At 63.9% G+C, this 57,671-nt stretch carries 48 protein-coding genes and 1 pseudogene (1 of these 49 running past the window's edge); 26 read left to right on the top strand and 23 right to left on the bottom strand.

Features of this window, described 5'->3' with window-relative positions:
* The 7 genes from NE850_RS30795 to NE850_RS30765 all read left to right on the top strand — a co-directional run.
* On the top strand, positions 1–342 hold the 3' end of the coding sequence (locus NE850_RS30795; RefSeq protein WP_007179604.1) for an asparaginase. 687 nt of this gene lie to the left of the window's left edge; the window shows 342 of its 1,029 coding nt (coding positions 688–1,029); its start codon lies beyond the left edge, outside the window; its stop codon occupies positions 340–342.
* A 145-nt stretch (positions 343–487) separates the two neighbouring features.
* A complete protein-coding gene (locus NE850_RS30790) occupies positions 488–1,189 on the top strand; it encodes a CoxG family protein (protein ID WP_007179603.1) in 702 nt (233 codons plus the stop codon).
* Positions 1,190–1,199: 10 nt separating this feature from the next.
* Entirely contained in the window at positions 1,200–2,105 is a 906-nt protein-coding gene (locus NE850_RS30785) for a xanthine dehydrogenase family protein subunit M (RefSeq protein ID WP_007179602.1), read from the top strand.
* Positions 2,089–2,676, top strand: a complete 588-nt coding sequence (locus NE850_RS30780) for a (2Fe-2S)-binding protein (protein WP_007179601.1) — start codon at positions 2,089–2,091, stop codon at positions 2,674–2,676. Before NE850_RS30785 ends, NE850_RS30780 begins: the two co-directional genes overlap by 17 nt.
* A complete protein-coding gene (locus tag NE850_RS30775; protein WP_007179600.1) occupies positions 2,663–5,065 on the top strand; it encodes a xanthine dehydrogenase family protein molybdopterin-binding subunit in 2,403 nt (800 codons plus the stop codon). The genes NE850_RS30780 and NE850_RS30775 overlap by 14 nt, the downstream gene beginning before the upstream one ends.
* 345 nt (positions 5,066–5,410) lie before the next feature.
* Positions 5,411–6,538, top strand: a complete 1,128-nt coding sequence (locus tag NE850_RS30770) for a porin (protein WP_007179598.1) — start codon at positions 5,411–5,413, stop codon at positions 6,536–6,538.
* 94 nt (positions 6,539–6,632) lie between these two features.
* A complete protein-coding gene (locus tag NE850_RS30765) occupies positions 6,633–7,973 on the top strand; it encodes an MFS transporter (RefSeq protein ID WP_035517744.1) in 1,341 nt (446 codons plus the stop codon).
* A 213-nt stretch (positions 7,974–8,186) separates the two neighbouring features.
* Here the strand turns inward: NE850_RS30765 and NE850_RS30760 are convergent, their stop codons facing one another.
* The gene (locus NE850_RS30760; protein WP_007179596.1) at positions 8,187–9,944 is read right to left on the bottom strand and encodes a methyl-accepting chemotaxis protein; all 1,758 of its coding nucleotides are present in this window, start codon (positions 9,942–9,944) and stop codon (positions 8,187–8,189) included.
* A 428-nt stretch (positions 9,945–10,372) separates the two neighbouring features.
* Between NE850_RS30760 and NE850_RS30755 the strand changes: the two genes are divergently transcribed.
* The 8 genes from NE850_RS30755 to NE850_RS30720 all read left to right on the top strand — a co-directional run bounded on the left by NE850_RS30755 (position 10,373) and on the right by NE850_RS30720 (position 17,687).
* Positions 10,373–10,945 (top strand): TetR/AcrR family transcriptional regulator, encoded by a 573-nt coding sequence (locus tag NE850_RS30755; protein ID WP_007179595.1) that lies wholly within the window; start codon positions 10,373–10,375, stop codon positions 10,943–10,945.
* 57 nt (positions 10,946–11,002) lie between these two features.
* Positions 11,003–11,878: an SDR family NAD(P)-dependent oxidoreductase gene (locus tag NE850_RS30750; protein WP_007179594.1), complete on the top strand. Its 876-nt coding sequence runs from the start codon at positions 11,003–11,005 to the stop codon at positions 11,876–11,878.
* A gap of 61 nt (positions 11,879–11,939) precedes the next feature.
* Positions 11,940–12,893, top strand: a complete 954-nt coding sequence (locus tag NE850_RS30745) for an SDR family oxidoreductase (protein WP_007179593.1) — start codon at positions 11,940–11,942, stop codon at positions 12,891–12,893.
* The gene (locus NE850_RS30740; protein WP_310699812.1) at positions 12,890–13,591 is read left to right on the top strand and encodes an NAD(P)H-binding protein; all 702 of its coding nucleotides are present in this window, start codon (positions 12,890–12,892) and stop codon (positions 13,589–13,591) included. Before NE850_RS30745 ends, NE850_RS30740 begins: the two co-directional genes overlap by 4 nt.
* 164 nt (positions 13,592–13,755) lie before the next feature.
* Entirely contained in the window at positions 13,756–15,279 is a 1,524-nt protein-coding gene (locus tag NE850_RS30735; RefSeq protein ID WP_007179591.1) for a sensor domain-containing diguanylate cyclase, read from the top strand.
* Between the two features lie 461 nt (positions 15,280–15,740).
* Positions 15,741–15,986, top strand: coding sequence for a hypothetical protein (locus NE850_RS30730; protein ID WP_035517741.1), 246 nt, complete (start codon positions 15,741–15,743; stop codon positions 15,984–15,986).
* Positions 15,983–16,171, top strand: coding sequence for a hypothetical protein (locus NE850_RS30725; protein WP_310699811.1), 189 nt, complete (start codon positions 15,983–15,985; stop codon positions 16,169–16,171). Before NE850_RS30730 ends, NE850_RS30725 begins: the two co-directional genes overlap by 4 nt.
* Before the next feature lie 208 nt (positions 16,172–16,379).
* Positions 16,380–17,687 carry a solute carrier family 23 protein gene (locus NE850_RS30720; protein ID WP_165187311.1) on the top strand — a complete coding sequence of 436 codons (1,308 nt, stop codon included), beginning with the start codon at positions 16,380–16,382 and terminating at the stop codon, positions 17,685–17,687.
* Positions 17,688–17,803: 116 nt separating this feature from the next.
* On the opposite strand, the gene NE850_RS30715 is transcribed toward NE850_RS30720, so the two are convergent.
* Positions 17,804–19,459 carry a Na+/H+ antiporter gene (locus NE850_RS30715; protein WP_165184301.1) on the bottom strand — a complete coding sequence of 552 codons (1,656 nt, stop codon included), beginning with the start codon at positions 19,457–19,459 and terminating at the stop codon, positions 17,804–17,806.
* A gap of 384 nt (positions 19,460–19,843) precedes the next feature.
* Between NE850_RS30715 and NE850_RS30710 the strand changes: the two genes are divergently transcribed.
* Entirely contained in the window at positions 19,844–21,121 is a 1,278-nt protein-coding gene (locus NE850_RS30710; protein WP_007179588.1) for an EAL domain-containing protein, read from the top strand.
* A 115-nt stretch (positions 21,122–21,236) separates the two neighbouring features.
* Complete coding sequence (locus NE850_RS30705) at positions 21,237–21,935, top strand: copper homeostasis protein CutC (RefSeq protein WP_165184303.1); 699 nt, start codon at positions 21,237–21,239, stop codon at positions 21,933–21,935.
* A gap of 127 nt (positions 21,936–22,062) precedes the next feature.
* Here the strand turns inward: NE850_RS30705 and NE850_RS30700 are convergent, their stop codons facing one another.
* The 9 genes from NE850_RS30700 to NE850_RS30660 all read right to left on the bottom strand — a co-directional run bounded on the left by NE850_RS30700 (position 22,063) and on the right by NE850_RS30660 (position 34,357).
* Positions 22,063–25,650, bottom strand: a complete 3,588-nt coding sequence (locus tag NE850_RS30700; protein ID WP_310699810.1) for an indolepyruvate ferredoxin oxidoreductase family protein — start codon at positions 25,648–25,650, stop codon at positions 22,063–22,065.
* Between the two features lie 232 nt (positions 25,651–25,882).
* A complete protein-coding gene (locus tag NE850_RS30695) occupies positions 25,883–26,854 on the bottom strand; it encodes an ion channel (protein WP_007179585.1) in 972 nt (323 codons plus the stop codon).
* 283 nt (positions 26,855–27,137) lie between these two features.
* Positions 27,138–27,383, bottom strand: a complete 246-nt coding sequence (locus tag NE850_RS30690; RefSeq protein WP_007179584.1) for a hypothetical protein — start codon at positions 27,381–27,383, stop codon at positions 27,138–27,140.
* 78 nt (positions 27,384–27,461) lie between these two features.
* On the bottom strand, positions 27,462–27,692 hold the full coding sequence (locus NE850_RS30685; RefSeq protein WP_007179583.1) for a hypothetical protein: 231 nt from the start codon (positions 27,690–27,692) through the stop codon (positions 27,462–27,464).
* 121 nt (positions 27,693–27,813) lie between these two features.
* Positions 27,814–28,731, bottom strand: coding sequence for a carbohydrate kinase (locus NE850_RS30680; RefSeq protein ID WP_007179582.1), 918 nt, complete (start codon positions 28,729–28,731; stop codon positions 27,814–27,816).
* Positions 28,728–30,011: an AGE family epimerase/isomerase gene (locus tag NE850_RS30675; protein WP_007179581.1), complete on the bottom strand. Its 1,284-nt coding sequence runs from the start codon at positions 30,009–30,011 to the stop codon at positions 28,728–28,730. The genes NE850_RS30680 and NE850_RS30675 overlap by 4 nt, the downstream gene beginning before the upstream one ends.
* On the bottom strand, positions 30,008–30,994 hold the full coding sequence (locus NE850_RS30670; protein ID WP_007179580.1) for a LacI family DNA-binding transcriptional regulator: 987 nt from the start codon (positions 30,992–30,994) through the stop codon (positions 30,008–30,010). The genes NE850_RS30675 and NE850_RS30670 overlap by 4 nt, the downstream gene beginning before the upstream one ends.
* Before the next feature lie 196 nt (positions 30,995–31,190).
* Positions 31,191–33,041, bottom strand: a complete 1,851-nt coding sequence (locus tag NE850_RS30665; RefSeq protein ID WP_007179578.1) for a phosphodiesterase — start codon at positions 33,039–33,041, stop codon at positions 31,191–31,193.
* A 287-nt stretch (positions 33,042–33,328) separates the two neighbouring features.
* Positions 33,329–34,357: a bile acid:sodium symporter family protein gene (locus NE850_RS30660; RefSeq protein ID WP_007179577.1), complete on the bottom strand. Its 1,029-nt coding sequence runs from the start codon at positions 34,355–34,357 to the stop codon at positions 33,329–33,331.
* Positions 34,358–34,923: 566 nt separating this feature from the next.
* Between NE850_RS30660 and NE850_RS30655 the strand changes: the two genes are divergently transcribed.
* The 4 genes from NE850_RS30655 to NE850_RS30640 all read left to right on the top strand — a co-directional run bounded on the left by NE850_RS30655 (position 34,924) and on the right by NE850_RS30640 (position 41,987).
* Positions 34,924–35,466, top strand: a complete 543-nt coding sequence (locus NE850_RS30655; RefSeq protein WP_035517738.1) for a hypothetical protein — start codon at positions 34,924–34,926, stop codon at positions 35,464–35,466.
* A gap of 504 nt (positions 35,467–35,970) precedes the next feature.
* Complete coding sequence (locus tag NE850_RS30650; protein WP_007179575.1) at positions 35,971–37,056, top strand: porin; 1,086 nt, start codon at positions 35,971–35,973, stop codon at positions 37,054–37,056.
* Positions 37,057–37,262: 206 nt separating this feature from the next.
* Entirely contained in the window at positions 37,263–38,201 is a 939-nt protein-coding gene (locus NE850_RS30645; protein WP_007179574.1) for a LysR family transcriptional regulator, read from the top strand.
* Between the two features lie 81 nt (positions 38,202–38,282).
* Positions 38,283–41,987, top strand: coding sequence for a methylmalonyl-CoA mutase family protein (locus tag NE850_RS30640; RefSeq protein WP_310699808.1), 3,705 nt, complete (start codon positions 38,283–38,285; stop codon positions 41,985–41,987).
* Positions 41,988–42,150: 163 nt separating this feature from the next.
* Here NE850_RS30640 and NE850_RS30635 read toward each other — a convergent pair whose 3' ends face one another.
* Positions 42,151–43,110: a nitronate monooxygenase family protein gene (locus tag NE850_RS30635; protein WP_007179572.1), complete on the bottom strand. Its 960-nt coding sequence runs from the start codon at positions 43,108–43,110 to the stop codon at positions 42,151–42,153.
* Between the two features lie 281 nt (positions 43,111–43,391).
* Between NE850_RS30635 and NE850_RS30630 the strand changes: the two genes are divergently transcribed.
* A complete protein-coding gene (locus NE850_RS30630; RefSeq protein ID WP_007179571.1) occupies positions 43,392–44,282 on the top strand; it encodes an alpha/beta fold hydrolase in 891 nt (296 codons plus the stop codon).
* Positions 44,283–44,330: 48 nt separating this feature from the next.
* Here the strand turns inward: NE850_RS30630 and NE850_RS30625 are convergent, their stop codons facing one another.
* Positions 44,331–44,801: an Lrp/AsnC family transcriptional regulator gene (locus NE850_RS30625; protein ID WP_007179570.1), complete on the bottom strand. Its 471-nt coding sequence runs from the start codon at positions 44,799–44,801 to the stop codon at positions 44,331–44,333.
* 114 nt (positions 44,802–44,915) lie between these two features.
* On the opposite strand from NE850_RS30625, the gene NE850_RS30620 reads away from it, so the two are divergent.
* The gene (locus tag NE850_RS30620) at positions 44,916–45,815 is read left to right on the top strand and encodes a DMT family transporter (RefSeq protein ID WP_007179569.1); all 900 of its coding nucleotides are present in this window, start codon (positions 44,916–44,918) and stop codon (positions 45,813–45,815) included.
* 324 nt (positions 45,816–46,139) lie between these two features.
* On the opposite strand, the gene NE850_RS30615 is transcribed toward NE850_RS30620, so the two are convergent.
* The 6 genes from NE850_RS30615 to NE850_RS30590 all read right to left on the bottom strand — a co-directional run bounded on the left by NE850_RS30615 (position 46,140) and on the right by NE850_RS30590 (position 50,287).
* Positions 46,140–47,060 (bottom strand): MBL fold metallo-hydrolase, encoded by a 921-nt coding sequence (locus NE850_RS30615; protein ID WP_007179568.1) that lies wholly within the window; start codon positions 47,058–47,060, stop codon positions 46,140–46,142.
* A complete protein-coding gene (locus NE850_RS30610) occupies positions 47,057–47,536 on the bottom strand; it encodes a MaoC family dehydratase (RefSeq protein ID WP_007179567.1) in 480 nt (159 codons plus the stop codon). The genes NE850_RS30615 and NE850_RS30610 overlap by 4 nt, the downstream gene beginning before the upstream one ends.
* Positions 47,533–47,772: a DUF1289 domain-containing protein gene (locus tag NE850_RS30605; RefSeq protein WP_007179566.1), complete on the bottom strand. Its 240-nt coding sequence runs from the start codon at positions 47,770–47,772 to the stop codon at positions 47,533–47,535. Before NE850_RS30605 ends, NE850_RS30610 begins: the two co-directional genes overlap by 4 nt.
* Positions 47,773–47,776: 4 nt before the next feature.
* Positions 47,777–48,298 carry a YbaK/EbsC family protein gene (locus NE850_RS30600; RefSeq protein WP_007179565.1) on the bottom strand — a complete coding sequence of 174 codons (522 nt, stop codon included), beginning with the start codon at positions 48,296–48,298 and terminating at the stop codon, positions 47,777–47,779.
* A 54-nt stretch (positions 48,299–48,352) separates the two neighbouring features.
* A complete protein-coding gene (locus tag NE850_RS30595; RefSeq protein WP_007179564.1) occupies positions 48,353–49,279 on the bottom strand; it encodes a hydroxymethylglutaryl-CoA lyase in 927 nt (308 codons plus the stop codon).
* Positions 49,280–49,345: 66 nt separating this feature from the next.
* Entirely contained in the window at positions 49,346–50,287 is a 942-nt protein-coding gene (locus NE850_RS30590) for a glyoxylate/hydroxypyruvate reductase A (RefSeq protein ID WP_310699807.1), read from the bottom strand.
* 399 nt (positions 50,288–50,686) lie between these two features.
* Between NE850_RS30590 and NE850_RS30585 the strand changes: the two genes are divergently transcribed.
* Positions 50,687–51,289: an alpha/beta hydrolase gene (locus tag NE850_RS30585; protein ID WP_165184313.1), complete on the top strand. Its 603-nt coding sequence runs from the start codon at positions 50,687–50,689 to the stop codon at positions 51,287–51,289.
* Between the two features lie 133 nt (positions 51,290–51,422).
* Positions 51,423–52,448 (top strand): sulfate ABC transporter substrate-binding protein, encoded by a 1,026-nt coding sequence (locus NE850_RS30580; protein WP_165184315.1) that lies wholly within the window; start codon positions 51,423–51,425, stop codon positions 52,446–52,448.
* An 89-nt stretch (positions 52,449–52,537) separates the two neighbouring features.
* Here NE850_RS30580 and bioB read toward each other — a convergent pair whose 3' ends face one another.
* The 4 genes from bioB to bioA are packed head-to-tail and all read right to left on the bottom strand — an operon-like array spanning position 52,538 to position 56,931.
* On the bottom strand, positions 52,538–53,617 hold the full coding sequence (gene bioB, locus NE850_RS30575) for a biotin synthase BioB (protein ID WP_007179559.1): 1,080 nt from the start codon (positions 53,615–53,617) through the stop codon (positions 52,538–52,540).
* Positions 53,618–53,651: 34 nt separating this feature from the next.
* On the bottom strand, positions 53,652–54,389 hold the full coding sequence (bioD, locus tag NE850_RS30570; RefSeq protein ID WP_007179558.1) for a dethiobiotin synthase: 738 nt from the start codon (positions 54,387–54,389) through the stop codon (positions 53,652–53,654).
* Positions 54,386–55,570, bottom strand: a complete 1,185-nt coding sequence (gene bioF / locus NE850_RS30565) for an 8-amino-7-oxononanoate synthase (protein WP_007179557.1) — start codon at positions 55,568–55,570, stop codon at positions 54,386–54,388. Before bioF ends, bioD begins: the two co-directional genes overlap by 4 nt.
* Positions 55,570–56,931 (bottom strand): adenosylmethionine--8-amino-7-oxononanoate transaminase, encoded by a 1,362-nt coding sequence (bioA, locus tag NE850_RS30560; RefSeq protein ID WP_310699806.1) that lies wholly within the window; start codon positions 56,929–56,931, stop codon positions 55,570–55,572. The genes bioF and bioA overlap by 1 nt, the downstream gene beginning before the upstream one ends.
* A gap of 562 nt (positions 56,932–57,493) precedes the next feature.
* Here bioA and NE850_RS30555 point away from each other — a divergent pair.
* Positions 57,494–57,671: pseudogene (locus tag NE850_RS30555) on the top strand (IS256 family transposase); the annotation flags it as partial.

Here is a 57,671-nt window from a genome sequence, read left to right as displayed (position 1 = left end):
CCGCGCGTCGACATCGCAATGTCGTATGCGGGCGCGGACGGTGCGGCGATCGACGCTTTCGTGGCAGCGGGCGCACGCGCGATCGTCAGTGCGGGCTTGCCGCCGGGACGCCCCGCCGAGCAGGAGGCGCACGCGCTGCAACGGGCGCGGGAAGCGGGCGTCCTGATCGTCCAGTCGACGCGCGCGCTGCGCGGCATGGTGCCGGAGCAGGCCTTTCTGCAGCGCGATGGCTTTCTGGCGGGCAGTGATCTGACGCCGCTGAAGCTGCGTATCCTGCTAATGGCCGCGCTGACGCAGACCGCCGACGCGCGCGAACTGCAAAGCATCGTATTCGCGCATTGATACGCCGATGCCGGTTCGATGCACGGCAGATGAAGCGTTTTTTGGCCGGCGAAAATCACGATCGGCAGGAACACACCACCATGCGGGCGCGGCGCGCGCCGTGAGCCGCACAGCAGCAGGCCCGGAAACGGCGCAGGAGCGGAATATGGAACTGGTAGGCGAGCAACTCATCAACGCGCCGCGCCCGCAGGTGTGGGCGGCGATCAACGATCCGGACATCCTGTCGCGATGCATTCCGGGTTGCGAGGAAGTCAACGCATTGTCGCCGACTGAGCGCGACGCGCGTGTGTTGCTGAAAATCGGACCGGTGCGCGCGCGTTTTAGCGGACGCATTTTGATGTCGGACATCGTCGAGCCGTCGGGCTGCAAGCTCAGCTTTGAAGGTACGGGTGGCGCGGCCGGCTTTGCGAAAGGGCACTCGGAAGTCGCGCTGACTGACGAGGGCGCGCAGACGCGGTTGCGCTACACCGTATCCGCTTCGGTGGGCGGCAAGCTCGGACAGATTGGCGGCCGGTTGATCGACGCGTCCGCACGGAAAGTCGCGGACGAGTTTTTCACCGCGCTCGACGCGGCCTTGACCTCGAGCGCAAGCGAAGGCGCAGCGCCGGGCGTGGAGTCGGCCAACGGCATGGCGCCTTTGCATCCGGCGCCGCCAGACACGCTGACCCGCACACCGGCGAGTACGCCGGCAGGCACGTTCGCCGCGAATCGCAGGCGCTATGCGGAACCCGCTTCTGCGCCCGCGCCGCGTCCGTGGACCGCGGCACTCGGCGGCGAAGCGTCGCGAGCGTTCTGGTTCTGTCTTGGCGTCGGCACGACGCTGCTCGTCCAGTATCTCGCGCGTTGACGCCGTCGCCATGAAAGCCCCAGCCTTTCGCTACGCGCGGCCCGCGACGCTCGACGAAACTTTCGCGCTGCTCGCCGAACACCGGGACGACGCGCGTCTGATCGCGGGAGGACAGACGCTGCTCGCAACACTCAACATGCGCCTTTCCGAGCCGCACATCCTCGTCGATCTGCGCGATGTGCGCGGTCTGCGCGGCATTTCGCTGCAGCGTGATCATGTGCGCATCGGTGCGCTGACCCGGCACAGCGAGATCGAGGATTCGGCGTTGATCGCGCGGCATCTGCCCTTGCTTGCGCTCGCCGCGCCGCACGTGGCGCATCGTGCGATCCGCAATCGCGGCACGATCGGCGGTTCGCTCGCGTACGCCGATCCTGCCGCCGAATGGCCGGCGTGTGCGCTTGCGCTCGGCGCGCGTTTCGTGTTGCGGAGCGCGCGCGGCGAGCGTCGCGTGGATGCGGCCGATTTTTTTGTCGATCTTTATACGACCGCGCTGCAATCCGCAGAAATCCTCACGGCATGCGAGTTCCCGCTCACGCTGGCGAGCACGCGTGTCTACTTCGACGAACTGGTGCGGCGTCACGGCGACTACGCGATCGTCGGCGTGGCCGCGTATGCGGAGATCGACGGCAATATGCTGGTGCGGCCGCGCTTCGCATTCATGGGGGCGAGCACGGTGCCAGTGCTCGCGCGCGACACGGCGGCGGCGCTCGACGGCGTGCGCGTCGACACTCCCTCTAATCTGCGCGCCGCACTCGATGCGGCCTCGGCAGCGCTCGACCGCGAGCTCGAACCGATCGCCGATCTGTACAACAGCGCGGAAACGAAGCGCCATCTCGCACGCGTGCTGCTCAAGCGCGCGTTAACGGCGCTAGCACAACCGGCGCAGCCAGGAGTCCAGAATGAACGAGTCGCATGAAGCCCACGCGGCCTGCTGGGTCACGATCGAAGTGAACGGCGTCGAGCATAAAAAATCGGTGCAGCCGCGCGTGCATCTGGTCGATTTTCTGCGCGAAAACCTCGACATGCGCACGGTGCGGGCCGGTTGTGAACATGGCGTATGCGGCTCGTGCACCGTGCGGCTCGACGGCGACATCGTGCGCGGTTGCCTCGTTCTTGCCGTGCAGGCAGATGGAGGCACCGTCGAGACGATCGATGCGGCGAGCGACCGTGGCGATCTGCTCGAACTGCAACACGCGTTTCATGCGCACAACGCCCTGCAATGCGGCTTCTGCACATCGGGAATGCTGTTCACGGCGGCGGCGCTGATCGAAGAGAAGCCGGACGCTACGCGCGCCGATGTGCGCGAATACATGTCTGGCAATTACTGCCGTTGCACTGGCTATCACGCCATCATCGACGCGATCTGTTCGGTACTCGAAGCACGCCGGCAACGCAGGGCCGAAGGATCATGCGGTCACGCGGCGCCCGTCGTCGCGGGGAGCGATGAGATCTTGCCGCACGAGGAGACGATCGATGGATCGGCATGACGACGGTTCGCTCCAACCCGGTTCGACGCAGGTCGAAGGCACGCGCGCGCGCTATATCGGCACGACGGTCAAGCGCCCGACGGCGCGCCGCCTGTTGCAGGGCCGCGGCACCTATCTCGACGATGTCGTGCTGCCGCGTATTGCGCATGTCGTCTATCTGCGCAGTCCGATGGCGCACGCACGCGTCGGCGTGATTGATACGGAAGCCGCCCGGCGCATGCCCGGCGTGATCGCGATCGTCGGCGGCGAGGAAGTTGCGGCGATCTGCAAACCGTGGGTCGCGACGCTGAAAACACTGGTCGGCATGAAGTCGGCGCCGCAATATCCGCTCGCGCGAGGCACCGTGCACTGGCAAGGCGAACCGGTACTCGCGGTGGTTGCCGAAAGCCGCCGCGAAGCGGAGGACGCGCTCGAGGCCATTTCCGTCGAGTGGCACGAACTGCCCGCGGTGACGAACGCGGAAACCGCGCTCGATCCGCAAACGCCGGTGATCCACCCCTCGCTCGGCGACAACCTGTGTTTCGAGCGCACGATCGACAACGGCGCGGTGGACGACGCATTCGCGCGCGCGGCCGTGACCGTCGAGCAGACGTTTCGCTTCAATCGCCACACCGGCATGCCGCTGGAAACGCGCGCGATTCTCGCCGATTTCGATCCCGCCGATCAGCGGCTGACGGTGCATCAGTCGCATCAGGCGCCGCACAATCTGCAGGATCTGTACGCGCATCATTTCGGCATTGACGAGAATCGCGTGCGGGTAATCTGCAAGGATGTTGGCGGCGCGTTCGGCATCAAGCTGCACACCTATCCCGACGACTTCGCGACGGTCGCGCTGTCCATTCTGCTGCGCCGTCCGGTGAAGTACGTTGCCGACCGGCTCGAATCGTTCGTCAGCGACATTCATGCGCGCGAACACGTGGTGCATGGACGCATCGCGGTGGACGCGCAAGGCCGCATTCTCGCCTTCGATATCGACGACCTTGCCGGCATCGGGCCGTATTCGGTGTATCCGCGCACCAGCGTGACAGAAGGCAATCAGGTCATCAGCGTAATCGGCGGCCCATACCGGCACGAGGCATATCGCGCGCGGCTGCGCGTGGTGTTCCAGAACAAGGTGCCGACCAGCCAGTATCGCGGCGTCGGTCTGCCGATCGCGTGCGCGGTGACCGAAGGTCTCGTCGACGAAGCGGCGCGGCGCCTCGGCATCGATACCTTCGAGATGCGCAGGCGCAACGTATTCGCCGACGTCGCGTATCCGGTGGTCGGCGCCGCGGGCATCCGCATGGAGGGCCTGTCGCATCAGCAATGTCTCGACCGGCTGGAGGCGCTGATGGATTACGGCGCGTTGCGCGCGGAACAGGCGGCGCTGCGCGAGAAGGGCGTTTTTCGCGGAATCGGCATCGCGATGCTGATCGAGATGACGAATCCGGGCGCGGCGTTCTACGGCATGGGAGGTGCACGCATTTCCGGCCAGGACGGTGCGACCGTCCGGCTCGAATCGGGCGGCGGCGTAACCTGCATGGCGGGCGTCGGCGAACAGGGGCAAGGCACCGAAACGATTCTCTCGCAGATCGTTGCGGATGCGGTCGGCGTGCCGATCGACTGTGTGCGGATCGTCACCGGCGATACCGCGGTGACACCTTATGGCGCGGGCACGTGGGCATCGCGCGGCGCCGGCATCGGCGGTGAAGCGGTGTTGCAGGCGGGGCTCGCGTTGCGCGCGAATATCCGTGCGTTTGCGGCGTCTGTTCTGGCGCGCGAGATCGACGAACTGGAAGTGGACGATGGCGCCGTGATCGACGTGCATACGCGCGAAGTGCTCAAAACGCTCGCCGATCTTGCGACAATTGCGTATTTTCGTCCTGACACGTTGCCGCTCAACACGCTGCCCGAACTGACGGTGACGCGTCAGTACACGCAGAACGGCCAGCCGTTCCTGTTCACCAACGGCGTGCAGGCTTCGTATGTCGAAGTCGATATCGAAACCGGCATGGTGAAGCTGCTCAGGCACTGGGCGGTGGCCGACTGTGGCCGCGTGATCAATCCGATGCTCGTCGACGAGCAGATGCGCGGCGGCATCGTGCAGGGGATCGGCGGCGCGATGTTCGAAGAGTGTCTGTACGACGAAGCGGGACTGCTTACCAACGGCAGTTTCGCCGACTATCTCGTACCGATGGCGGCGGAGATGCCCGACATCTTCCTTGCGCATGTCGAAACACCCACCACGACCTCGCAACTCGGCGCGAAGGGCACAGGCGAAGCGGGCACGGCCGGCGCGCCGGGCGCCGTCATGAATGCCATCAACGACGCGCTCGCGCCGCTCGGCGCCAGCGTCACATCACAGCCCGTCACGCCGCAGAAGGTGCTGCGCGCGTTGGGCATCGCCTAATACGTCTATTAAATACTGAAGTTCGTTTTTGGTGCGTGTGACATCCACCCGGATGTCGCGCGCATCGTTGCGTTCATGCGCGCTCCGACATTGTGCGGTTCGTGATTTCATTCCAATAAACTCGCATAAAAAAAGCCACATAAAGAGGCGAACCCATGCTGTACAAACCTCGATGTTGTCGTGCGAAAACACAGGTCAATTTTTATTTCTTGACATGTAAAATCTTCGAAACAAGAATGATATTCGGTTTTATAAGAAATGACGAGAGGTCTGGATGGCACTGGCGGTCTGCGCTCTTCAGGCAGGCGAACGAACGCTCAACGATAACTTTCTGGGGAATGACGTATGAAACGCATCATCAAGACGACGCTTGCGACGATGGTCTCGCTGGCGATTCCCGCGCTCGCTCATGCGCAGTCGTCCGTGACGCTGTACGGCGTGATCGACGAGGGCATCACGTACGTGTCGAACGCGGGCGGCAGTCATCTCGTGAAGATGGACGACAGTTCGTTGCTAGCCGATCGCTGGGGTTTGAAGGGGCGTGAGGATCTCGGCGGCGGCCTCGCGGCGATCTTCGCTCTGGAATCGGGCTTCTCGGTGAATAACGGCGCGCTGTACGGCAGCGAGTTCGGCCGTCAGGCGTGGGTGGGTCTCGACAGCCGCTACGGTAAGTTGACGATGGGCCGCCAGTACGATTTTTCACGCGACTACATGTCGCCGTACGGTACTGACGGCTGGTGGCTTTCCGGTTACGGTGTGCACCAGGGCGCGCTCGATCGCGAGGTGTTCGGCCGCTTCAACAATTCAGTGCGCTATGAGAGCAACGACATCCGCGGTTTCCAGTTCGGCGGCATGTATTCGTTCAGCAACGCGGCCGGCAACTTCCACGACGGCAGCGGCTGGAGCGTCGGCGCGAGGTACGCGAACAGCCCGTTCTCCGCAGCGGTCACGTACACGTACCAGGCCAAACCGACAATCGATCCGTATGAACTGCTCGGCGTGAAAACGCTGATGGGTCAGACGACCGTCACGTATGCCGGCGACGCCACCACCGATCCTTACACCGGCAGCACCTTCGATCTGCAGTCGATCGGCACATTCGGTGTGGGTGCGCAGTACAAGTTTGGTCCCGCCACGGTGATCGGCAATTTCACCGATACGGTGCTGAAGGGCATTGGCGCGACGGCGGGACATTCGCCTTCACTGCTCGTGTACGAGATCGGCGCGCTGTACAGGCTCACGCCGTTCTGGACGATCGGCGCGAGCTATCAGCACAGCAAGCTCGAAGCGAATGCGTGGAACGAATACGCGGCCGCAGTCGACTTCACGATCTCCAAGCGAACCTGGATGTATCTGACCGCTGACTATCTGCGCGCGTCCGGCGGCGTCGATCCGGTGATCGGCGCGAGTTTTACGCCTTCGCGCAGCAGCAGCCAGTTGCTTACGCGGCTTGCGCTGGTGCATGAGTTCTGAGCGGTGCGTCGCCATCCGGCAGCACCGTTTCCATTCGTCCCCACGCCGGATCGGCGCCACACTCGGCGCGATCCGGTTCTCAAGAAGGTGCATTGTGAAAACACTGGCGAATCATGAATTACATATTCCGGCGCGCACCACGGGGATCGTGCTGCTGCTGTGCTGGCTCGCGATCCTCTCGGAAGGCTACGACCTTGGCGTGATGGGCACCATCATTCCGGCGCTGCTGAAAGATCCGGTCTGGCATCTGTCGCCGCTCGAAATCGGCACGATGGGCAGTGCGGCGTTGCTCGGAACGCTGATCGGCGCATACGCGTTCGGCGTGCTGAGCGATCTGGTCGGGCGCAAACGCGTGCTGATCGCATGTGTCGCACTGTTTTCGCTGTCGATGCTTGCTGCCGCCAACGCGAGCACTCCGGCGATGTTTTCGTTCGTGCGGCTGATCGGAGGTCTGGGTCTTGGCGGCGTGATTTCGGCGGCGGCGACGCTAACGGTCGAATATTCGGCGGCGAAGTCGAAGAACCTGAATTTCGCGCTGATGTATTCGGGCTATTCGCTCGGCGCGCTGGTGTCAGCTCTCGTGGGCATGGCGTTTATGGCCGCACACGGCTGGCGCGCGATCGTCGCGGTCGGCTTTCTGCCGATCGTATTCGTGCCGTTCATGATGTGGCTGTTGCCGGAATCGCTCGATTATCTCGTGGCGACCAACCGGCTCGATCAGGCTGGCAAGCTTGCGAAGCGGCTCGGCATTTCGCTCGAAGCGGTGGTCGGAAAACGGAACGGTGTCGATCATTCGCTCGCGCTGCGTGATGTGGTCGAAGCGCTCTTCAATCGCGAAACGTTCGTTACGACGATGCTTGTGTGGATCACCGAATTCATGGCGATCCTCGTGATTTACGGACTTGGCGTGTGGTTGCCGCAGATCATGCGCAAATCCGGTTACGACCTCGGATCGAGCCTGCTGTTTCTCGTGGTATTCAGCCTTGCATCGGCAATCGGCGGCGTGCTGCTCGGCCGAATCTCCGATCGCTTCGGTGCGCAAAAGACGATCGGCCTATGGTTTTTCATCGGCGCGCTCGCGATCGCCGGACTGTCGATAAAAAGCTCGTTGCTGGTCAACTACGTACTGGTTTCGCTCGCGGGATTCGGCACAGTGTCAGCGGGGTTGATCTATCTCGGCTTCATTCCGACTTTGTACCCGCTGCACGCACGCACCACGGCGACAGGCTGGGCCGTTGGGTTCGGGCGGTTTGGCGCGATGACCGGGCCATTGGTCGGCGGTGTGATCACGGGTATGAATGTCGGCGTAACCTGGGCGTTCATGATCTTCGCTGGCGCTGCCTTGATCTCGTGCCTCGCGATTCTCTGCATTCCGCGTAAGGCGCCCGCGGTGCAGCAGAGAGCATCCATCGGAGCAACGCTGAATTCGCATTAGATCGTCGCGCGCTGCGCGCATAGAGCAGATGGAGCGCCTCTTGAAACGCGGCGCCGCGACTGAATCGACTGGCAGGCGGGCACGAACCAGTTTGCTATCCTGATTGGTGATTGATTCACGCGGGCGCGCGGAAGATTATTTTATCAACCGCGTCGCCCACCAGAATGCGGACGGGCCCGTCCATACGCTCGGCGCTCGATCAGAGAAGAACGCTCAAAACCGATCCCAGCCGTCGTCCGCACCGGCCGCTACCGCCGCTACAGCCGCCGTCGCCAGCGTGGCAGCCGGCGTCGCAACAGTCGCGGAGGTTGCACGCATGACGCGCCGCACCGGCGCAACAACAGCCGGTTCGCGTCGCGGCCTCTCCTTCTGCAAAGGAGCAACAGAAGCACACGCCCCCGCCGCATCGCCATTCAGAATCTGAAAGAATGCCACGGCTTCATTCAACTGCTCGCCCTGATCTTCCATCGACCGCGAAGCCGCCGCCGCTTCTTCTACCAAAGCGGCATTCTGTTGCGTGACGTTGTCCATCTGCGTGATCGCAAGATTGACCTGCTCGATGCCGCGGCTTTGTTCACTCGACGCCGCCGCGATCTCCGACATGATGTCCGTCACCCGCGCCACCGCCTGGGTGACTTCGGCCATCGTCTTGCCTGCCTCGCCGGCGAGCGTCGAGCCGTCGCGAATCTTGTCCACGGAGGTGGCAATCAGATCCTTGATCTCCTTGGCCGCGCTCGACGAGCGCTGCGCCAGGCTTCTGACTTCGCTCGCGACCACCGCGAATCCGCGGCCCTGTTCGCCTGCGCGTGCGGCTTCGACCGCCGCGTTGAGCGCGAGAATGTTCGTCTGGAATGCAATGCCTTCGATAATGCCCGTGATGTCCGCGATCTTCGTCGAGCTCTCGCTGATATCGTGCATCGTATTCACGACCTGGCCGACCACCTCGCTGCCTTTCCGCGCGACCGACGAAGCATTCGTGGCGAGCATGCTGCCTTGCTGCGCATTGTCGGCGTTCTGCCTCACTGTGGAAGTGAGTTCTTCCATACTCGACGCCGTTTCCTGCAACGACGCTGCCTGCTGTTCGGTGCGCTGGCTCAGATCCATGTTGCCCGCGGCGATCTGGCGTGCCGCGCCGGCAATGCTCGTGCTGCTGTCGCGCACGCGTGCGACGATCGTGGTCAGCCGTTCGTTCATCTCGCGCAGCGCGCTCAGTAGCCGGCTGGTTTCGTCGCTGCCATTCACGCTGATGCGCGTGCGCAGGTCGCCTTCGGACACTGTGCGGGCTACGTCGATTGCCTGGCGCAGCGGTCTGGTGACCGCGCGCGTGATCAGCGCGCAAGCGCCGATTGCGAGTGCCACCGCAATCAGGCTGATTGCGATCAGCAGATTGCGCTGGTTCTCGTAATGTGCCGCGTATTCGTTGATCAACTGTTCCTGGCGGTTACGCGCGTAGTCGGCATATGCGTTGGTCGCGCGAATCAGCGCGGCGAGTAATGGCCGGCATTGATCGTCCATCTTGACGATCGCCTCGTCGTGCTTGCCGGTCAGCGCGAGATTGACGATGTCGGTGGCGACCGGCCCGTACAAAGCCTCCACCCGATTGATTTCGGCGACGAGGCGGCGCCCTTTCTCCGTCGCGTCGGTTGAGGTCGCAATCATGTCGTTGAGCTTCTTCAGATCGGCTTGCACATCTTCATGCGCGCGCAGCACATCGGCTTTCTCTATTTCGAGATCCTGAGGTTTGCTGACGAGCACGAGGTTACGCGCGGCGATGGCCCGCCGATCGACAGCGGTTCGTACTTGCATGACCATGTCCGCGCGTGCGTTGATGCCATGCACGAAGCTGGAAAATCCATCGGTTGAGTCGCTGAGTGCCTTTAGCGCAAGCATGGAAACCGCAACGACGATAAGAGACAGAATGCCGAAGCCGGCAATGAGTTTGGCTTTGATGGTGAGGTGCTTCGATGTCACGATTTTTTCTCCAATAACGAAACGTGAATGCGTTCGCAATGGACTCTCAGGTCCGGGTATGGGAGCGTCTAGATGGCCGCCGTGCATTGCGGCGGGCCTGCGCGATCTACTCAATCTGGGTCCAACGTCGAACGTGGACACAAATAGGTATCCCATTTACGGAATATCGGATCGAGCCTCCCAAATACTGAGGGTGGCTCGGGTATGTCTCTATAAAGTTTGCGAAAGATGACCGGAGAATGCGTAATTTTGTGCTGAATGAATATATTTGGTCATATGGAGAAAACATCCGATTACGTTTTCATTTCATATTTCTTGGGCTGTCATATCGCGACGCGAAAGCGCACAAAAACGCTTGAACCAAAGCATTGTCAGCGTATATGATTGAGCAATCACTCATTTATGATTCGTCGTCGAACTGAACCCGCATGGCCCGCCCCAAGAGCGAAGACAAACGTAATGCCATTCTCGCTGCCGCAGCGCAGGTCATCGCCGAGCAGGGGCTGGGCGCGCCCACCTCGCGCATCGCCAAGGTGGCGGGTGTGGCGGAGGGAACGCTGTTCACATACTTCGACAACAAAGACGACTTGCTGAATGTCTTGTATCTCGACATCAAGGGCGAACTGCGCGAGGTAATGATGACGGCCTATCCGAAGCACGCCAGCGTGCGCGAGCGCGCGCAGCATGTGTGGAACCGCTTTGTCGACTGGGGCGTCGCGCAACCGCACAAGCGCCGCGCAATGGCTCAACTCGCCGTGTCGGAGCGGTTGACCGACCATACGCGCTCGACAGGCATGCAGTCGTTCGCCGACATCAACGAGATGATTCAGGCGAGCGTCGCGAGCGGAGCGTTGCGGGATCACCCGCCGGCGTTTCTGTCGGCGATCATGGGCGCACTGGCGGAAACGACCATGGACTTCATCGCTCGGGAACCGGCTAACGCCGAGCGCTACCGCCAGGCTGGTTTCGATGCGTTCTGGAATGCGATCGCGCGCCATTGAATTTTTTTGTCACGTTAATGAGTGATTACTTGCTCAACTAAACTGAAGGAGTAAACGATGGCTAAGGTCTGGTTGGTTACCGGCAGCGCCCGCGGTCTCGGGCGGGAAATTGTCGAGGCAGCGTTGCAGGCGGGCGAGCAGGTCATCGCGACGGCGCGCGATCCGCGTCAGCTGGCGGATCTCTCGGCGCGTCATGGCGAACGGGTTCGCCCGGTCGCGCTCGACGTCACCGATCCGCAGGCGGCGCGGCAAGCCGTGCAAGCGGCGCTTGACGCGTTCGGCCGGCTGGACGTGGTGGTCAACAATGCGGGCTTTGGCCACCTGGTACCGTTCGAGCAAACTTCCGAGGACGACTTCCGCTCGCAGATCGACACCAACTTCCATGGCGTCGTCAACGTGACGCGCGCGGCGCTGCCGGTGCTGCGCCAGCAGCGGGCCGGGCACATCATTCAGATTTCGTCGGTGGGCGGACGCGTCGGAATAGCGGGCTTGAGCGCGTACCAGGCGGCGAAGTGGGCAGTGGGCGGCTTCACCGAGGTGCTCCGCCAGGAGCTTGCGCCCTTCGGCGTTCATGTCACTGCGCTCGAACCGGGCGGCATGAAAACTGGCTGGGGCGATCGGGCGGCCGGCGCCACGCCGGAATTGCTGGCGGATTATGTGCCCTCGGTCGGCGCCGTGGCGGATATGCTCTCGCAGTACATCGGCCACGAAGCCAGCGATCCGGCAAGGGTCGCGCAAGTGGTGCTCAAGCTCGCGTATCACGATTCCTTGCCGGCGCATCTTTTGCTCGGCAGTGACGCATTGCACTACTGTGGCGAAGGCGACAAGGCGCGCGCGGCCGACGCGCAAGCGTGGCAGGCCGTCAGCATGTCGACGGATTTCTCCGCGCCGGCGGCGCTGCCGCCATTTCCGGCCGCCTCGGCGAAAGCTTGAGCGCGCTGTCGGGCAGCCGGGCCAGCGCCACCTTATCCAATGCAATCTAAGGAGCAACGATATGGCGAATTGGACCACGGCGGACATTCCGCGGCAGACCGGCCGCCTCGCGGTGATTACCGGCGCGACCGGCGGGCTGGGTTTCGAGACGGCGCTCGCGCTGGCCGGCGCGGGTGCAAACGTCGTGCTTACCGGGCGCAACGAGCAGAAAGCGCAAGCCGCGCTCGCGGCGATTCGCGGGCGATATCCCGCCGCGCAGATTAGCTACGCGCATCTCGATCTGGCGAGCCTCGCTTCGGTGCGCGGTTTTGCCGAGCAATTCGCCGAGGGGCACGCGGCACTCGATCTGCTGATCAACAATGCCGGCGTGATGATGCCGCCCACGCGGCAAACCACCGCGGACGGTTTCGAACTGCAATTCGGCACCAACTATCTCGGGCATTTCGCGCTGACTGAACGGCTGCTGCCACTCTTGCGCGCGGGGCGCGAGCCGCGCGTGGTCAATCTGAGCAGCCTCGCGCACAAGACCCGCGCGGCGATTCATTTCGACGACCTACAGTGGCAGCGCAGCTACAAGCCGTGGCCCGCCTACGCACAATCGAAGTTGGCCATGCTGATGTTCGCGCTCGAACTGCAACGCCGCAGCGACGCAAACGGCTGGGGTCTGCTGAGCAACGCCGCGCATCCCGGTTATGCGCGGACCGACCTGATCGCCAATGGCCCGGGTGCCGACACGGTCCTGCAAATGCTCAACCGCGTGACGTTCGAACCACTGGCGAGCCAGTCGGCTGCGGACGGCGCGTTGCCCACGCTGTTTGCCGCAACCGCGCCCGAGGCCAGGCCTGCCGGCTATTACGGTCCGAGCGGTTTCTTCGAGTTGAAAGGCCCGCCGGGCGACGCGCAGATCGCCCCCCATGCGCAGGACAAGGCGGTCGCTGCCCGTTTGTGGGCGGTATCCGAAGCACTGACTAACGCGCGCTGGCCGGGCGCGATCGTGGAGCATGCTACATCATGAAGGTTCTTATATTCGGCGCGACCGGCATGGTCGGACAGGGCGTATTGCGCGAATGCCTGCGCGCGCCCGATGTCGAGGCGGTCCAGACCGTCGGCCGCACTCGCAGCGGGCAGCTCGACCCACGGCTCACCGAAGTGATTCAGCAGGACCTGACCGACATTCGCGCGATCGAGCCATCGCTGAATGGTTTCGATGCGTGCTTCTTCTGCCTGGGTGTATCGTCGGCGGGCATGCAGGAGGCGGAGTATTCGCGCCTGACCTACGACCTGACGATGGCCGTGGCGCAGACGCTCGCCCGCCTCAATCCGCAGATGACCTTCGTCTATGTGTCCGGCTCGGGCACCGACGGCACGGAGCATGGTCGCAGCATGTGGGCACGCGTCAAGGGCCGCACCGAAAATGCATTGCGGCGGTTGCCGTTCAAGGGCGTCTATCTGTTCCGTCCGGGCGTGATCGAACCGCTGAACGGCGCGCGCTCGAAGACCCGTTCGTACCGGCTGTTCTACACGCTGGCGAAACCCTTCCTGCCGACGCTGCGTGCGCTCCTGCCGAACCAGATTCTGAGCACGGAAGACATCGGTCTCGCGATGCTGGCAGTCGCGCGCCAGGGCGCCGACAAAGCGGTGCTGGAGACCGCCGATATTCGCGCATTGAGCCGCTCTGCATCCAGACCCGTCCTCGGTCTGCACGCAGGCTGAAAGCGGGCGAAGCCATAAAAGTTTGCCCGCTGGACAAGGCTGCGCCTCGTCGATAATTCTGTGCATCACAGCGTCTGGTAGGCTACAGGTTCACGGTACGCGCCGACCTGGATGCGGCCCTCCTGTTCACGCGCGTTGGTCCGCGCATGCCCGAACGAAAATCCATGGTGACGCGCCGACCGAACATCGTGATTGCGATCAGTATCGTGCTAGCCAGCGCGATTCTCGCGATCGCCGTGTGGGTGCTGGCGCAGATGCGCGACGACGCATTGCGGCGTGCCCAGGACTCCGTATTCAACGTGTCGCTGCTGGTCGAACGCGACGTTTCACGTAATCTGGAAATCTACGACCTTTCGCTGCGTGCGGTGCTCGACGGGCTGAAGCAGCCGGGCGTGCTCGACCTGAAGCCGGCTATGCGCCAGATGGTGCTGTTCGACGGCTCGGCAAGCGCGAAAGACATGGGTTCGATCCTCGTGACCGACGAGGCCGGCAACATCAGGTTCGACTCACAGGCCACCCCGCCGCGCCAGGTGAATCTCGCCGACCGCGATTACTTCAAGGTTCAACGGGACTCGCCCAACGTCGGCCTGTTCATCAGCCACCCGTTCATGCCGAAGGTGGCCGGCAAAGACGTCAGCATCGCGCTGAGCCGGCGGATCACGCGGCCGGACGGCCGTTTCGGCGGCGTGGTGGTCGGCACCATGCGTCTTACCTATTTCCGCAGGCTGTTCGCCGGCATGCATCTCGGCGCCGGCGGCTCGATGGCGCTGATGCTGAGCGACGGCACGATGCTGATGCGGCGTCCGTACGATCCGAAAATTATCGGTATCAATCTGACCGGCACCGTCAATTACTCGCGCTTCACCCAGCAGCCGAGCGGCGACTTCTTCGGCACGGCGGCGATCGACGGCGTCGAGCGCTGGTATGCGTTCCGCCATATCGACATGTATCCGCTGATTCTCGACGTCGCGCTGTCCACGCGTGACATCTACGCGCAATGGCGGCATCGTGCATGGATCATCGGCTCGCTGATCGCCGCGCTCGACGCGACGATCATCGCGCTGGCCGTCCTGTTCTCGCAGCAACTGCGGCATCGCCGCGCGGCTGAAGAAGAATTGCGCGTGCTGGCGCGCACCGACGGGCTGACCGGACTCTTCAACCGCCGGACTTACGAGGAGCAGGCGGAAGAAGAGTGGCGCCGCGCGCGGCGCAACGCGTGGCCGCTATCCATACTGCTGATCGACGTGGACAGTTTCAAGGGTTTCAACGACCTGTACGGTCACTCGGCGGGCGACGAAGCGCTGATCGGCGTGGCGCGCTGCATTTCGCAGAGCGTGCGGCGCCCCGGCGACACGGCGGCGCGCTATGGCGGCGAAGAGTTTGCCGTGCTGCTGCCGGATACCGACGAAGCCGGCGCAACCCGCATCGCCGGGAAGATTTGCGCCGCGGTTGAGGCTCTGCAGCTTCGCCACGTGGCGAGTTCGCATCGCGTACTGACCGTGAGCATCGGAGTTGCAACCACGCGAGGCCAGGCATTCGCCACGAGCCGCGCGCTCGTGGATGCCGCCGACGAGGCCCTCTACGAAGCCAAAGATGCCGGCCGCAATTGCGTGCTGTGCTTCAGCGCGACGACCCGCGCAACCCGTGTGATGCGTGCGACGCTGGGCCGCAGCCGGGCCGGGCACTAAAGCGAACAACCCGATCTGACGCATTGAGCGGAAGTCATGTCCGCGCGCATGCAGGTATCCGCGTTTGCATGAACAACGGATCGTGCGGACGAAAAAAAACCGCTCACGCAGGGGGAGCGTGAGCGGAAAAGTCGGAGAGTTACAACATCGCATGCGCTTGCTCATGGGGATCAACGCAGCAAGCCAAGTTTAGGCTCTTGCCCCCGCTCGACATATCAGACGATTCCCAAAAAATTGGTGCGCGACTTGCGGTCCCATCGCTCTTCTGCGATCCGGCTTCACGCACTACGCGTGACTTACAACATCCTGTCCCGGTTTTTCCGAACATTTCGCGCATCAAGTCCCTGTGAAGGCCGCCGTGAATGGGGTGGGAGCGTCGCTGCGCAGCGGCAAGATCGCGAAATGTTTCGCGATGGCGCGGCGGCACGTGCGTCCCGGAGCGACTCGTGAAGGATGGTGAAATGAAGTGGTTCGACCGTATGCCTGTGTTCAGGAAACTGCAGCTCGCGTTTTTTGTCGTGATCGGTTTTTGCGGCGTGACTGCGCTGGGTATGCTGTCGTCGATGCACGACATTACCGACGCCATCTGCAATAAGCACATGAACGGCCTCTACTGGATGGAAGAGGCGAATCGCCACAAGATCGATTCCGATCCGGCCGTCGCGAATCTCGGCTACGCCGCCGACGACGCCGGCCGTCAAATTTGAAGGACAACATTGTCGGCTCGCTCAAGGAAATGCACGACGCCTACGACCCGTATCGCGCGACGATCGGGACGGGCAAGGGGCAGGAGGTGTTCGCCGACGTGCTGCGCAAGTCGGCGGTATGGGAAAGCATCCGTGCATCAGCAGATCGGTCTCGAACCGATTCCAGCCGGCATCGACAACCATGAACTGGTGCGCCGCGCGATTGCGTCGAGCGAGGCGCTGCGCGATCGCATCACGACGCTGACCGACTGTCGCCGCGCACCCACGCCGCGCATTTCCCCGAACTTGCCAGGCCCAATGGCACTCCGTACACTCGCGCGTAATTCATGGGCGGCGCCTGTTCCGGCGCGGTCCACCACCATAAATAACGCCGAACACAGGAGAACCCCCGCCATGGCCGATTCCTATTTTCCCCGCTGGCGCGCGCAGCCCGCGGCTGCCGAGGGCCGCATCGTCGGCACCGACGAGCGGCTCGCGTGGCCGCAGATGTTCGCGATGGGCGTGCAACACGTCGTCGCGATGTTCGGCTCGACGGTGCTCGCGCCGTTGCTGATGGGCTTCGATCCGAACCTGTGCATCTTCATGTCGGGCATCGGCACACTGCTGTTCTTCGTGCTGGTGGGCGGGCGCGTGCCGAGCTATCTCGGTTCGAGCTTCGCGTTCATCGGTCTCGTGATCGCGGTGACGGGATACGGCGGCCACGGTCCGAACCTCAACATTCCGGTGGCGCTGGGCGGGATCATCGCGTGCGGCGTGGTGTATGCGCTCATCGGCCTGATCGTGTCGGCGGTCGGCACGCAATGGATCGAAACGCTGATGCCGCCGGTCGTGACAGGCGCGATTGTCTGCGTGATCGGTTTGAATCTGGCGCCTATTGCCGTGCATGGCGTGAGCGGCAGCAACTTCGATTCGTGGATGGCGCTCGTCACCGTGCTGTGCGTTGGCGCAGTGGCGGTGTTCGCGCGCGGCATGCTGCAGCGTCTGCTGATTCTGGTCGGCCTGCTGATGGCATATGTGATCTACGCGATCGTCACGAACGGTCTCGGCATGGGTAAGCCGATCGATTTCGCGATCGTCGCGAACGCGGCCTGGTTCGGTATGCCGCACTTCACGGCACCGGTTTTCAACATGCAGGCCATGACCCTGCTCGCGCCGATCGCGGTGATTCTGGTGGCGGAAAACCTCGGTCACATCAAGGCGGTGAGCGCGATGACGGGCCAGAACCTGGACCGCTACGTCGGCCGCGCATTTCTCGGCGACGGATTCGCGACGATCGTTTCCGGCTTCGCCGGCGGCACCGGTGTTACGACGTATGCCGAGAACATCGGCGTGATGGCCGTCACCAAGATTTATTCGACGCTGGTTTTCGTGATCGCCGCACTGATCGCGCTGGTGCTGGGCTTTTCGCCGAAGTTCGGCGCGGTGATTCAGACCATTCCGGGACCGGTGCTGGGCGGCGTGTCGATCGTCGTGTTCGGGCTGATCGCCGTGACCGGCGCGCGGATCTGGGTCGTCAACAAGGTGGACTTCTCCGATAACCGGAATCTGATCGTGGCCGCGGTCACGCTCGTGCTCGGCGCCGGTGATTTTTCGCTGAAGCTCGGCGGCTTCGGTCTGGGCGGCATCGGCACCGCGACGTTCGGCGCGATCATTCTCTATGCGCTTCTGAGAAGGAAGCCGGTGCAAGGTCCGGTGGCCTGATTTTTTCTCTCCGGTATCAAGCGGTATCGGCGGGTTCGCCGGCGGCATGGGCTTCTTCTTCGTGATGTCTCATTCGAAGCGAGCACCGGCCGCCGGGACTGCAACCCGCCAGCGCGTCATTTCCTTCGCGCCGTCAGCGCAGTCTCCGACAGATCCACTTCGCGCATGAGCTTGTTCAACGTCTCGTCGTTGATCGCCTGGCTGCTGCGCAGCGCCAGCAGCGTCTTGCGCTCGGCTCGCATGGCCGCGAGCTTCATCCTGAACTCCAGCGCGTCGGCGCGGCGTGCCAGTTCGCGGGGTTCCTGCTCTTCGTCGAGCGTGGCAAGGCGGCGCCGATAGAGATCCATCACGCGCGCGGTGACATCGGCCGCGTACGCCGAGGCGGACTCGTCCAGATCCGCGCACTCGGTGTCGTGCACCTCGTCGACGGCGCGAATCGCGGCTTGCGCGGCCATCGTACGCGCGAGCAACTCCTCGGCGGCATGCGGATCCTTGACGCGCCGCCAGCCGCTCAGCAACAACGGCAACGCCACCACCGCCACCAGCAGCGAGAGCAGAATCACACCGGACGCAATGAAGATCGCCAGATCGCGGCCCGGCAACGGGACGCCGTCCGGCAACACCTCCGGCAACGAGAGCACGCCCGCGAGCGTCACGGCTCCGCGAACGCCGGCCACCGTCGTCACCGCGACCGTGCGCAAGCCCGGCACCGCATTCGCCATGCCCCGCTTGGTGGCGCCGCGGCTCGCGAACCAGCGCAGCAGCCACACCCACACGAAGCGCATCGCATAGAGGGCAGCAGCCACTGCCGCGATATAACCGATCAGCAGCCCGACCTGCGCGTTGCTCGTCTCGTGCGCGTCGAGCAACGCGCGGCCGAGAATGTGCGGAAACTGCAGCCCCAGCAGAATGAACACCATGCCGTTGAAGACGAACTCGATCATCGTCCACGTGCTGTTGGCGCGCACGCGCGACGACACCGGCCCGGCGTTCGCGAGGGTCGCGTAGTTCATCGTCATGCCGGCGGCGACCGCGGCCAGAATGCCCGACAACTCGAAGCGCTCGGCGATCAGATAGGCGGCGAACGGAATCAGCAGCGTCATCACGACACCGGGCGCCGGATCGCCGTCTTCAGTGAGATTCAGGAAGCGCGCCGACACGAAGCTGAACAGCCAGCTCACTGCCGCGCCTGTCGCGAGGCCGCCCACGGCGATGATCACGAAACTGATCGACGCGTCGCGCAACGAAAACACGCCGGTCAGCGCCGCGGCAATGGCGAACTTCAGCGCGACCAGTCCCGACGCGTCGTTCATCAACGCCTCGCCTTCCAGTATGTGCATGAGCCGCCCGGGAATCTTGCCCTTGCCGACTATGCCGGACAGCGCCACCGCATCGGTCGGCGACAGCACCGCGGCCAGCGCGAACGCCACCGGCAGCGAGATCGACGGCACCAGCGCATGCACGAAGTAGCCGACCACCAGCACCGTCACGAAAACCAGCCCGAGCGCGAGCATCAGGATCGAGCGGCGCGCCATGAAGAACTCGCGCTTGGGAATACGCCACCCGTCCGCGAACAGCAAAGGCGGAATGAACAGCACCATGAAAATTTCCGGATCGAAGGTGACATGCAGCCCGAGCTTCGGCCATGCGAGCAGCGCACCGATCGCGATCTGCACGAGCGGCAGCGGCAACGCGATGGGCAGGATGCGGGTGACGACGCCCGATGCGGCGACGGCGAGCAAAAGAATCAGTACGGTAAAGACAATATCCATCGGTTCTATTTCTGGCGATATAACGACTTTGCTTCGGCGGGCTTCAGTGAGCTTCGACGATGCGCCCGCGCGGCGCTGACGAAGTGTAAGGCAGAAGTTTAGCCCGACGACGCGTCGCGCCATCGCCGGCCCGGCATGTGGCGCCGATCCGTGGCGCATGACTGCCTCGAACGGACCGGCGCACCTTAACGGTGCGTGTCACGCCCACAGGCGGCGCATGCTCCCGTCCGCGGGCGCAGTCTTTCGTCTAAATTTCATTGGAATGTGTGTCAGCGTGCGCATGGAGCTTGCTTAAGGTATATCGATGACGCACATTTGAGAGACGGCGCCGAGGTTGTTCGCCTCCGCGTTCGGACCGGCCCGGCTCTCGCGTGAGAGGACTGCATGACGATTGCGCAACAGGAAAGGACGGCCGGCGCGCCGCATGGCTTCGATGTCGAGATGACGTCGGGGCTCGAACGTTTTACGGTGAAGCATGGCGAGCTCACGCTCAGTAGCGTGTTCCAGCCGATTTTCAGCCTCTCGCATATGCGGGCGGTCGGCTACGAGGGCTTGCTGCGCGCGCATGACGCGCTCGATCGGCCCGTGTCGCCGCTCGACGTATTCGGCGAGGCCGCGCGCCTCGGCGAAGTGCTACAGGTGGACAGGCTCGCGCAGACTTTGCATCTGGAGAATTTCAAGGTGCTCGGTGCCGAGCGCGAATGGTTGTTCCTGAACGTGCACCCGGCGGCGCTCACCGATCCGTATCTGGCGGCCGCGTTGCTGGCCACGCTGAAGCGGCTCGACCTGTCGCCGCGGCGCATCGTGCTCGAGGTGCTGGAGCATCGCGCGGAAGATCTGGAGCGTCTCGCCGACGCTGTGCGCCAGTTTCGCGAGCGCGGCTTCCTGATCGCGCTCGACGACTTCGGCGCGGGACACTCGAACGTCGAGCGGATCTGGCAATTGAATCCCGATATCGTGAAACTCGACCGCATCATGCTGTCGCACGCGGCGCACCGCGCAGACATGGCGACGATTCTGCCCGGCCTCGTCGCGCTGCTGCACGAAGCAGGCAAGCTCGTGCTGATCGAAGGCGTGGAAACGGAGCATGAAGCGCAGATGGCGCTCGCCTGCAACGCGGACTTCGTGCAAGGCTTTTTCTTCGGCCGCCCGAATCCGGGGGCGGCCGACGCGTTGCACGCGACCACCTGCATCAGCGAACTGACCGAGCGTTACCGCGACCAGACCGAAGCACGCGAGCGCCGCAATGCCAGCCGGCTCGCGCCGTACTTGCGGGCTTTCGAGCGGGCGGCGGAACGCCTCGCGGCCGGCGAACCGCTCGAAGAGGTGTGCTGGAATTTTCTCGCCCTCGACCATGCCGCACGCTGCTTCCTGCTCGATGCGAAGGGCAAGCAGGCGGGCCGCAACGTCGTGTTGCGCGCCGATCGTGCGGCGCATGAAACGCGCTTTCTGCCGTTGGCCGACGCGCAAGGAGCGAACTGGCTGCGTCGCCCATATTTTCGCGATGCGATCAATGCGCCGGAGCGTGTCCATGTGACGCGCCCTTATCTGTCCATCAACGAGGCTTTGCCGTGCGTCACGCTTTCGGTGGCGACGCGGGTCGGCGAGCAGACCTGCGTGCTGTGCGGCGATATCGACTGGGTGGACGAAGAGCGTTATTGAGTGTGCCGCCTGACTGTCGCTCTGCGACAGTCCCTTCGGGGTGACAAAAATACCTGGGGCGGTCCGGCGTATTTTTGGGGGATCATGTCGGTTTCAACGATCTTTAGCCGTGCTTATGTCCGTTCTTCTGGAAGTCATTGCCACGACCGTTGCCGACGTGCGCCTCGCCGCGCAAGCGGGCGCCAACCGTCTCGAACTCGTCACCGCGACGGGCGAGGGCGGCCTTACGCCAAGCCTCGGCCTGATCGAGGCGGCAGTGGCGGCGGTTGAAATTCCCGTGAACGTGATCGTGCGGCCGCATAGCCGCTCGTTCGTGTACGACGCCGACGACTACGCGGTGATGTTGCGGGACGTGCGGGCGGTCAAGGCAGCGGGCGCGAACGGTGTCGTGATCGGCATGCTGGACGCTGAAGGCGGAATCGACCGCGAAGGTCTCGCCCGCGCGATCGATGCGGCTGACGGACTGGCCGTCACCTTCCATCGCGCGTTCGACGAAGCGCGTGATCTGCGCGAATCGCTCGACGTGCTGCTCGGTTTCGACGCCGTGACGAACGTGTTGACCTCGGGTGGGCGACCGTCGGCACTGCACGCGAAAGCCACGATCCGTGAACTGGTGCGGCAAGCCTCCGGTTCGCATTTGACGGTGCTGGCCGGCGCCGGTTTGACGGTCGAGGCGATCACTGGTTTTGTGAGCAGCACGCAAGTCGAAGCGGTGCATTTCGGTTCGGGCGTTCGGGTGGACGATAACGGTCTCGCGCCGGTAGACGCCGACAAGGTCGCGAGGGTCAGAGCGCTGCTGGACGCGCAGGCGTGAGCGTCCCGACGCATCGCGCGGATAAATCATCGGGCAAAGAAAATGCCGCTTCGGGAGCGATCCCGAAGCGGCATGTATGCACGCATGTCCGCGTGCGACTAACCGCGCGGCTAGTCTTGCGATAACACTACTTCGCGACGACCAGCGGAATCCCGCGCAACTGTCCCGCGCCTTTCACCTCTTCCAGCGATTTGCGCACCGACTCACCCGTCGCCGCTTCGATCTGCAAGCGTGCGGCGAGATCGCGCTCGCCACGCTTCACACCCGCCAGATTCGCGAGCTTCACATGACCATAGCCGCGCACGCGGGCGTGCAGGTCCGCCAGCTTCGCCACTTCTTCGAGGTTGTCGGCGTCGAGCTTCGCGAGCGCACGCTGCAACGTGGTTTCGTAATCGCCGGCGAGTTCGCGCTCCATCTTGCGCTCCAGCGTGCGGCCGAACGGATCGAGCGGCGTGCCGCGCAGACCGCGGAATTTCGCCAGCGTGCCGAGCACCGGCCACATCCATTGACCGAAGGTTTTCTTGGCCGGATTCTTGCCGGGTTCCGGGCGCGTGAGCGTCGGCGGCGCGAGATTGAACTTGATGCCGAAGTCCTTGCCGGCCACGCCTTCGAATTGCGCTTCCAGTGCTTCACGGAATGCGGCGTCGGTATGCAGGCGCGCCACTTCGTATTCGTCCTTCACCGCGAGCAGGCGATAGAACGTGGTCGCCACCGCGCGCGTCACGCGCTCGCTGTTCGCATCCGCGGCGGTTTCCGCGCGGCGTGCCGCATCGACCAGCGCGCGATAGCGCTTCACGTAGCTCGCGCCGCCGTAAATCTGGAGACGCCCTTCGCGGTGCGCGATCAGTTCGTCGAGCGTATCGACGCGCACAGTCTGCTTCGCCTGATGCCGTGCTTGCCACAGCGATTCGAGCGCGGCCGGATCTTCGGCGGCGAGGCGGCCGATCGAAAACGCCAACTGGTTCATCGGCACCGCGACGTTGTTCAACTCGATCGCGCGCATCATCGCGCCGAACGATACCGGCACCAGACCGAGTTGCCAGGCATAACCGAGCATCAGAATGTTCGCACCGATGGTGTCGCCGAGAAAGCGCGTGGCGAGCGCCTGCGCGTCGCACGTCGACATGCGCTCCGCGCCGGCCGCGTGACGCATCTTGTCGAGCAGCGCGTCGGCGTGCAGTGTCGCGTCCGGATTCGTCACGAACGTCGCGTTCGGAATCGCGTGCGTGTTCACGACAATGCGCGTGCGGCCATGACGCACCGTTTGCAGCGCGTCGGCGCTTGCGCCGACCACCATATCGCAGGCGAGCAGCACGTCGGCCTGTTGCGTGTCGATACGCACCTGGTTGAGCCACTCGTCGCGCGCGGCAAAACGCACGAACGACAGCACCGAGCCGCCCTTTTGCGCGAAGCCCATGAAGTCGAGCACCGACGCGCTCTTGCCTTCCAGATGTGCCGCCATGCTGATCAACGCGCCGACCGTCACGACGCCCGTACCGCCAACGCCCGTCACCAGAATGTCGTACGGCGCGGCGTCGAGATGCGTGGCGGGAATCGGCAGCGCATCGACGCGCGCGGCAAGTGCGGCCGGATCGAACGCGGCGCCCGCGGCTTTCTTCAGCTTGCCGCCTTCCACCGTGACGAAGCTCGGGCAGAAGCCGTTCACGCACGAGTAGTCTTTGTTGCACGACGATTGATCGATGCGGCGCTTGCGGCCCAATGCGGTTTCGACCGGTTCCACCGAGAGGCAATTCGACTGCACGCCGCAATCGCCGCAGCCTTCGCAAACCTCTTCGTTGATGAAAAGACGCTTGTCCGGATCGGGGAATTCGCCTTTTTTCCGGCGCCGGCGTTTTTCCGCCGCGCAGGTTTGGTCGTAGATCAGCACGGTCACGCCGTCGGTGTCGCGCAATTGGCGCTGCACGGCATCCATTTCACTGCGATGGTGAAACGTGGTGCCCTTCGGAAAGAGGTCGTGATGGCCGTCGTACTTTTCCGGCTCGTCGCTGACCACGACGAAGCGCGACACCCCTTCGGCTTCCACCTGACGCGCGATCTGCGGCACCGAGATGCTGCCGTCCACCGGCTGGCCGCCCGTCATCGCGACGGCGTCGTTATAGAGAATCTTGTACGTGATGGTGGCTTTCGCGGCGACCGCCTGGCGGATCGCCAGAATGCCGGAATGGAAGTACGTGCCGTCGCCGAGATTCTGGAACACGTGGCGCGTTTTCGTGAACATGGAATGCGACGCCCAGTCCACGCCTTCACCGCCCATCTGGATGAGACCGGTCGTGTCGCGCTCCATCCACGACGCCATGAAGTGACAGCCGATCCCCGCATGCGCGATCGACCCTTCCGGCACTTTGGTGGACGTATTGTGCGGACAACCCGAGCAGAAGTACGGCGTGCGCTTCACGCTGTCCGCCGCGTTGGAGAGAATTTGCGGCGCGACCAGATCGACCACGCGTTCGCGGCGATCGAGCGCGGGCTTGTGCTTCGCGAGCCAGTTGGCGAACACCGGCAGAATGCGCGACGGCCGCAATTCACCGAGCGAGGACAGCAGTAGCGTGCCGTCTTCGGCATTCTTACCGACGACGATCGGCCGCGTGCCTTGCGTGCGGTTGTACAGATAGTCCTTGATCTGCTGTTCGATGACCGGGCCTTTCTCCTCGATCACCAGCACTTCGGACAGGCCGGAGACGAACGCGTCGATACGCGTCATTTCCAGCGGAAACGACAGGCCGACCTTGTAGATGCGCACACCGGCCGCCTCCAGATCGGCGACCGTCAGATCGAGGCGGCGCAGCGTTTCCATCAGGTCCAGATGCGCCTTGCCGCAGGTCACGATCCCCACGTTCGCATGCGGGCTCGGCGCGATCCATTTGTCGATGCTGTTCACGCGCGCGAAGTGGCGCACCGCGTCGAGCTTGGCATGCATGCGCGACTCGATCGTCAGGCTCGGCAGATCCGGCCAGCGATTGTGCAGGCCGCCGGCCGGCGCTTCGAAATCCTGCGGCGCGGCCCAGTCGGTGCGCAGCGCGTCGAGATCGACGGTCGAGCCCGACTCGACCGTTTCGGAGATCGCCTTGTAGCCGACCCACGCGCCGGAGAAGCGCGACAGCGCCCAGCCGTACAAACCGAATTCGAGCATGTCGGCGATGTTCGATGGATTGACGACCGGCATATGCCAGGCCATCAACGCGAAGTCGCTCTGATGCGGCATGGACGACGACACGCAGCCGTGGTCGTCGCCCGCCACCACCAGCACGCCGCCATGCGGCGACGAGCCGTAGGCGTTGCCGTGCTTGAGCGCGTCGCCGGCGCGGTCCACGCCCGGGCCTTTGCCGTACCACATCGCGAACACGCCTTCGACGGTGCGCTCCGGGTCCGATTCCACGCGCTGCGTGCCGAGTACGGCGGTGCCGCCGAGTTCTTCGTTGATGGCGGGCAAGAAGCGGATATCACTCGCCGTGAGCAGTTTCTTCGCCTTCCACAATTGCTGATCGACCATGCCGAGCGGCGAGCCGCGATAACCGCTGATGAAACCGGCGGTATTCATTCCGCGTGCCTTATCGGCGGCGCGCTGCATGAGCACGAGGCGCACCAGCGCCTGCGTGCCGGTCAGGAAGATGCGGCCGCGCGTCGCGGTGAGGTTGTCGGACAGCTTGTAATCGGCGAGTGCGGGCGTGCCGTCGATGGGCAGGCGAGCGGTCATGGGTGAGTCTCCAATATTTGCATCCGCGCGCGGTGGTGGGGACTACAAACGTCACGCAGCGAAAGAGACTCTATTTTTTAGCGCCGATTGGAGTGGATTTTTTCTACTTCGACCCGCCGTTCACGAATAGGCGAGAAGAGCCGCACGTTTTAACGGAGTTTTGAGATAGATCTGCCGCGCCGTGGCCGTGTTGGGGTATGCCCTGGTGCGTTTCGAGCGCGTCTCGAACGTCTTATTGCGCCGGGGCCGTTGCTCTCGCTGCGGCGATCGGCGCCTCGTCGAGCGGCACGATCTCGTCGAAATGCGAGTAGTCGATATGGCTCACGCCGTCCTGCTCGCTCATGATGTCGACGAAACGGTAATGCCAGCGGATCTGATCGCACGACCACAAGTGGCGCGCCTGCATGGTTTGCGCGGTCGACTCGTCGACGCCTTCCAGCGTGAGAATCAGCGAAGTGTCGCGTTGCTTGAGCGTTTCGGCGGTTTCGCCGAACAGCGGGCTGCTTTCGTCGACGATATGCATGACCGTCCAGCCCAGCTTGAACACCGGGTGCTGATCGCGCACCAGCGTCAGATCATAGAGTTTGCGCAGCGTATAACCTTCGGCCGTGGTTTCCTGGCGCAGAAGGCGCAGCCTTGCGTGGGCTTCAGCGATCACGTTCTGACGCGCGTTGGCCGAGCGCACCATGAGCGTCATGCGGCCGTCGAGCGGCCGGATCACCGCGTGGCGGGCGAACATGATCTTGGCGTGCGGGCGGGAAAAGCGCGCGAAGATCAGGCCGGTCGCCAACGCAATGCCGGACATGCCGACGAAAATTTCCAGCGTGGCGATCCAGTGCGCGTAGACGGTTTGCGGATGCATGTCGCCGTATCCGACCGTCGCGAGCGTTTCGACGCTAAAGAAAAATGCGCCGCCGAAACCGGCGGGAAACTGATTGGCGATCGGCGCGTTGCCCAGCATGTAGAGTGCGGCGAAGGTGGTGTTGAGCAGCAGGAACAGAACCGCGAGCGAGACGAAAAACGTCGGCCAGCGAACCGCGAGCGCGCGGTGATAGAGATCCTGCCAGAGCGGTGTCGGCATGCCGTGGGCGATGATCACGCGATCGTCCAGGCGCAGTTCACGGCTGCCGCGCGGGCGGCGCGTCGGCGCGCGTGCTTCGCCGTTGCCGAAGGCGGAAGGACGGTCCGTTGGTTCTGTAGCCATCGCTGGTTCGTGGAAATGAAAACGGCCAAAGCGTAGCATGCCGCCTGGTTTGCGAAAGGTGATTTTCGGCGGGTGCGCGGGCGCATCGCGGATGTGGCTGGAAGCGCTGCTGCGGTGTGCTGTCGTGCTCACCTCCGGCCTTCTAACACCGTGTGCGCGGATCGCCGGCGCACCGACTGTGCCCGCCACGAACGGCGCTTCGTTCAGGCATGCCGACACGGCGTCATCGCGCTCGGCACCGTGCGCTCACGCAACCACGCCACGGCATACGCGCGCTTCGGCTTTACGGAAAGGCGCGCGGCCTGGGAATACCCGCACCGTGTTCGATATCGTCGACGGCCTGCTGGTGGGCCGCCGCGACCGCTTCGGTCTCGGCACCGTAGCCGTTGTCGCCGCCTACCGTCGTCCACGGTTTGACGGCCTTTTCGCGATGGCGGATTTCGTATTCCGCATCCCAGCGTGCGCCGTTGAGTTCGAGCGGGCGGACGTGAATCGAATACACGCCGTAGAGGAAGAGTTGTTCAGCCATGACCGCCTCCGGCCAGTAGATCCAGGGTGGCGCAACGCGAACGCACATGCAAACACGAAGGGCGCGGCGCCGGTCTGCCTAGAGTTCGATTTCCCCGAGGATGCGATGAGCGAGCGCCTTGGCTTCTTCGAGGGCTTCCTCCGGCGTCGACGAAGTGGCTTCGACTTCGTAGACCGTGGTTTCCTGATCGGCGGTTTCGTCGCCTTCGTCGCGCGAGAGGGTGACCACGCCCTGCCAGGTGTCTTCTTCTATTTCTCTTGTCGAGGCAATGGCCGTGTAGATGCCTTTGGTGTAGGTGATGTCGTCCATGGCGTCTCTCCGTCTTCCAAAGGTTTCGGTTTTTTCATCCTAGCACGATGATGAAGGTTCGGTTCTCCGCGCTGGCGGCGCTCCCTGCCGGTGACAATGCGCGCCGCGCAAGGCAACAGGATTACAGCAACGCGACGACTTCATCGAGCGACGGCGCGTGCGCGCCGGCATGGCGGCACGCGGCCGCACCGGCGGCCAGCGCGAACGCGAGGTGTTCGGGCCACGCCCGTTGCGGGGCGGTCATCAGGCTGAACAGCAGGCCGCCGATCGACGCGTCGCCCGCGCCGACCGTGTCGACGACCTCGACGCGCGGCGGCCGGGCCTCGATCACCACGGCGCCGTCGATCAACACGGCGGTCTCCGGTCCGCGTGTCACCAGCACGGTAGCGGCAGGATTCATGGCCCGCAGTTGTGCAAGGGCGTGGGCTTCGTCGTCGGTCTTGAAGAGCAGGCGCAGGTCTTCGTCCGATACCTTGATCAGATCCGCGAGCGCGGCCATTTTCCGCAACGTGGGTTCGTAGCCGTGCTCCATCAGGTTCCGGTAGTTCGGATCGAAACTGATTTTCACGCCTTGTGAGCGCAACTGGGCCGCGAGCGCTGCGAGCGTGTTGCCGAGCGGTTGCCGCACGAGGCTGATGCAGCCGAAGTGCGCCCACTTCACGTGGTTCGCCCAGCCCCCCGGCAGGCGCGCCGGATCGAAGGCCAGATCGGCGCTGTTTTCGCCCATGAAGAAATACGCGGGCGGATGGGTCTGATGCACGATCGCGAGCAAGGGCGGGCGTTCCACGCGCTGCATGAAGCGCATGTCGAGCCCGGCGGCGACGCTCGCGTTCCACAGTTCATCGGAGAAATTGTCGACGCCCAGCGAGCCGGCGCACGCCGTGGGCAGGCCGAGCCGCGCCACGCAGCGCGCCACGTTCCAGCCGGCGCCGCCGGGACGCGAGAGCCATTGCGAAGGGCCGGTGCGTACGAGATCGGTGAGGATGTCGCCGGCTGAGACGAAGAAAGGGAATTCGCTGTTCGCGCTGGGGTTGCTCATTTTGTCTGCTCCGCGGATTCGGATGCGGCGGCCGCGCCATCGGGCAGCGCGTGGGCCAGAACCTCGTAGCACGCGCCCATGGTGTGATAGTCGGTCTTGCCGGCCGGACTTTTTTCGTCGCTGTACTTGCGGTTGTCGCACGTGAGTATGCGATACCACGCGCCATACTTGTGATCGACGAAATGCGCCCAGCTATAGCGCCAGATCTCGTCGTACCAGTCCCAGAAGCGTTCGTTGCCGGTGCGCTTGCCGAGCAGCGCGGCCGTCGCGAAGGTCTCCGCCTGGACCCAGAAATACTTGTCGTGATCGCACACGGTGCCGTCGGGGCCGAAGCCGTAATAGAGGCCGCCGTGGTCTTCGTCCCACGCGTGCGTCATGGCGGCGTCGAACAGTTCGATGGCGCGCGGCAACAGCCACGGCAACGGACGGTAGCGCTCCAGGATCAGCAGCAGTTTCGCCCATTCGGTCTGATGCCCCGGCTGGAAACCCCACGGGCGGAAAATGTTCGAACTGTCTTCCTCGTTGTAGTGCCAGTCGACCGACCAGTCTGAATGAAAGTGCTCCCACACCAGACCCTGCGACAACTTCGCCTGACGCAGTGTGATATTCGACGCCACCCGTTCGGCGCGATCCAGATAAACGAGATGGCCAGTCGCTTCATGCGCGGCGAGCAGCGCCTCGGTGGTGTGCATGTTCGCGTTCTGCCCGCGGTACGAACTGACTCGCCATTCGGGCGATGCTTCGTCGGCATAGAGGCCCGCGGCGGCGTCCCAGAAGCGGTGCTCCATCAGTTCGAAGGTCGCGCCGATCATGGGCTTCGCTTCCTCGATGCCGGCCATCGCCGCATGCGAATAGGCGAGCAGGACGAACGCGAGGCCGTAGCAGTGGCGCGTCGCATCGAGCGTGCGCTTTTTGCCGTCATGCCATTCGAGTTCCCAGTCATAGCCTTCGTGCTGGGCGTCCCAATGCGCGTCGCGCAGGAACCGCAAACCGTGGCGCGCGTATTCGAGATGCTGCGGGTCGCCGAACTGGCGGTACGCCATCGCGTAGTTGAAGACGTAGCGGCAACTGCTCACCAGATGCCGCGTGGTCTTGTCGTAGACCGAACCGTCGTCGCGGAAGAAATGGAAAAAGCCGCCGCTCGGATCGAGCACGGTCGGCGCGTAAAAGCGCAGCGTGTCCTGCACATGCGAGAGCAGAAAGCCGCGTTCGCGAAAGCTTTCGACGGGCGGCACCGCGGCGGTGCCGTTAGTGGGGTGAAGCGGATCGGATTGCGTCATGGCGTTTTCACCAAAGTACTGGCACGGGCAATGAGATGGACGGGCAGGCGGACTTCCAGTTCGGCGGGTGCGTCTTCGAGCAGGAGCTCGACGCCGCGCCGGCCGAGCGCTTCCTTGTCCACCGAGATGGTGGACAGCGGCGGCGTGGCATGCGCGGCGGCGGGAATGTCGTCGAAACCGATGATGGCGATGTCCTCGGGCACGCGCAGACCACGCGCGAGGCACGCGCGCAGCGCGGCGAGCGCGGCGGCGTCGTTGTAGGCAAACACGGCGTCGGGGCGCGGGCCCGGCGCGTCGAGCAGTTGATGCATCGCGCGCGCGGCGCCGCTGTCGGGGTCGAGGCCTGCGTCGATGGTCACTTCCAGCGACGGGTCGAACAGCAGCCCGGCTTCGAAAAACGCGCGGCGGTAGCCGAGCGCCCGCTGCGCAATGCTGAAGTGCGCAAGCGAGCCGCCGATGAACGCGACGCGCTTGCGCTGCTGTTCGAACAGATGCCGCATGGCGAGCGTGGCGCCCGCGGCGTTGTCGAGATTCACCGAGCGCAGGCCGGGCGCCCACAGGTCGATCAGCACGAGCGGGCGCTGCATTGCTGCCAGCGTGGCCAGCGTTTCCGGTTCGACGAAACCGGCAATCGCCACCGCATCCGGCGCATGCAGGCGCATCTGCTGGATCACGTCCTCGGTCGGGCCGGCGGTCAGCACGGACGGTACGATGCCGCGCTCGCGGCAGGCGTCTTCCACGCCGTGCAGCACGTGCGAAAAGAACGGGCTCACAGCGAAATTGTTGTGCTGACGGTGCAGCAGAAAGGTGAGACGGCGGATGCGCGGGCGCAATTGCGCGGCGTCATAGCCGAGCTTGCGCGCCGCCTCGACGACGCGCTCGCGGGTGGCCTCGGAGAGGCCCGGCTGGTTCTTCAATGCGCGTGAGACGGTGCCGATCGACACGCTGGCCGCGCGGGCGACGTCGCGGATAGTTGTGGCCATCGAATCAGGCGGACGCGCATGGGCGACCGCACGGTGTTTGGGTTCGGGCGATTGTATAGTAAAACTGTGCTAAAACAGCCCGAACAACCGTCGATCGATACCCGTAAATACCCGTACGATATGGTCTTGGCCCGAAATTTTATGTTTAGTAAAATAAACTAAACAACCTCCTGAACCGCCTCCGTGAGCCGCATGGTTACTCTAGCGAGGCATGAGCGGCTTCGGCTTGTCCGCGCAGTAACGCCACGCTCTCGTCCGCGTCGATCAGCACGAAACCGCTCGCCTCGTGTTTCGCGCGCCGCTTGGCCAGTGCCGCAACGGAGGCGATTTCCTCGCTGGTATAGAGCGACGGTCCCTCGCCGGGCTCGACGTGCACGCAGCCGATCGCCATCGTCACGAAACCGAAGAAGGTCGGATTGCCGCGCCGGTCCTCGCCGTGAATGCCGCCGGCGAGCCGGTCGGTCGGCGCGTAAAAGCGCTGTGCGCCCTCGTTGAACACGTGGATCGCGCGCAGCACGCGTTCGCGCCAGTCCTCGCTCTGGAACAGAATCAGGAAGTCGTCGCCGCCCACGTGCCCAAGGAAGTCGCGGGTTGGGTCGCACACGTCGGCGAGCACGAGGGCGGCGAATTTCAATACCTCGTCGCCTTGCCAGTAGCCGTATTGATCGTTGAACGGCTTGAAGTGATTCAGGTCCACGTAGCACGCGTAGAAGCCGGCGTCGTTGCCGAGCAGGCGGGCAATGTGCGAACTGATCGGAATATTGCCCGGCAGGAAAGTCAGCGGATTCGCGTAGCGCGCCGCTTCGATGCGCACCTCGGTCACCGCGCGCACGAGGTTCTCGCCGGTGCCGAGGCCGGCGTATTTGCCGTTGTCGGTAATGACGAAGCCGTCGGCAAGATAGCGCTGGTCGTCGCTCGCGAGAAGCTTGGCCATTTGCTCGACTGTCATGGATTTTTCGATGACGACCGGCGACGCATTGGCGAACAGCAGGCAAGGACGCTTGCCGAACAGTTCCCGGTGATACGGCAGCGCGTAGCGGTCCATGAAGCTGCGGCGGTTGATCAGCGCGACCGGCTCGTCGTGCTCGACCACCGCGACCGCGTGCAGGTCGGGCAGACGGTTGAACAGTTCGAGCACGTCGTTGTTGGTGGCCTGGCGCGGCAACGCGGGCGCGTGCACCAGCATTTTCGCGGACGCCATACCGCCCGAAGGCGACGCGCTGCTCACCGTGCGCGTGGTTTCGGGAAACACGGCGATGTGGCCGGCGCGCAGCGCGTCGCGGGCGTCGTCGGTCACCTTGCGGGCCGGCTGCGCGTGCGGACGGCCGAAGAAAAACCCCTGCCCGCAGCCGATCCCCATGTCGCGCACCACGATCAGGTCCGCTTCGTTTTCGATGCCTTCGGCCACGAGCCGCGCACCGCTCGCGCTCGCGAAGTGCTGCATGGCGCGCACCGCTTCGAACTTGAGCGGGTCGCAGGCAATGTCGTGAATGAAGAAGCGGTCGATCTTCACGACGTCCGGTTGCAGCCGCACCCACAAGTTCATGCTGGCGTTCGCGGTGCCGTAATCGTCGAGCGCGAATTGTGCGCCGTCACTGCGCAGCGCCGCGATCACGGGCAGGAAACTGCTCACATCCGGAATCGTGCTTTGCTCCGTCAGTTCGATAACGAGCCGCTGCGGATCGACGCCGTGATGACGCAGGAGAGCATGCGTTTCGTCGCGCGCCTCGGCCAGTTGGCGGAGCGCGCCCGCGCTGAAATTCAGGAACAGCTTGCCGTCGAACTCGAGCCGCGCGAACGCTTCGATGCAGGTGCGCGCGGCGGCGCGTTCGAGTGCGATGCCGCAGCCTTCGGCGAGCGCTTGCGAAAACAGGGCGAACGGCGCCTCGAGCGGCGTGCCGGCCGGCCCGCGAATCAGACCTTCGTAGCCGAGGATCGCGCCGTCTTCGAAATCGATGATCGGCTGGAAAACGGCGGACAGATCGCGCCGGGCTATCAGTTCCTCGATGCGCGGCGCGGCGGATCGGGAGGGCGGGCTAGGTTGCATGGCAGGTGGGGTAGCGATCGACCTTTGGCTTATCGGCCGGACCCGCAGGTAATTAAGTGAACTTTTAGTGACTCGCCGCACCGGGACGGTGCGGTTGGATTTGCGTTTGTGCCGGCGGCCTTCCGTTCGCTGGATTCGCGTTGCCAGGAATTTGCCTATGCCATCCAGCCGAGGCGACAGCGGCGCCGTTTGCGCGTGAAATAACAAAAAAGCCGCGCGAGGCGGCTTTCTTCAAATGACGCTCAGGGAGGGCGCTTATGAATGTCCTGTTTGCATTGCGCGCATATTCAATGGCGCGCGACGGCGGCGGCGGGCCGCTCGCGCGAGGCGGCGTGGGTCTCGCCGCTGGTGTCGCGCGCGCCCCAGCGCTGCGCGAGCGCGGCGCACACCATCAGCTGGATCTGGTGGAACAGCATGAGCGGCAAGACCACCGCGCCCACTGCGTGCGAGGCGAAAATCACCTTGGCCATCGGCACGCCGGCCGCGAGGCTCTTTTTCGAACCGCAGAAGATGATAGTGATCTGGTCCGCACGGCTAAAGCCGAGCCGCTTGCTGACGAACATCGTCACCGCCAGAGCGAGAGCAAGCAGCACGACGCACACCACCAGCAGGCCGCCGAGCGCGGAGAGCGGAATCTGATGCCACAGGCCTTCAGTAACGGCCTCGCTGAACGCGCCGTACACCACCAGCAGGATCGAGCCCTGGTCGACGAATTTCAGCACGCCGCGATTGCGCTCGATCCACTTGCCGATCAACGGGCGCAGCAACTGCCCGGCCACGAACGGCACCAGAAGCTGCAGCACGATATTGCCCACCGTGTGCCACGGCGAAGCGCCGCCGCCGGCCGCCTGATTGGTAATGACGACACTGACGAGCGCGGGCGTGATGAAGATGCCGAGCAGGCTCGAGGCCGACGCGCTGCATACGGCAGCCGGCACGTTGCCTTTGGCAATGGACGTGAACGCGATCGACGACTGAACCGTAGACGGCAGCGTGCAGAGGAAGAGGATCCCCGCATAGAGCGCCGGCGTGACAAGTGGCGAAAGGAGCGGTTTAAGCGCGAGGCCGAGCAGCGGAAAGAGCGCGAACGTGCTGAGCAGCACTACCGCGTGCAAACGCCAGTGCGTCGCGCCCGCAACGATCGCTTCGCGTGAGAGTTTGGCGCCGTGCAGGAAAAACAGCAGGCCGACCGCCACGTTCGTCACCCAGTTGAACCCGACGGCGGCCTGGCCGTGAACCGGCAGGAAGCTGGCCAGGATCACGGTGCTGACGAGGCACAAGGTGAAGTTGTCAGGAAGCAGTTTCGGGCGAGCCATATCGGAATCTCGATTCAGTGACGCGGAAAAGCACGCGGGCCGCGTGTAGTACGTAGGCGCCGCTCCAGCTTATGGGAAACACCTATTGTTGTTGATTTCTGATTGAAAATGCAAATTCATTTACCGAATCGATTAATGAGGATTGTGCATTGTAGAGACACTTTCCGGAAAACTTGCACGGCGTTGCCGGCTGTTTTCAGTATTGGCGACGTCATCTGTTTGGTCCATGCACTTTTAACAATCCAGGTGAAAACGGGACGGTGATTCGTCATACGCAAAGCCTCGTCCGTTATCTCGCTAAGGTCTTGAAAGCAAGCGTTTTCAGGACGTTCGCGCAAGTCCTCTGTCGCAGAAAAACGTCGCAGTAACAAGGTGTTACATCCACGGGCGAGGCCTAACACTTTTTGGCTCGACACCCTTTGCCCGCACCCATAAATTACGGTTCAAAGGCCGTCGGGATGCCTCGCGTTGCGATATCGTCGCAGCGCTCATGCCAGTCCCACAACAAGTCCATCGCAGCTCGAACGGTGGGCTTCAGGCAAGTCTTCGGGCATGAGAGTCACTGGGTGGACGGGTTGTCGAGAACGAGGCACTGGGCGTTGGGCGCGGTTATCGCCGCGCTGTGCTCGTTCGCCTATGCGAAAGTGCCAGGCATGCCACACGGCAGCGGTGGCGGCTATGCGCATGGCCCCACGAATCACGCCGTACGCGGCGACATGCATCACGGTGGCCGCTACAACGGTGCAACTGCGGGATCAGCGCACACCACCATGGTGGATCGCAACGCGCGTCTGCCGCGCGGTGGAGCGAATGTCGCGGGTGGCAATTACGGCAACGGCTTCGGGATCTACAACCCGGGCATGCGCCGCGTCGCCGGACCCGCCGGTTACGCCGGCGACGGCCGCGGCGGCGTGCAGTACGCCGGCGCCATCACGCCGGTGAGTGCCGAGTCGCGTGCCGTACCGCGGCCGCCGGTCAATGCGCCGGTTCGTGCCGGCTCGATCCGGGCAGACGTCGCGCGGTATAACGAAGAACGCGGTTCGACGCGCGCCATGCAGCGCCAGGCGGACGACCCACGCCAGCCGGAAGGCTCGCCGTACCGGAATTAGGCGTGGCGCGGACATCGCGTCCGCCACGCCCGCCGAACCACTTCTCCTCGTCTCCCCGATCGCCCGACAGCGGCGCTGCGCTTCGTCGCGGCTCAAGTCTGCCCGCCAGGTGACGTTTCGACGCCACACTTTTTTGAAAACACTCGGCAGCACAGCCCCTCCCGTCGTCAAATCAGGTCGTTTCTGCGGCGGTGCGTCATTCGCTTGTCATCTTGGGCGTGATCGCACCGCCCGGCGCAGTGTCAGCAATGCTTTGCGCGGTGCGGCAGAGTTTGCGGCGACACCGCGAGCGCACTGCCGGCCGGGGCTTTTATCAGGCCGATAAACAACAAAACTAATCAGAGCGATATACCGGCAATAACCAGCGATATTTTTGTTCATAAAAATGGTCCGCAAAGATGGTCCCGCCCAGATCGGCTCGATGATCGAACGGACAACAACAATGGTTCGCGTGAGCGCCCCTTTCGCACAGCCACACCCCTTTTGACAAAGACAGGAGAACCCATGAAAACAAGCATCAGCAGTGCGCTGAAGACCACCCTCAAGGCAACCGCGTGTGCCGCTCTGCTGGCCAGTGCATCGTCTGCTTTTGCGCAATCGAGCGTGCAGCTTTACGGTCAGGTCGACGAATGGGTCGGCGCGCAGAAATTCCCGGGCGGCAAGACTTCGGTGCAAGTCTCCGGCGGCGGCATGTCGACCTCGTACTGGGGCCTGAAGGGGGCGGAGGATCTGGGCAACGGCTACAAGGCGATCTTCGCGCTGGAAGGCTTCTTCCTCGCGCAGAACGGCCAGTACGGCCGCTTCACGGGCGACACGATGTTCTCGCGTAACGCGTACGTCGGTATCGAATCGCCCTACGGCACGGTGACCGCGGGCCGTCTGACGACGCCGCTGTTCGTGTCGACGATTCTGTTCAACCCGTTCATCGACTCGTACGTTTTCTCGCCGATGGTCTATCACACGTACCTCGGCCTCGGCACGTTCCCGACCTACTCGACGGACCAGGGCGTGACGGGCGACTCCGGCTGGAGCAACGCGGTGTCGTACTCCTCGCCGAACTTCAACGGGCTGTCGGCGACGGCCATGTATGCGCTCGGCAACACGACCGAGAATGGCGCGAAGAAGTGGAGCGGCCAGGTGCTGTACTTCCACGGCCCGTTCGCGGCAACGGCTGTCTATCAGTACGTGAACTTCAACAACGTGCCGAGCGACCTCGGCAGCTTCAGCACGTCGGGCGTTCCCGGCCTGAAGAGCCAGAGCGTCGCGCAGCTCGGCCTGTCCTACGACCTGAAGTTCGTGAAGTTCTTCGGCCAGTACATGTACACGTACAACGACCAGCAGGTGACGAGCTGGCATGTGAACACGGCGCAGGGCGGCGCGTCGGTGCCGTTCGGTCCGGGCACGGTGATGGCGTCGTACGCCTATTCGCGCGACGGCGGCGGCTTCGACCAGACCCGCCAGACGGCTGCGATCGGCTACGACTATCCGCTGTCCAAGCGCACGGACATCTACGCGGCTTATCTGTACGACCACATCAGCAATCAGTCGAGCGGCAACACCTACGGCGTCGGCCTGCGCGCCAAGTTCTAAGCGTCACGGCCGCGCCGCGCGGCGCCTGTTCGCGGGCGTCGCGCACTGGCCGCATCAGCTTGATCTCCCAAGCCCGTCTTCTTCCGAAGGCGGGTTTTTTTGCTTTCTGGGCGCTGGGATTTATTCCTTCGACGCGCGTTTTGCTGACCAGCTTTTGATAAACCCGGCAAAATGCCGTCGATTGATTCCTGAAGCGAGCGATTGAGATGGATACCCTCGTCAGCATGAAAGTGTTCCGGCATGTGGTCGAAGTCGGCAGCTTCGTCGGCGCGGCCGAACGGATGGAGATGTCGGCGGCGATGGCGAGCAAGCACGTGATGCATCTCGAACAGCAGCTCGGCGCGCGGCTCCTGAACCGCACCACGCGGCGGGTCGCGCCCACCGAGGCGGGCCGCGAATACTACGAGCGTCTGAGCCAGGTGCTCGCCGAACTCGAAGAGGCCGAGCAGGTGGTCGGTGCGGCGAGCGTCGTGCCGCAGGGGCGCTTGCGGGTGTCGTCGCTGTCGGCGTTCGGTTTGAGCCATGTGATGGCCGCGGTGGCGGACTACGCCGCGCAGTATCCGCAGGTCACCGTCGATATGACACTCTCCGACCGGGTGGTCGAACTGATCGACGAAGGTTTCGATGTCGCGATCCGGGCTTCGCCGAGCGGGCTCAAGTCTTCTTCATTGATCGCGCGGCAGATCGCGACCGCGCATCTCGTGCTGTGCGCGTCGCCTGCCTATCTGAAACGGCACGGCACGCCGAAGACCGTGGCCGACCTCGCGCGTCACAACTATCTCCAGTACGCAGGCGTGTCGGCGCTCGAAATCGCGCCGGCAACCGGCGATGCCTCTTCGCGCGTGCGCCTGACGGGCAACCTGATCGTCAATCATCTCGAAGCGCAGCGTGTGATCGTGCTGCAGGGCGCGGGCATCGCGATGCTCGGCACCGAAGTGATCGGCGACGATCTGGCCGCGGGGCGCCTCGTGCCGCTGCTGGTGGACGACGTGCCGCCGCGCGAGCTGCCGATTCATGTGGTCTACGCGAGCCGCCGGCATCTGTCGGCCAAGGTGCGCTCGTTTGTCGACTTCCTCGCCGAGCGGTTCGCCAACGAGTCGCTGTGGCCGTCGCTCGAACAGATCAGGGCGTTGGCCGTGCGGTAGGCGCGGAGGACGGTCAAGCGCCGCGAACCGTTTCGCTATACTGGTTGCCAGCACCCATACGCGTAACGATCTGGGGGAGACATGACCGATCTGTCCACGCCGCAGCGCGCGGGCAGCCACAAGCTGCCCGCGGGCCGGCGACTGCGCTTTGTTACCGCGGCTGCGTTGTTCGACGGCCACGATGCGTCGATCAATATCATGCGGCGCATTCTTCAGGCAAGCGGCGTCGAGGTGATTCATCTCGGCCACAACCGCTCCGTCGATGAAGTCGCCACCGCCGCGCTGCACGAGGATGCCGACGGCGTCGCCGTGTCGAGCTACCAGGGCGGTCACAACGAATACTTCCGCTATCTGGTCGACTTGCTGCGCGCACGCGGCGGCGAGCGCATCAAGGTGTTCGGCGGCGGCGGCGGGGTGATCGTCCCTGAAGAGATTGTCGGGCTCGAACGCTATGGCGTCGAGAAGATCTATTCGCCGCAGGACGGCCAGCGGCTTGGTCTGCAAGGCATGATCGACGATATGATCGCGCGCTGCGCCGAAGGTGCGCGCGCGGCGGCGGCCACAGGGGAGAGTCCGGTCGGCGCGTGGGCGGCGGAGTTTTCGGAGCATCGTCTGCCGCGTTTTGATTCGCGCGACGATGCGGGTGTTGACGGTCAGGAGGCCGTAGCGCGCAATCCGTCGAGCGAGGCGAGTCGCGTGGCCGCGGCGGGGCGCGGCGATCATTTGGACAGAGGCGTCCGCGCGGCCAGCACGGCCAACACCGGCGGCGTAGCGGACGCAGCCGACGCAGCCAGCACAGCCAGCACAGCCAGCACAGCCAGCACAGCCAGCACAGCCGGCAGCCCCGACCCGGCATCCTTGGTTTTCCGCCGACTCGCGCAACTCATCAGCGCATTCGAAACGGCCGCCATCGACGTCAACACGCGGGACAAGCTGTCCGCTCTAGCAGAAGCAACCGCGATCCCTGTGCTCGGCATTACCGGAACCGGCGGCGCCGGCAAATCGTCGCTCACCGACGAGTTGATCCGTCGCTTTCGCCTCGACTACGGCGACGCCCTCACCATCGCCGTGCTCGCCATCGACCCGTCGCGCCGCAAGTCCGGCGGCGCGCTGCTGGGCGACCGCATCCGCATGAACGCGATCGGCGACTGGGGCGGCGGCGCGCGCGTGTACATGCGTTCGATGGCGACGCGCGAAGCATCGAGCGAAATCTCCGACTCGCTGCCCGACGCGTTGATGCTCTGCAAGGCGGCCGGCTTCGATCTGATCGTCGTCGAAACGTCCGGCATCGGCCAGGGCGACGCGGCGATCGTGCCGTTCGTCGACGAATCGCTGTATGTCATGACGCCGGAATTCGGCGCGGCCAGCCAGTTGGAGAAGATCGACATGCTCGACTTTGCCAGCTTCGTCGCGATCAACAAGTTCGATCGCAAAGGCGCGCCGGACGCGTTGCGCGATGTCGCCAAGCAGGTGCAGCGCAATCGCTCCGACTTCACGAAGTCGCCGGAAGCGATGCCGGTGTTCGGAACGATCGCCTCGCGCTTTAACGATGACGGCGTGACCGCGCTGTACCGGCACGTTGCCGAAGCGCTGCGCAAGCACGGTTTGCGTTCGGGCGGCGGCCGTCTTGCCGCGCCCGAAGGTCTGCGTTTTTCGAGCGGGCGCAACGCCATCGTGCCGCCCGCGCGCGTGCGCTATCTGGCGGATATTGCGCAGACGGTTCACGCTTATCGCGAGCGAGCCGACGCGCAAGCGCGCGTCGCGCGCGAGCGCTGGCAACTGATCGAGGCGCGCAGGATGCTCGTTGAGACGGGCGAGGCTGTCGGCGCAGACTCCGTTGTTGCCGCAAGTGCAAGCTCAGGAGCAAGCGCAAGCTCGAAGGCAGGCGCAAGCCCAGCAGCAAACACAACCGCGAACTCAAACGCTTCCGCAACCAGCGGCACTGCCACCCCAACCGACGCGCTCAACCCAACCCTCTCGCAACTCGACACGCTAATCACCCAACGCACCGCCTCGCTCGGCGAACGCGAGCGCATCCTCCTCGACACCTGGCCGCAAACCGTCGCCGCTTACTCGGGCACGGAACACGTTGTGCGCATCCGCGACCGTGAAATCCGCACCGCGCTGACCGTCACGACGCTTTCCGGCTCCGAAGTCCGCAAAGTCTCCCTGCCGAAATTCGTCGATCACGGCGAGATCTTGCGCTGGCTGATGCTCGACAATCTGCCCGGCTACTTCCCCTTCACCGCCGGCGTATTCCCGTTCCGCCGCGAAAACGAAGACCCGACCCGCATGTTCGCCGGCGAAGGCGATCCGCAACGCACCAATCGCCGCTTCAAACTGCTTTCGGAAGGCATGCCGGCCAAACGTCTGTCGACCGCGTTCGACTCGGTTACGCTCTACGGCGAAGAACCGCACGAGCGTCCCGACATCTACGGCAAAGTGGGCAATTCCGGCGTCTCCGTCGCGACGCTCGACGACATGAAGACGCTCTACGATGGCTTCGACCTCTGTGCGCCGGAAACCTCGGTCTCGATGACGATCAACGGCCCCGCGCCGACCATTCTTGCGATGTTCTTCAACGTCGCGATCGATCAGCAGATCGCGCGCACGACACAGCAGCAAGGCCGCCCGCTCACCGAAGACGAACTCGCCGCGACGCGCCGCACCGCGCTGGAAAACGTGCGCGGCACCGTGCAGGCCGATATCCTGAAGGAAGACCAAGGCCAGAACACCTGCATTTTCTCGACCGAATTCAGCCTGAAGGTGATGGGCGATATTCAGGCGTACTTCGTCGAGCATGGCGTGCGCAATTTCTATTCGGTGTCGATTTCCGGCTATCACATCGCCGAAGCCGGCGCGAACCCGATCTCTCAACTCGCGTACACGCTCGCGAACGGCTTCACCTATGTCGAGGCCTATCTCGCCCGCGGCATGTCGATCGACGGCTTCGCGCCGAATCTGTCGTTCTTCTTTTCGAACGGCATGGATCCGGAGTACACGGTGCTGGGCCGCGTCGCGCGACGCATCTGGGCCGTTGCCATGCGCGAGCGCTACGGCGCGAACGAACGCAGCCAGAAGCTCAAGTATCACGTGCAGACGTCGGGTCGCAGCCTGCACGCGCAGGAGATCGACTTCAACGATATCCGCACCACGCTGCAGGCGCTGATCGCGATCTACGACAATTGCAACTCGCTCCACACAAATGCCTTCGACGAAGCGATCACCACGCCCACCGAGGAGTCCGTGCGCCGCGCGGTGGCGATCCAGTTGATCATCAACCGTGAGTGGGGGCTCGCGAAGAATCAGAATCCGAATCAGGGCAGCTTCGTGATCGAGGAGCTGACCGACCTGGTGGAAGAGGCGGTACTGGCCGAATTCGACCGGCTGACCGAGCGAGGCGGCGTGCTCGGCGCGATGGAAACCGGCTATCAGCGCGGGCGGATTCAGGACGAGTCGATGCTCTATGAGCATCGCAAGCATGACGGGTCTTATCCGATCGTCGGCGTGAACACGTTCTTGAGCGCGCATCCGCACGAAGCGCCGCAGCCGATCGCGCTAGCCCGTTCCACCGACGATGAGAAACAAAGCCAGTTGCAACGCCTGCGCGCTTTTCAGGCGCAGCATCGCGACGCGGCGCCCGCCGCGCTCGAACGCCTGAAGCGCGCGGTGATCGACGATGAAAACGTGTTCGCGGTGCTGATGGATGTTGTGCGTGTCTGCTCGCTTGGGCAGATCACGCACGCGCTGTTTGAAGTGGGCGGGCAGTACCGCCGTAATATGTAAGCGCGGCTGCGTGGTGGTTGCTGCGGCTCTGCGTGAAGCCGGGCCGCAGTGCAAGACCGTCCAGATCAAGCGTCTCAGCTCAAGAGCCCCGAACGAGGCGCCTGCGCCGACGCGCTCCAGGCAAACGCGTAACCCCGACCGCGTCATGCCTTGGCGCACCATCTCAGCGCGCAATCCCCAGCCGCGCCTTCGCGTCGTCATATTCCTTCGACAAACGCTGCACCAGTTCGCTCACGCTCGGCACGTCGTCCATCAGGCCGACGCCCTGGCCTGCGCCCCAGATGTCTTTCCACGCCTTCGCCTTGTCGCTGCCGAAGTTCATCTTGGTCTTGTCCGATTCCGGCAGCGCGTCCGGGTCCAGCCCCGCGTTGACGATGCTTTCGCGGATGTAATTGCCGTGCACGCCGGTGAACAGGTTGGTGTAAATGATGTCCGACGCGGTGGAATTGACAATGGCCTGCTTGTAGCTGTCCACCGCATGAGCTTCTTTGGTCGCGATAAAGCGCGTGCCCATGTAGGCGAGGTCAGCGCCCATTGCCTGCGCGGCGAGAATCGAGCCGCCGTTGGCGATCGAGCCCGACAGCACGATCGGGCCGTCGAACATGCGCCGCACTTCGCCGACCAGCGCGAACGGCGAGGTCGTGCCCGCGTGGCCGCCCGCGCCGGATGCCACCAGGATCAGACCGTCGACGCCCGCTGCCAGCGCCTTTTGCGCATGGCGCAGATTGATCACGTCGTGCAGCACGATGCCGCCGTAGCTATGCACGGCGTCGACGATTTCCCGTGCCGGCGCCCGCAGGCTCGTGATGAAAATCGGCACCTTGTGTTCGACGCACACACGCACGTCGTGTTCGAGCCGCGTATTCGACTGATGGACGATCTGGTTGACCGCGATCGGCCCGATGATCGCGTCCGGGTTGGCCGCCTTGTGCTCGGCGAGCTGCGTCTGAATCTGCGTGAGCCATTCGTCGAGCAACTCGGCCGGGCGTGCATTCAGCGCGGGGAACGAGCCGACGATCCCGGCCTTACACTGAGCCAGCACGAGTTCGGGATAGCTGACGATGAACATCGGCGAGGCGACGACCGGCAGCGCAAGTTTTTGCAGAACGGCGGGCAATGCCATAGTGCGAGTCTCCTGATTTGAGCGAACCGGTGCGAGTTTGAGCGCCCGGCGATGACTGATTTTAGCGGCACATGGTTTGCAGCGCTTTCGCTGGCCGCAGCCACCCGATAATTTAAGAACGGTCGTTCGATTATAGGCGAAGCACGGCGCTCGCGTTCGGCCGCTGCGTTTGGAACAGTTGGAAGGAGTGTTCAGGTTCTATGCTTGCGTGGGCTGTCCCACCTCGCGCGGACACATTGGCCTCCTACAATGCAGTGACTCCAAATCACAAGAGAGACGTCATGGCCTTCGAGAATTTCACGCCCTTTCGCGTCGCCGTGGGCGATGTCGATATTTTCGGAGTGAAGGGCGGAGCGGGCCCGCCTCTTCTGTTGCTGCACGGTCATCCGCAGTCGCATCTGATCTGGCAGAAGTGCGCCGCGCAACTGGCCGAACATTTCACCGTCATCGCGACCGATCTGCGCGGCTACGGCGCATCGGGCAAGCCGCCGAGCGACGCCGACCATACACCGTATTCCAAACGCGTGATGGCGGCCGATCAGGTCGCCGTGATGCGTCATTTCGGTTTCGAACGTTTTCTCGTGTGCGCACACGACCGCGGCGCACGCGTGGCGCATCGAATGGCGCTCGATCATCCCGACGCCGTCGAGCGTCTGATGCTGCTCGATATCGCACCGACGCTCGCAATGTACGAGGCCACCGACCGCACCTTCGCGACGCACTACTTCCACTGGTTCTTCCTGATCCAGCCGGAGCCGCTGCCCGAGACGCTGATCGGCGCGAACCCGGCGGCCTATGTCGATGCGGTGATGGGTGGCCGTCACGCGGGTCTGGCGCCGTTCGATCCCGCCGCGCTCGAAGCCTACCGCGCGGCGCTCGCCCAACCAGGCGCCGTGCACGCGATGTGCGAGGATTACCGCGCGTCGGCGAGCATCGACCTGGAGCACGATCGTGCCGATATCGAGCGCGGTCACAAGATCGGCTGCCCGCTGCGCGTGTTGTGGGGCGACAAGGGCGTGATCGAGAAGTGCTTCGACGCGCTGGCCGAATGGCGTCATGTGGCGCGCGACGTGAGTGGCCGCGCGCTGCCTTGCGGGCATTACATACCCGAAGAAGCGTCGGACGAACTGGTCGCCGAAATGCTGTCTTTTTTCGAAGCGGCCGAGCAGTAAGTCCCGTTCGCCTGCGCCGATCATGCGCGAAGCCGCGCCCGCCGTCGTTTAGCCGAGCGGCGGCAAACGGCGCGCCACCGGCGTTGACTTGACGATGGCGGAACTGGTCTCCGCACGCTCGGCGACCTTCGTCAGAATCTCGTCAAGCTGCTCGATCGAGTGGAGGTACAGGCGGCAGATGAAACAGTCGTCGCCTGTCACCTTGTCGCATTCGACGAACTCCGGAATCCGCCGGATCACCTCTTCGACCAGATGCAACTGGCCGGGCAACGGCTTCACGCGCACGATGGCCTGCAGCGTATAGCCGAGCGCGCGTGGATCGACTTGCACCGTAAAGCGCTCGATCACGCCTTGCGCTTCGAGTCGGCGCACACGCTCCGCCGTACTCGGCGCTGACAGTCCGACCAGCCGCGCCAGTTCGCTGACCGGCTGACGGGCGTCTTCCGCGAGCGCGGCGAGTAGCGCCCGGTCCGTGTCGTCGAGCGGGGAGGGCGTTGAGGGAACAAGGCGTTTGGTCATGACGGCCTTCGATTATTAGGTTGCGTCGCGGGAATGCTTAAGTTTAGCCATGTATTCGGACCATCGGATTAATTACACTGCTCGGCATGCAGGAATCAATTCGAGGATCGAATCATGGCGTCAAATGAAATTCGCCGCGGAGCCGCGGAAATGACCCTGGCGATGCTGATGTCCGGCACCATCGGCTGGCTCGTGGTGTCGTCGCAGCAAAGCCCGTTCAATGTCGTGTTTTTCCGCTGCATTTTCGGCGGCGCGACGCTGGCGCTCGTCTGCGCGGTGCTGGGACTGTTCCGGCGCCGCCTCTTCTCGTGGAAGATGCTCGGCCTCGCCCTGCTCGGCGGGGCGGCGATCGTCATCAACTGGGTGTTGCTGTTCGCCGCGTATTCGCGTGCGTCGATCTCGATGGCCACCGCCGTCTACAACACGCAGCCGTTCATGCTGGTGGCGCTCGGCGCATTGGTGTTTCGCGAGCGCATCAGCCCGTCGGCCGTGGCCTGGCTGGTGGTCGCGTTCATCGGACTCGTGTTCGTCGTGAAGGTCGAGCCGGCGGTGCTGGCGGTGCCGGGGCAATACCTGGTCGGCGTCGCATACGCAGTGGGCGCGGCGGCGATGTATGCCGTGTCGTCGATCATTACCAAGCGGCTCAAGGGCACGCCGCCGCATCTGATCGCGTTGATCCAGGTGTCGCTCGGCGTGCTGATGCTCGCGCCGTTCGTGCGCTTCGACGCGCTGCCCACGAGCGGCGTGCAGTGGCTCGAACTGATCGTGCTAGGCGTCGTCAATACGGGTCTCATGTACGTGCTGCTATACGGGGCGATCCAGAAGTTGCCGACTTCGATGACGGGGGCACTCTCGTTCATCTATCCGGTGGTGGCGATCGTCGTCGATCGGGTTGCGTTCGGGCAAACGCTGGCATGGATTCAGGTGCTCGGCGCGGTGCTGATTCTGCTGGCCGCCGCCGGTGTCAATCTCGGCTGGCGGATCGTGCCGCAAAAGCGCCTGTCGTCGACCTGACGGGTGTTGCGCCGCTGCGGCGTGTCGCAATGCTACGGATTCCAGAGTAACTGGGTGCCCGGATTGTTCGTCAAGGCGGTCTAATACGTTGAAAGCTGTGCGACTACAGGGCTTCGTGGTGTGACGTGTATGCAGCTTTAAAAGCTGGCGTCAAACTTCTGTAGGGAAATTACCGATGCGGCCAAAAAAACGGCACGCGTATCATGCATCTTGACGCTGATCACGTCCGACAGAATTTCCGCCGCTCGCCTGTAATGGTCGAGCGGCTTTCTTTTTGTGGCGACGGTTCGCGTATTTCAGGTGGTTCGAGTCAGCGGCGGCGCGTCACGCCGCGCGCGCGACAATGCGCTCGCCATCCACTTCCAGCGGCCCATTCCTCGCGGCCAATTCCTCGACGATGTCTTTAACCAGCGCGGGCCACTCGCCGCGCGGCTTGAGCATCGTCGCGGCGGCGCGCATCACGGCGGCGGCGTCGAGCATTTGCAGCAATGTGTCGAAGCGCATCGCGCGGACTTCGAGCAGCTTGAACACGATCAGTACCTTCAGCGCGTTCTTTGCGTTGCGGGCCGGATCGGCACGCAGCCAGGCAACTCGCGAAAACGCGCGCTCCAGCGCCTGTTCGACATTTGTGAAGGGTGCGCCGTGGCCGGGAATCACGAGGCGCACGTCGAGCTTCGCAATGGCTTCGAGCACCGCCTGTTCCTCGGCGAAACCGCTTTCGCCTTCCAGTTCCGGAAAGATCACGCCGAAGCCGTTTTCCCAGAGCGCGTCCGCGCTGATCAGGATGCGTTCGCCCGCGCAATACAGCATCAGCGAGTGTGGATCGTGGCCGGGTGCGCCGAGCACTTCCCAGTCGAGCGCGCCGAGCCGCAACTGCGCGCCGGGCGCGATCGTGCCGGTGAAGGTGAAGCGCTCGCAGGTCTGGCCGGTCGCACGAAACGTGAGGCGTGTCTCGTCCCAGTCGCGCACCGCATCGGCTTCCGAGGCGGGAATCACGGTGCGGCACGGCCACGTGGCCTGCAGCAGCGCGTTGCCGCCGCAGTGGTCCGAATGCAGATGCGTGTTGACGATCAGGTCGAGCGGCCGCGCGCCGAGCGCTTGCCGCACGAGGGCAAGCGTTTGCGGCGCATGCGTGGCGTACCCGGTATCCACAAGCGCGGCGCATGCATCGTCCAGCAGCAGCACGTTGTTCGACGAAAGCCAGCCGCGTTCGAAAACCCGAATCGATTCCGGTAGCGTGATCATGGCGAGTTGGGCGCCGCGTTTGCGTGTGTGTTCTCGGCGGCTTCAGATTTCGGCATGACGAGAATGGTCGACGAACCGGTCAACATGGTGTCGCCGCGCTGATTCACGACCGTGCCTTCAAGATGGGTCAGATCGCCGTTCAGGCTCGGCTTCCAGTAAGCGTCCTTCACGCGCCAGGTGATGGTGAGCGTGTCGTTCGCGTGGACCGCTTTCTTCAGCTTGATATCGAATTCGAGACCGAGGGGTTGCGCGTAGGTCGAAAAATGCGTGGCCAGCAGCGCCATGAAATGCGCGGTCGGCTGCGTACCTGATGCGATCAGTCCGCCGAAGCGGCTTTGTGCCGCATACGCTTCGTCGTGATGCAGCGGGTTGTGGTCGTTGACCAGCGAGGCGAACGATTTCACCGATTCCGCCGACAGCTCCAGCGTCGAACTGAACGTCTCGCCGATCGTGACGATGCGCGGCGCGGCGTTCATCGCTGCACCTTCGGCGGGTTCGCGACGAGTTCCGCGTGACGTACCTCGATCGCGTCCCAGACCGCGCGCTTCGCGTCGCCGTCGAGCAGCGACCAGCCGGCGATTTCGTCGATGGTGCGCAGGCATCCTTCGCACCAGCCTGTCGACGCATCCATCCTGCACACGCTGATGCAAGGCGAGGGCACGGCGTGGTCGTCTTCGTTATCGAGGCCCGCTGTCATCGTCGTCATCGTCATCGCGTCATGCCGTCTCGCGCAGCGCCACGTCGATCACCGGCGCGCCCGTCAGCGCGATCAGCTCCTGCGCCGTCAGGTTGAACACCGCATGCGGGTGGCCCGCGGCGGCCCACAGGCTGTCGAGTTCGAGCAGATCCGCGTCGATCAGCGTGACCGGCTCGGTGGCGTGACCGATCGGACAGACACCGCCGATCGCATAGCCGGTTTTTTCGCGGACGAACTTCGCGTCCGCACGGCCGATTTCGCCGACCTGCGCGGCAACTTTCTTTTCGTCGACGCGATTCGCACCGCTCGCGACCACCAGCACCGGCGCGTCGTCTTCACGGCGGCGAAACAGGATCGACTTGGCGATCTGCGCGACCGAGCAGCCGAGTCCCGCCGCGGCTTCGGCGGAGGTCTTGCCGGTTTCCGGCAGCATCACGATCCGGCCCGCGTGACCGCGTTCGCGCAACAGCAGCGCGACGCGGCGTGCCGAGTCCGGCAGCGCGGTGAGATCGTCGGTTTCGGGAGAAGCGTGGTCCGTCATCGTTTCAGATCCTGAGTGTTGGCGTGAGTGCCGAGTGCGTGCGTCGAGCCGGCGTCAGACGCAGTTCGCCGCTTCGCTGCGCGCTTTGGCGAGCAGCGCTTTACCGGCGCGCGAAACATTGGGCCGGCCGATCGAGGTCGAGATGAAATCGCCGATCGCGACGACTTGCGCGAGATCGATGCCGGTCTCGATGCCGAGGCCGTTCATCAGGTACAGCACGTCTTCGGTCGCGACGTTGCCGGTCGCGCCCTTCGCATACGGACAGCCGCCGAGGCCCGCCACCGAAGCGTGATAGATCTCGATGCCTTCCAGCAGTGCCGCGTAGATATTGGCGAGTGCCTGACCATAGGTGTCGTGGAAGTGGCCCGACAGACGTTTGCGCGGAAACACCCGGGTGACCGCCTCGAACACTTCACGCGTGCGCTTGGGCGTGCCCACGCCGATCGTGTCGGCGATATCGATTTCGTCGCAGCCGAGCGCCGCGAAGCGCTCGACGACATCCGCCACCGACGCCACCGGCACTTCACCCTGATACGGACAGCCCAGCGCGCACGACACGCTGCCGCGAATCCGCACGCCGTGCTCCTTGGCCGCCTGCGCGACGGGCGCGAACCGGTCGATGCTTTCCGCGATGCTGCAGTTGATGTTCTTCTGCGAGAACGCTTCGCTGGCGGCGCCGAAAATCACGATTTCGTCGGCACGCGCGGCGAGCGCGCCTTCGAAGCCGCGCAGGTTGGGCGTCAGCACCGAGTAGATCGTGCCGGGGCGCCGTTCGATACCGGCCATCACGTCGGCGCCGTCCGCCATTTGCGGCACCCATTTCGGCGACACGAACGAAGCGGCCTCGACGTTACGGAAGCCCGCCGCCGACAACCGGTTGATCAACTCGATCTTGGTCGCGGTGGGCACGAATTCTTTTTCGTTCTGCAGTCCGTCACGCGGACCGACTTCGACGATTTTCACTTGCTGAGGTAGGGCCATGATCTGTCTCCATGCAACTTGTTGACGCCGCGCGTGGCGGCGCTTCTTCAATGGGATTGGCTGTGTTCAGTATCCGCGTTCCATATTCACCACTCCGCCAACTGTATCGCCCCGTGCGAGCGCGGTGATTTTCTGCGCGACCTGGGCGACACTTTCCGCGCGCAGCGTCAGCGCTGAGACGTGCGGCGTGATCGTGATGCGCGGCTCGCGCCAGAACGGGTGATCCGGCGGCAGCGGTTCTTCGCGGAACACGTCGAGCGTGGCGGCGGTGAGCTGGCCGCTCGCGAGCGCGTCGAGCAGATCCTGCTCGACCAGATGCCCGCCGCGCGCCACGTTGATCAGATACGCGCCGCGTGCGAGCCTGGCGAAGGTGCGTGCGTTCAGCACGTCGCCGGTATCCGGCGTATGCGGCAGCAGATTCACCAGCACTTTCACGCCGTCGAGAAATGCGTCGAATTGTGCTTCACCGGCGAACGTCTGAATGCCGTCGATCTGCCGCGGGCTGCGGCTGTAGCCGCGCACCGGCACGCCGAATGCCGCTACCGCCTGGGCGACATGCGTGCCGAGCACGCCAAGTCCCAGTACGCCGACGGTGAAGGTTTCACGCGGATGCGGCTCGAGCACTTGCCAGCGGCGCTCGTTTTGCAGCGTCTGATACTCGTCGAAACGGCGCAGATAGCGCAGCACCGCATGCGCGACGTACTCGGCCATTTGCGGCGCCATGCCGGTGTCTTCGAGGCGGATCAACTGCGCGTTGCGCGGCAACGTGCCGGGTTGCGCGTGTTCCAGCGCCAGGATCGCGTCGACGCCCGCGCCCAGATTGAAGATTGCGCGCAGATCGTCGCGTCCGGCCAGCAGCTCGCGCGGCGGACGCCATACCACCGCGAAATCGGCCGGCGCGGTGTCGCCCGGCTGCCATTCACGCAGATCGGCCTCCGGCAGCGCGCGGGCGAAGTCGTTCAGCCACGCGGCGGCGTCGGCATGCGGCATGTAAAAGAGGATTTTCATACGGTCCGGAAGGCGCCTGCGAGATCGGGGCGAGTGACGGAGAAGCCACGGCGTGACCGGTGCGACAACTGCAACGCTGCGGACGACACTTGCTGCATGAGGCCTCCTCCTTTTATGGATAGGCTTCATTCTACTTTTTCGACGCGCATCGCGCGCGTTTGCGCACGGGCGTGCGGTTCCGGCGATGGATTTCCCTCCACAGGCCCATATCTGGCGGGGCTTTGCACGCGCATTGGGACGTGTATTTGGCCACGCATCGGGCCGCGTTTTTTATCCCCGGGTTTGCCCGCGTATTTTGTCCGCGCGTTTTGCCCGATAACCAAAGCACAAAAACTTGGTTCGCCCACACGGCGCCCGGCGGGACAATCATTACCCGGATTTCCGCAGCGAGGCACCCACATGCTTTCATGCACCAAATCGACATGGCCGCCACGGCTCGTCACGGTTCCCGGCCTGCACGGCAGCGAGGGCACGCACTGGCAGACCTGGCTGGAGCGGCAGTTCGCGCGCTCGCTGCGCGTCGAGCAAGCCGACTGGGACGCACCGGACCTCGCGCTGTGGTCCAGATCGTTGCGCGATCTGCTGGCGCGCGAGCGCGGGCCGTTCGTGCTGGCCGCGCATAGCTTCGGTTGCCTTGCGACCGCGTATGCATTGCAGCAGGCGTCGTATGCGAACGATGTGGTCGGTGTGCTGTTCGTGGCGCCCGCGAGTCCGCAGAAATTCGCCTTCGCCGGACCGTTCGACGCCCGGCGTCTCGGCGTGCCGTCGATCCTGATCGGCAGCGAAACCGATCCGTGGATGTCGCTCGCCGGGGCGCGCGATCTCGCGCAGCGCTTCGGCAGCGCGTTTGTGAATCTCGGCGACGCGGGGCATATCAACACCGCGGCCGGCTTCGGACCCTGGCCGCGCGCGAAGTATTTCGTCGACACCCTGGTGCATTGCGCGGCGCCGCTGCGTTTTCGCGAAGAGTCGATCGAGGCCGCACAGCACGCATTTATCTGAATGGTCGGGCCGGCGTTCGGGCAGGTGAGGCGCGCGAACGCGGCACAGACCGAGTAAGCGATCCGTTAGAATCCTGCTTCACGCTGCACGTTCGTGCGGCCACTGGTTTTCATCAACGAGAGGCGGGGACAGGATGGCAGGCAAGACGGGGACTTCGCGCTGGCTGGCAGCCGGCATGACGGCAATTACGCTCGCGCTGGCGGGCGTGTCGGCAGCGCACGCAGAGACGTCGCTGCTCAACGTGTCGTACGACGTGACGCGTGAGCTGTACAAGGACATCAACGCCGGCTTCATTGCCGCGTACAGGCAGAAGAGCGGCGAGACCGTGTCGATCCGCCAGTCGCATGGCGCGTCGAGCGCGCAGGCGCTGTCGGTGCTGCAAGGCTTGCAGGCCGACGTGGTGACGATGAACCAGCCGAACGATATCGACCTGCTCGCCGAGAAAGGTCAACTGCTGCCGGCCAACTGGCGCACGCGTCTGCCGAACGACAGCGTGCCCTACACCACGACGATGGTGTTCCTCGTGCGCAAGGGCAACCCGAAGCACATCAAGGACTGGGACGATCTCGCCAAGCCCGGCGTGCAGGTGATCATCGCCAATCCGAAGACATCGGGTAACGGGCGCTATACGTATCTGGCCGCGTGGGGTTATCGCAAGCAGCACGGCGGGACTGACGCGCAGGCACTCGACTTCGAAAAGGCGATCTTCAAAAACGTGCCGGTGCTCGACACGGGCGGCCGCGGCGCGACGACCACGTTTACGCAACGCGGTATCGGCGACGTGCTGGTGACGTTCGAAAACGAAGTGGCGCTGATGGACACGGGCGTGGGCGGGGGCAACTTCGAGGCGGTGTATCCGTCGGTGAGTTTGCTGGCGGCGCCGCCGGTTTCGATCGTCGACAAGGTGGTCGACAAGCGCGGCACGCGCAAGGAAGCGCAGGCCTACCTCGAGTACCTGTGGTCGCCGGCCGCGCAGGAGATCATCGCGCAGCACCATCTGCGTCCGCAGGACAAGGCCGTGCTTGCGAAGCATGCTGCGGAGTTCAAGGCGATCAAAACATTCACCGTCGAAGACATGTTCGGTGGCTGGCAGAAAGCACAGCAAACGCATTTCTCCGATGGCGGCACATTCGATCAGATCATCGTCGACAAGAAGTAATTTCCGGCTTCACAAGTAAAAAGGCTGCCTCGTTTTCCACGAGGCAGCCTTTTTTATTGCACGTGTTCTAGTGCGCGCGACGCTGACGCTCAGTTCGGCGCAGCGTGTTTATCACAGCCGTGCTCGCAGCCGCTTTGATCGAGCGGCATCTGTTGCGCGGCCTCGGCGCGAATGCCGAGACGTTCGAGCAGTTTGCGGTCGGCCTCGGCTTGCGGGTTGCTCGTGGTCAGCAATTGATCGCCGTAGAAAATCGAGTTCGCGCCAGCGAGGAAACACATGGCCTGCAAGGCTTCGTTCATCTGCTCGCGGCCGGCGGACAGACGCACCATTGCGCGCGGCATGGTGATACGCGCAATCGCGATCGTGCGCACGAATTCGAAAGGGTCGATCGCTTCGGTGCCGGTCAGCGGCGTGCCTTCCACCTGAACCAGATTGTTGATGGGCACCGATTCCGGATACGGATCCATGTTCGCCAGTTGCGCGATCAGACCCGCGCGCTCACGGCGCGACTCGCCCAGGCCAACAATCCCGCCGCAGCACACGTTGATGCCCGCGTCGCGCACGCGTTCGAGCGTGTCGAGGCGGTCCTGATACGTGCGCGTCGAAATGATCTGACCGTAGAACTCCGGCGACGTATCGAGATTGTGGTTGTAGTAGTCGAGGCCCGCTTCGCGCAACCCTTGCGCCTGATGCGTTTCGAGCATGCCGAGCGTCACGCAGGTTTCGAGGCCCATTGCCTTCACGCCGCGGATCATGTCCTTGATCGGTTCCAGGTGACGGTCTTTCGGATTGCGCCACGCGGCGCCCATGCAGAAACGCGTCGCGCCGTTTTCCTTGGCGACCTTCGCGGCAGCGAGCACTTCGTCGACCGGCATCAGCTTGTCGGCTTGCAGGCCCGTGTCGTGATGCACCGACTGCGGACAGTACGCGCAATCTTCCTCGCAGCCGCCGGTCTTGATCGACAGCAGCGTGGACAGTTGCACGGTGTTCGCGTCGAAATGCTCGCGATGGGTTTGCTGCGCCTGGAACATCAGGTCGTTGAACGGCAGTTCGTACAACGCGACGATGTCCGCCACGCGCCAGCGCGCGAGCTGTTTCGTGCCGGCTGCTGCGTTGTTGTTGGCGGCGGCCGTGTCGGCGGACGCCGGAGCGATGTTCAGTTGCGTCATGTCGTCAATCCTCATGGATGGATGTGATGGTGGTTCAGCGCTGCGCGTGCGTATGGCGCAGCGTCTGCAGAAGCCGGTTGATGTCGAGTTGCTCCGCCGCGAGCTCGGGCGAAGCCGGGCTCAGATGCGGCACGATGCCGAGCAGCGGTGCGTCGTATTCGCGGGCGAGATGCTCGCGGATCGACGCGATGTTTTCGTCGGGGAAGGTCATGTCCGGATCGATACGGTTGGCGACCCAGCCGGCGAGCGTGAGCCCGCGCGCGGCGATTGCTTCGGCGGTGAGCAGCGCATGGCTGATGCAGCCGAGCCGCATGCCGACCACCAGCACGACCGGCAGCTTCAGCGCGACGGCGAGATCGGCGGTGTCCTGGGTAGCGGTCAACGGCACGCGAAAACCGCCGACGCCTTCCACCACGACGATCTCCGCGCGCTTGAGAGCCTGCGCGTGACAGTCGACGATACGGTCGAGATCCAGCGTGACGTTTTCCAGCGCGGCTGCGATATGCGGCGCGGCCGGTTCCTTCAGCAGATACGGCGTGCGCATCTCGGGCGGCAGCAGGACGTTCGAGGCGGCGTCGAGTTGATCCGCGTCTTCGTTGTGCGGCACGCCGTTCAGTTCGAACGCGCCGGCGGCGATCGGCTTCATCGCGGCGGCTTGCAGGCCTTCGCGGACGAAGCCGCGCAACAGCGCCGCTGAGACGAACGTCTTGCCGATTTCCGTATCGGTGCCGGTGACGAATAAGGACAGTGCGTTTTGACTCGCGCTACTCATGCCGCCTTTGCTCCGAGTTGCTGCAAGCCCGCTTCAAGACGATCCAGGTCTGCCTGCGAGTGCGCGGCCGACAGCGAAATGCGCAAACGCGACGTGCCGGCGGGCACGGTGGGCGGACGGATCGCCGGCACCCACAGACCCGCGCGATCGAGCGTGGCCGCGATATCGAGCGTGGCATCGTTCGCGCCGATGATGAGCGGCTGCACGGCCGTATGCGAATCGACCGGTAGCCACGGCGTTGCCTTGAGCATGGCGCGCGTGCGCTCGATCAATTGCTGAAGATGCGCGCGCCGCGCATCGCCTTCCTCGCCGCCGATGATGCGCAGGCTCGCCGACACCGCATGCGCCGCGGCCGGCACCGACGCCGTGGTGAAAATGTACGGGCGCGCGCGCTGCACGAGCCATTCGATCACCGTCTCATGCGCTGCGACGAACGCGCCGGAGACGCCTGCTGCTTTGCCGAGCGTGCCGATCGAAATGAGGTTCGGCGACCGCAGCGCGGCTTGCGCGATCGCGCCGCGGCCTTGCGGGCCGAGCACGCCGAAACCGTGCGCGTCGTCGACGATCAGCCACGCGCCGTGTTGTTCCGCGAGTTCGAGCAGACGCGGCAGGGGCGCGATGTCGCCGTCCATGCTGAAGACGGTATCGGAGACGATCGCCTTGACGTCGGCGTCCGAGGCTTCGAGCATCGCGCTCAGCGCTTCCGTATCGCAGTGCGGGTAGATCTGCACGTCGGCGCGGGACAAACGCGCGCCGTCGATCAGCGACGCGTGATTCAGCGCGTCGGAGAAGAGCGTCGTGCCGCGGCCCGCGAGCGCGGTGAGCGTGGCGAGATTCGCCATGTAGCCTGTGCTGAAGTAGAGCGCGCGCGCATTCTCGACGAAGCCGCCGACGAATTCGGCGAGATCGTCTTCGAGTTGCGCATGCGCGCGCGAGTGGCCGCCGAGCAGATGCGAGCCGCCGCTGCCCGCGCCATAGCGCTGCGCGCCTTCAGCAATGGCCGCGATGAGTTGCGGATGCGCGGCGAGGCCGAGATAGTCGTTGCTGGCGAAGCCGATGATCGCGCGGCCGTCGACGGTCATGTGCGCCGCGCACGGCGTGTCGGCCGTGCGGCGGCGACGGCGCAGGCCGCGTGCGTCGATGTCCTTCAGCCCTTCGGCGAGTGTGTCGAGCAGATGCATTAGCGGGTCTCCGCGAGCGTGGCTTCGAAGGTCTCGCGCGTGCGCGAGGCGAGCAGCGCGAGTTCTTCGTCGTCGAGGATGTAAGGGGGCATCAGATACACCGTCGTGCCGATTGGGCGCAGCAGCAGTTCGCGCTGCAACGCGTTTTCGAAGAAGCGGCGCGAGAATGTTCTGGCTTGCTGAGCATCGTCGATCACGGCGTTGAACGCGAAGATCGTGCCGCACTGACGCAGATTGCGGACTTGTTCGTGCCCGGCGAGCGGTGCGAGCGCGGCTTTCAGCTTCGCGGACTTCTGCGCGTTGGCGGCGAGCACGTTGTCGGTTGCGAACAGATCGAGCGTGGCGAGTGCCGCGCGACAGGCGAGCGGATTGCCGGTGTACGAGTGCGAGTGCAGGAAGCCGCGCGCGGTGTCGTCGTGATAGAACGCTTCGAAAATTTCGTCGCGCGACAGCACGATCGAGAGCGGCAGATAGCCGCCGCTGATGCCTTTGGACAGACAGATGAAGTCCGGCCAGATGCCGGCTTGTTCGCACGCGAAGAAAGTGCCGGTGCGGCCGCAGCCCACGGCGATTTCATCGGCGATCAGATGCACGCCGTACTGATCGCACAATGCGCGCAATCCGGCGATATACGACGCGTCGTGCATGGCCATGCCGGCGGCGCACTGCACGAGCGGCTCGACGATCAGCGCGGCGATTTTCGTGGCGCGTGCTTCGAATAGCGAGCGAACGTGATCGAGCGCGCGGCGAGCGACATCGGCGGCGGTTTCGCCGGCCTCCGCGAGGCGCGCGTCCGGCGATGCCGCGACGTGCGCGTGGCGGATCAACGGGTCGTAGGCATCTTTGAAGAGCGCGACATCCGTGACGCCGAGTGCGCCGATGGTTTCGCCGTGATAGCTGTTGGCGATGCAGACGAATTCCTGCTTGTCGGCGAAACCGCGATTGCGCCACGAATGGAAGCTCATTTTCAGGGCGATTTCGACGGCGGACGCGCCGTCCGATGCGAAGAATGCGTGGCCGAGCGTGTTGTCGGTGAGCGCGCTGAGGCGCTCCGCGAGTTCGATGGCCGGTTCGTGCGTGCAGCCGGCGAGCATGGCGTGTTCGAGCGTGTCGAGCTGGTCTTTCAGTGCCGCGTTGATGCGCGAATTGGCGTGACCGAACAGGTTGACCCACCAGGAGCTGATGGCATCCAGATAGCGATGGCCGGCGCGATCGTAGAGCCACGCGCCTTGACCGCGTGCGACGGGGACGAGCGGCAGGCGTTCGTGGTGCTTCATCTGGGTGCAGGGGTGCCAGACGGCGCGCAGGCTGCGGGCGATCCAGTCTTCGGGGGCTGCTGATGGTGCTGCTGACTTTTCCAAAGGGGTACTCCAGGGTGCTTTTTTTGCCGCTGCGCGGCGTGGCTTTTTTAGGGCCATCTTTGGGCGTGCTGCGCGTCTTTTTTTGCGCTGCGCGCGGCCCTTGGCGGGCGTGCGGGGTTGAGATTAGCGGTTTATTTCGTGATGTGCACTAGGGGGCGATGTGCGTTTTTTGCCTGCGGCGCTGGGGTTGGTTGGTGTTCGATGCAGGTGGTTTCTGTTCTCGACGGAAGGTTGCTGATCGATGCAGTTGGCGACGGCAAAGTAGTTGGGTTTTACTGGCGGGAATTTGGGGGAGGGTTGGTTGTTTGCCTGTGCAGGGCTTTGTGTCTGTGTTCCTGGGGTGTTGGCCTTTCCTTGCGTTCACGGTGGTCTATTAGCGTTGCCCCTGTGCGGGGCGGCACCTACTTTCTTTGCCGCGGCAAAGAAAGTAGGCAAAGAAAGCCGCTTTACACCGCCAGTTCTTAAGCGAATCCCCTGGCTTGGAGGAGGCAGTGGTGCATCTGGAATCGGGCCTGTCATAAATTTTGTGTGTAAGGCATAACATGTAGCTCAAGGAGCATGTATGCCACGCAAACCGAAGACGGCCACCGAGGCCCAGACGGCGTTGCCGTCGATTCCGAAGGAATTGATTGACCAGTTCGTGAAGGGGCCGATGACGGCCGAGGCGGTGCACGCCGCTTCAGCCGCGTTCAAGAAGGCACTGATCGAGCGCGCACTGGGTGCCGAACTCGGACACCATC

It is taken from the genome of Paraburkholderia sp. USG1, from assembly GCF_031570135.1.
Taxonomy (GTDB): domain Bacteria; phylum Pseudomonadota; class Gammaproteobacteria; order Burkholderiales; family Burkholderiaceae; genus Paraburkholderia; species Paraburkholderia dioscoreae.
The sequence above is the reverse complement of the archived record's forward strand: the minus strand, read 5'-3'. Positions and strand labels throughout refer to the sequence as shown.

Excerpts from the sequence above, each read along its gene's own strand:
- NE850_RS30790 (WP_007179603.1), top strand. The coding sequence starts at position 488 with ATGGAACTGGTAGGCGAGCAACTCATCAACGCGCCGCGCCCGCAGGTG.
- NE850_RS30785 (WP_007179602.1), top strand. The coding sequence starts at position 1,200 with ATGAAAGCCCCAGCCTTTCGCTACGCGCGGCCCGCGACGCTCGACGAA.
- NE850_RS30780 (WP_007179601.1), top strand. The coding sequence starts at position 2,089 with ATGAACGAGTCGCATGAAGCCCACGCGGCCTGCTGGGTCACGATCGAA.
- NE850_RS30775 (WP_007179600.1), top strand. The coding sequence starts at position 2,663 with ATGGATCGGCATGACGACGGTTCGCTCCAACCCGGTTCGACGCAGGTC.
- NE850_RS30770 (WP_007179598.1), top strand. The coding sequence starts at position 5,411 with ATGAAACGCATCATCAAGACGACGCTTGCGACGATGGTCTCGCTGGCG.
- NE850_RS30755 (WP_007179595.1), top strand. The coding sequence starts at position 10,373 with ATGGCCCGCCCCAAGAGCGAAGACAAACGTAATGCCATTCTCGCTGCC.
- NE850_RS30750 (WP_007179594.1), top strand. The coding sequence starts at position 11,003 with ATGGCTAAGGTCTGGTTGGTTACCGGCAGCGCCCGCGGTCTCGGGCGG.
- NE850_RS30745 (WP_007179593.1), top strand. The coding sequence starts at position 11,940 with ATGGCGAATTGGACCACGGCGGACATTCCGCGGCAGACCGGCCGCCTC.
- NE850_RS30740 (WP_310699812.1), top strand. The coding sequence starts at position 12,890 with ATGAAGGTTCTTATATTCGGCGCGACCGGCATGGTCGGACAGGGCGTA.
- NE850_RS30735 (WP_007179591.1), top strand. The coding sequence starts at position 13,756 with ATGGTGACGCGCCGACCGAACATCGTGATTGCGATCAGTATCGTGCTA.
- NE850_RS30730 (WP_035517741.1), top strand. The coding sequence starts at position 15,741 with ATGAAGTGGTTCGACCGTATGCCTGTGTTCAGGAAACTGCAGCTCGCG.
- NE850_RS30720 (WP_165187311.1), top strand. The coding sequence starts at position 16,380 with ATGGCCGATTCCTATTTTCCCCGCTGGCGCGCGCAGCCCGCGGCTGCC.
- NE850_RS30715 (WP_165184301.1), bottom strand. The coding sequence starts at position 19,459 with ATGGATATTGTCTTTACCGTACTGATTCTTTTGCTCGCCGTCGCCGCA.
- NE850_RS30710 (WP_007179588.1), top strand. The coding sequence starts at position 19,844 with ATGACGATTGCGCAACAGGAAAGGACGGCCGGCGCGCCGCATGGCTTC.
- NE850_RS30705 (WP_165184303.1), top strand. The coding sequence starts at position 21,237 with ATGTCCGTTCTTCTGGAAGTCATTGCCACGACCGTTGCCGACGTGCGC.
- NE850_RS30700 (WP_310699810.1), bottom strand. The coding sequence starts at position 25,650 with ATGACCGCTCGCCTGCCCATCGACGGCACGCCCGCACTCGCCGATTAC.
- NE850_RS30695 (WP_007179585.1), bottom strand. The coding sequence starts at position 26,854 with ATGGCTACAGAACCAACGGACCGTCCTTCCGCCTTCGGCAACGGCGAA.
- NE850_RS30690 (WP_007179584.1), bottom strand. The coding sequence starts at position 27,383 with ATGGCTGAACAACTCTTCCTCTACGGCGTGTATTCGATTCACGTCCGC.
- NE850_RS30685 (WP_007179583.1), bottom strand. The coding sequence starts at position 27,692 with ATGGACGACATCACCTACACCAAAGGCATCTACACGGCCATTGCCTCG.
- NE850_RS30680 (WP_007179582.1), bottom strand. The coding sequence starts at position 28,731 with ATGAGCAACCCCAGCGCGAACAGCGAATTCCCTTTCTTCGTCTCAGCC.
- NE850_RS30675 (WP_007179581.1), bottom strand. The coding sequence starts at position 30,011 with ATGACGCAATCCGATCCGCTTCACCCCACTAACGGCACCGCCGCGGTG.
- NE850_RS30670 (WP_007179580.1), bottom strand. The coding sequence starts at position 30,994 with ATGGCCACAACTATCCGCGACGTCGCCCGCGCGGCCAGCGTGTCGATC.
- NE850_RS30665 (WP_007179578.1), bottom strand. The coding sequence starts at position 33,041 with ATGCAACCTAGCCCGCCCTCCCGATCCGCCGCGCCGCGCATCGAGGAA.
- NE850_RS30660 (WP_007179577.1), bottom strand. The coding sequence starts at position 34,357 with ATGGCTCGCCCGAAACTGCTTCCTGACAACTTCACCTTGTGCCTCGTC.
- NE850_RS30650 (WP_007179575.1), top strand. The coding sequence starts at position 35,971 with ATGAAAACAAGCATCAGCAGTGCGCTGAAGACCACCCTCAAGGCAACC.
- NE850_RS30645 (WP_007179574.1), top strand. The coding sequence starts at position 37,263 with ATGGATACCCTCGTCAGCATGAAAGTGTTCCGGCATGTGGTCGAAGTC.
- NE850_RS30640 (WP_310699808.1), top strand. The coding sequence starts at position 38,283 with ATGACCGATCTGTCCACGCCGCAGCGCGCGGGCAGCCACAAGCTGCCC.
- NE850_RS30635 (WP_007179572.1), bottom strand. The coding sequence starts at position 43,110 with ATGGCATTGCCCGCCGTTCTGCAAAAACTTGCGCTGCCGGTCGTCGCC.
- NE850_RS30630 (WP_007179571.1), top strand. The coding sequence starts at position 43,392 with ATGGCCTTCGAGAATTTCACGCCCTTTCGCGTCGCCGTGGGCGATGTC.
- NE850_RS30625 (WP_007179570.1), bottom strand. The coding sequence starts at position 44,801 with ATGACCAAACGCCTTGTTCCCTCAACGCCCTCCCCGCTCGACGACACG.
- NE850_RS30620 (WP_007179569.1), top strand. The coding sequence starts at position 44,916 with ATGGCGTCAAATGAAATTCGCCGCGGAGCCGCGGAAATGACCCTGGCG.
- NE850_RS30615 (WP_007179568.1), bottom strand. The coding sequence starts at position 47,060 with ATGATCACGCTACCGGAATCGATTCGGGTTTTCGAACGCGGCTGGCTT.
- NE850_RS30610 (WP_007179567.1), bottom strand. The coding sequence starts at position 47,536 with ATGAACGCCGCGCCGCGCATCGTCACGATCGGCGAGACGTTCAGTTCG.
- NE850_RS30605 (WP_007179566.1), bottom strand. The coding sequence starts at position 47,772 with ATGACGATGACGACGATGACAGCGGGCCTCGATAACGAAGACGACCAC.
- NE850_RS30600 (WP_007179565.1), bottom strand. The coding sequence starts at position 48,298 with ATGACGGACCACGCTTCTCCCGAAACCGACGATCTCACCGCGCTGCCG.
- NE850_RS30595 (WP_007179564.1), bottom strand. The coding sequence starts at position 49,279 with ATGGCCCTACCTCAGCAAGTGAAAATCGTCGAAGTCGGTCCGCGTGAC.
- NE850_RS30590 (WP_310699807.1), bottom strand. The coding sequence starts at position 50,287 with ATGAAAATCCTCTTTTACATGCCGCATGCCGACGCCGCCGCGTGGCTG.
- NE850_RS30585 (WP_165184313.1), top strand. The coding sequence starts at position 50,687 with ATGCTTTCATGCACCAAATCGACATGGCCGCCACGGCTCGTCACGGTT.
- NE850_RS30580 (WP_165184315.1), top strand. The coding sequence starts at position 51,423 with ATGGCAGGCAAGACGGGGACTTCGCGCTGGCTGGCAGCCGGCATGACG.
- bioB (WP_007179559.1), bottom strand. The coding sequence starts at position 53,617 with ATGACGCAACTGAACATCGCTCCGGCGTCCGCCGACACGGCCGCCGCC.
- bioD (WP_007179558.1), bottom strand. The coding sequence starts at position 54,389 with ATGAGTAGCGCGAGTCAAAACGCACTGTCCTTATTCGTCACCGGCACC.
- bioF (WP_007179557.1), bottom strand. The coding sequence starts at position 55,570 with ATGCATCTGCTCGACACACTCGCCGAAGGGCTGAAGGACATCGACGCA.